We start from the raw sequence: 55,103 nt of genomic DNA, 5'->3' as shown, positions 1-55,103 counted from the left end.
GGCGATGAACCCGAATGGGCTGGTGCCGGTCATCGCCGTGCCGGGCGGCTTCCTGTGGGAGTCGAACACCATCTGCCGCTACCTCGCGTCCAATGCCGGGCGTGATGACCTGCTGCCGCGCGATCCGCTCGCCCGCGCGCGGGTCGAGATGTGGATGGACTGGCAGGCCACGGAACTGAACACGGCCTGGCGGCCCGCCTTCATGGCCCTGCTGCGGGATGACCGCAGCATCGGCGCGGCGCAGGTCGCCGCCAGTGTCGCCGCCTGGAACGCGAAGATGGCGCTGCTCGATGCGCAGCTGGCGCGCACCGGCGCCTTCGTCGCGGGTAACACCTTCACCCTCGCCGATATCGTCATAGGCCTGTCGGTGAATCGCTGGCTGATGACGCCGATCGATCGGCCGGTATTGCCCGCCATCGCCGCCTACGCCGACCGCCTGATGGCGCGGCCCGGCTATCGCACGCATGGCCGCAATGGCCTGCCCTGACCGAGGACGAACCCGCATGCCGCGCTACGCCTTCCAGCAGGTCGATGTCTTCTGCTCCGCGCCGTTCAAGGGCAATCCGGTCGCCGTGGTGCTCGGCGCCGACAGGCTGACCGATGAGCAGATGGCGGGTTTCGCCAACTGGACGAATCTCAGCGAGACCACCTTCGTCCTGCGCCCGACCGACCCGGCCGCCGATTATCGCCTGCGTATCTTCACCCCGGCGCGGGAACTGCCCTTCGCCGGGCATCCGACGCTCGGGTCCTGCCATGCCTGGCTGCACGCAGGCGGCGTGCCGAAGGGCGCCGAGATCATCCAGGAATGCGCCGTCGGGCTGGTGCCGATCCGGCGCGGGGAGGGCGGGCTTGCCTTCGCAGCGCCGCCGCTGATCCGCTCCGGCCCCGTAGCACCCGATCTGCTGGATCGCATCCGCGCCGGCCTCGGCCTGCCGGCGGAGGCGATCGCCAACGCGCATTGGGTGGATAACGGCCCGGGCTGGGTCGCGGTGATGTTGCGCTCCCGCGCCGATGTGCTGGCCGCGACGCCGGACTATGTGGCGCTGGGCCGGCTGACGCTCGGCCTGGTCGGCCCCTGGGATCCGGCGAAGGACGGGATCGAGGCGCAGTTCGAGTTGCGCGCCTTCGTCTGCGCCGAGGGCTATGAGGACCCAGTCACCGGCAGCCTCAACGCCTCGGTCGCGCAATGGCTGATCGGCACCGGCCAGGCGCCGGACGTCTATGTCGCGCGCCAGGGCACCGCGCTCGGCCGTGCCGGGCGGATCACGCTGCGGCGAGAGGACGGCAAGATCTGGGTCGGCGGGGCGACCGCGACCTGCATCGAAGGCAGCGTTACGCTTTGACGTGATACCGGCGGCCCCGCTCTGGTTGCGCCGGCCGCGCCATGGGGCCATCTGGCGACGGATGGTCATCCTGCGCCCCTCCCGGACACGCAAGGCCACGGGCTGGTCGCTGCTCACGCTCGGCGCGCTCGGCTTGGTGCTGCCCTTTCTGCAGGGCTTCCTGTTCCTCGCCCTTGGTGTCTTCGTGCTGCGGGACCAGCATATCTGGGCGGCGCGGCGCTGGGGTTGGGTGCAGGGCCGCTGGCCGCACCACGTCTGCCGCATCGAGGAGATGGAAGCCTCCCTCGGCCGCCGCCTGGCAGGTGCCGCCGAGCGCGTGCGGCGGCTGTTCAGCCGGGCGTGACGTGGGCGCGCGGCGCGCGTAAGTCCATCCCATGCATCGTCTCTGGCTGTTCCTTGGCGCCCTGACCGGGCTTGCCGCCGTCGCCCTGTCCGCCTGGGCCGCGCATGGCGCGCCGGCCGGCTTCGCGCCCGCGCCGCGCCGCGCGGTGGACAACGCGTTGATGATCCAGGGCTGGCACGCCTTCGCGCTGATCGCCGCCGGGCTTATGGCCGAACAGGGGCGGCGGCTCGCGCACCTCGCCGGGGCGGCCTTCGCCATCGGCACCATCCTGTTCTGCGGCGCGGTGTGGTGGGGCGTGCTGGGCCGTCCGCCCCTTGGCCCCGTCGCGCCGGCCGGGGGGATCACGCTGATGGTCGGTTGGGCGCTGCTGGCGCTGGCGGCGCTCAAGCGGTGATCCGGAGCGCCTATCTCGCCGCCGAAGGCTTCGAGGCCGACCTCACCGAGGATCTCCGCCGCGCCGGCGCGCGCATCGAGGCCTGGCATGGCCGCCTCGCGCTGTCGCCGGACGCGCCGGTCGCCGCCCCCTGGGCGCTCGAAGCCTGGACCGATCCGCGCGAGATCCCGGTGCCCTCGGTCAAGGCCGGGGCCGATGCGCTGCGCGCCATCCAGCGCAATTGGGCACATTACCCGCTGCTGCATCATCGACGCTCGGCGCTGCTGGCCGATCGCCTGCCGCCGGTGAAGGCACGCCCGCTGGTCTTCCCTGAGCCCGCGCCAACCGGGCATCTCGGCGCCTGGACGCTGCTCGCGCCCGACCGGATGCTGGCCAGCCCGACCAAGACCAGCCCCTTCGTGAATGGCGAGATCCGCTTCGCCGAGGATCGCGAAGGCCCGCCCTCCCGCGCCTATCTGAAACTGTGGGAGGCGCTGACGCGCATCGGCCGGCATCCGGGGCCGGGCGAGACCTGCCTCGACCTCGGCGCCTCTCCGGGCGGCTGGACCTGGGCGATCGCGCGGCTCGGCGCGCGGGTCACGGCGGTGGACAAGGCGCCGCTCGACCCGGCCATCGCCGCCATGCCCGGCGTTTCCTGCCGGCAGGAGAGCGCCTTCGGCTTGGACCCCCGGCAGGAGTTGCCGGTCGATTGGCTGTTCTCCGACATCATCTGCTATCCGGACCGCCTGCTCGGCCTGGTGCGGCGCTGGATGGAGGCGGGGGCGGCGCGCAACTTCGTCTGCACGCTGAAGTTCCAGGGCGAGACAGACCACGCCACGGCCGCGGAATTCGCCGCGATCCCTGGGGCGCGGCTGTTCCACGGCTTCCACAACAAGCATGAACTGACCTTCGCGCTGCTGGCGTAGCGACGTCCTGGCACGGCGGCTGCATTGCCCTGTCTGCGCCAGGACGGCGTGACCCGACAGAAGGACGGGTGCCAGACCATCACGGAGTATGCAGCCATGCAGATCGTCCCCGAGCGTTCGCTCACCGCCCCTCAGGCGATCCGGGCGTTCCGCATGCAGAGCCAGCAGGACGCGGCTCGGCTTCAGGCTGCCGGCGGCCGACAGGAGTTCGCCGCGACGCTGCAAAACCTGCAGCAGCGCCCCGCCAACATGGCGGGGCCGGGTACCCCCACGGGCAACACGCTCGCCGCCCTGCTCCAGCGACTGGATACCGACCAGGACGGACGGATCACGTCGCTGGAACTGCGCGCCGCGACCCCCCGGCAGGAACCGCCGGCTACCGGGACGCGGTAGCCTTCGCGCGAGGCCGCTACGGTGGCGATTCCCTCGCGCCCTAATCTGGCCTACCTCGGTATCCATGGATGTGACGCCACCCGCCCGCGAGCCGGGATCGCGCCGCCGCGGCGCGATCGCGGTCGGCCGCCACGTGATGTGGGAAGCGGCGTCGGACCGCATTTCCCTGACCGCCGCGGGCTGCGCCTTTTACGCCAGCCTCGCGCTGTTCCCCGGCATCTTCCTGCTGGTGCTGGTCTACGGTATGGCCTTCGACAGCACGACGGTCGAACCGCAGCTCGAAGTGCTGCGCGAACTGGTGCCGGAGGAGACCTTCGACCTCATCGCCGGGCGGCTGCATGAACTGGTGCGCTCCCCGCGCCCGGCCATGAGCTGGGGGGCGATCGTCTCGGGCGGGGTGGCGATCTGGTCGGCCTCGGCCGGCACACGGGCGATGCTCGGGGCGCTCAACATGGCGCACAAGGTCGCCGAGACGCGCGGCTTCCTGCACTACCACCTGCTCGCCATCGGCATCACCCTGGCGGCCACTGTCGCGGCGACGCTCGCCATCGCGTCGCTGGTCGCGCTGCCCGGGGTGGCGGCGCTGCTCGGGCTGCCGGCGCCGCAGGCCTGGGCGCTGCGTGGGGTTTCGATGGGCACGCTGCTGCTGTTCGTCTTCGTCGGGCTGATCGTGGTCTATCGGCTGGGGCCGTCCGGGGCGCATCCGGGGATCGTCTGGACGCTGCCGGGTGCGGTGGTGGCGACGCTGATCTGGGCCGCGGCCTCGATCGGCTTCACGCTCTATGTCTCGAACTTCGCGACCTATGACCTGATGTACGGGCCGCTCGGCGCGGTGGTCGTGCTGCTGATGTGGTTCTGGGTCTCGGTCTATGTCGTGCTGCTGGGCGCGGAGCTGAACGTCGCGCTGATGGAGCAGCACGCCTCGACGCAGGGCTGAGGCGCGGGCAGGATCGCCAGCGGTGGATGCGCCGCCCGGCCCGCCGCGGATGTGTGAACAGGAGACGACCGATGCGTGCCGCCTTCGTCGATGCCAATGCCTCCCTTGCCGACGTCATGCGGCGCCTGCACCGTGCCGACGACCTTCCCGTCACGATCCATGAGGACCCGGACATCAAGCCGGATGCGCTGCCCGCCCTGCTGAAGGGCATCGAGATCGCGATCGACGACCACACGCATTTCCCCGTCGATGTCGTGAAGCGCTGTCCCGACCTGAAGCACATCGTCTTCCTCGGCACCGGCGCGCGGTCCTACATGGACCCCGAGGCGCTGGAGGCGGAATGCGGCGTCAAGGTCCACATCATCAAGGGCTATGGCGACACCGCCGTGGCCGAGATGGCCTTCGCGCTGATGTGGGCCGCCGCGCGCGGCATCGGCCCGATGCACCACGCCATCGCCGGCGGCGGTTGGCCGCGCGACGAGGGCATGCAGCTGACCGGCAAGACCGTCGGCATCATCGGCTTCGGCGGTATCGGCGCCGAGATGGCACGGTTGTGCAGCGGTTGCGGCATGAAGGTGCTGGCCTGGAACCGCAGCGCGAAGTCGCATCCCGGCGTCACCTTCACCGACATCGACACGCTGCTGGCGGAAAGCCACGTCGTCTCGCTGCACCTGCTGCTGAACGACGGGACGCGCGGCTTCCTGAGCGCCGAGCGGCTCGCGCGGATGCGGCCCGGCGCGCTGTTCGTGAACACCGCGCGCGGCGCGATCGTCGATGAGGCCGCGCTGATCGCCGCACTGCGCAGCGGACGGATCGGCGCCGCAGGGCTCGACGTCTTCGTGGAGGAACCGCTGCCGGCGGGGCATCCGATCGCCGCGCTGCCGAATGTCACGTTGGCTTCGCATTCCGCCTTCCGCACGCCGGAGGCGACGGACAATCTGATCGGAGCGTCGCTCGAGCATTGCCGGCGGATCCTGCGCGAGGGCGCGTGAGCTTCGCCGACCCGCGCGAGGGCGATCTCGAGGACGATGCGTCCTCCACCTCGCGCCATTCGCTGCTCGGTCATGCGTCCCGCATGCTGCTGGAGATCAGCCTGCCCAAGTTGGCGCTGGCGGCGACCATGCTGCTGGTGGTGCCGGCGCTGCTGCTGGGTGCCGCGCCGAAATTCGTGCTGTGGCTGACCGAGACGGCCTGGCACGGCGTCGCGCGCTTCGGGCTGATCGCCGCGCTGTTCAGTTTCGCGCTGATTGCCGGTCTGGTCGCCTGGCGCTGGGGCGGGCTGCTGTTCCGGGTGGTGGAGCGGAACTTCTGGGCGCTGAACGCTGGCCTAGTGCAGCCGCTCTACACCGCCTTGCGGGAGGCGACGCGGCTCGCGCTGGAATCGGCAGCACCGGGGCGGCCGCTCGCGGCGACGCGGCGGGATGCGGGGCTTGCGGCCGGCGCGCTGATCGCTGCCCTCGGCGCGGCCGTCGCCTGGTGGGCGGGACCGCTGCCCACGCTGCGCGTCGCGGCGTTTGGCGCGGGCGATCTGGTTGGCATCGTACTGGACGCGATCCGCAACGGCATCTGGGTCGTCGCGGTCTATCTGATGGTTGGCGCGCCGGCCTGGAGCATCGCGGAGGCGCTGGTTGGTACGCCGCAGGATCTTGGCCCGCCCGATGACGGGCAGGCGCGTTGGCGCGTCGCGCATCTGTCGGACATCCACCTCGTCGGCGACGACTATGGCTTTCGCCTTGAGTGCGGCCGCGACGGGCCGCGCGGCAATGCGCGCTTCGACAGTGTTCTGGCATTGCTGGAGGCCGAGGATGCGGTGCAGCCGATCGATGTCGTGCTGATCACCGGCGACATCACCGATGCCGCGCGCAATGCAGAATTCATCGCCTTCGATGAGGCGCTCGCGCGCCACCCCTCGCTGCGGGATCGCGTCCTGATCATTCCCGGCAATCACGATGTGAACATCGTCGATCGTGCCAATCCCTCGCGGCTGGAACTGCCGATCGCGCCCGGTGGGCCGTTGCGGCGGCTGCGTTTCCTGTCGGCCATGGCGCGGCTGCAGGGGCGGCGGGTGCGCGTCGTCGATCATCGGACCAAGCGCGTCGGGCCGACGCTGGATGCCTGGCTGGCGCTGGAGGGGCGCGGCGAAACGCTGGCGCGCTTCATGGACGAAGGCGGGCTGCGCGCAGGGCTTGCCGCACGGTCGACCTGGAACGAGGCCTTCCCGCTGATCGCCCCGCCGCCGACGCCGGATGGGCTCGGCGTGGTGCTGCTCGATTCCAATGCGGAGACGCATTTCTCCTTCACCAATGCGCTTGGCATCCTGGGGATGGGGCAGGTGCGCGCGGCGGAGGCAGCGATGCGCGAATGGCCGCACGCGCGCTGGCTGGTCGCGCTGCATCATCATCTTGTCGAGTATCCGCGCCCCGGTATCGCATTGGCGGACCGGATCGGCACGGCGCTGGTGAACGGGCATTGGGTGCTGCGGCGGTTGCGGCGCCATGCGTCGCGCACTGTGGTGCTGCATGGGCACCGGCATTTCGATTGGATGGGGCGCAGCGGAGCGTTGCGCATCCTGTCGGCGCCATCGCCGGTGATGGGTGCGCTGGACGCCGAGGCGCGCCATTTCTGGCTGCACACGCTGGCGCCGGCGGCCGATGGCGGGCTGGCGCTGCTCGCGCCACGGCGGATCGAGGTGCCGGGCACGGAACCACCCCCCATGACAGAGGGGGGCTAGGGGGGATACATCCCCCCTTCGGCCGTGCAGGTAGGGTTGGTGTGGCGGCTGCCTGTACGGCCGAAAAGCAGAGCGCCCGCCTGGCGGAATGGTAGACGCAGCGGACTTAAAATCCGCAACTCGCAAGGGTGTGCCGGTTCGAGTCCGGCGGCGGGCATGCCCACCCCGAGCACGGCCGCCGGGTCCGCGCCGACTACCGCGACGCTTCGGCGGGCAGCGCGGCGGTCTCGATCAACCCCTTCAGTCCAAGGCCCCAGGACGAGATCGACTTGAGGAAGGGCAGCAGGGGCACATCGAGCAGCGTTATCTTGTCCGGCGTGAAGATGTAGATCGCGCCTGACATCGGCGCCGGCGCCCCCGGTACGAAGACGACCAGCCGGCCATCGGCGAATTCATCCATCACCAGGGCAGGGCACAGGCCTTCCTCGATCGCCGCCAGCGCCGGCCGGAGGGTCCGGGCATCATCGGTGACCAGGGGGCCTTCCTTGGTGAAGGCCTTCAGCAGGCGATAGCCGGGGATCTTCTCGAACAGGATGGCTTCCAGCAGCCCCCGGGCCCGTCGCCCCTGCGCCGAGCGCACGACGAACCCGACCAGCAGGAACAGCAGCACCAGCAACACCACGGCCGCGATTGCCGGATGCACATACTGCCCGGCGAGGGGATTCGCCGCCGCCTGCAGCTTCTGGATGATGGCCACGACCAGCAGCACGATGGCGCCGATCGGGACGACCACCATCGCCCCGTCCAGGAATGCGCGCTTCAGGTTCTGCACGATGTCACCTCCGCTCGAGCGTACAACGACGGGCACGTGCCCTCCGGTGTCACGATGTCACGTCGGCGCCCACCGTGGCATCCAGCCTCGCACGATCCCGCGCACGCTCGAACCATAGGCAGGGCTCGTCCCGTCCACGCGCGGGACACCAGATCCGGCCCTCACCCATCGGCGCCATGCCAAGCAGCCGCACCACCGCCAGTGATGCACCGTTGTCCGCCTGCACGGCGGCGCGCAGCCGGTCGATATTCATCAGCGCGAAGGCCGCGCGCATCGCCGCCGGCGCGGCTTCGCGCATGTAGCCGCTGCCCTGGAAGGATTCCCCGAGCCAATAGGTGATCAGCGCCGTCCGCGGGTCCCCCGGCGCGCGGGAGATGCTGATCCAGCCCAGCACGGCACCATCCGCGCGGCGTTCGACAATCAGGGGCAGCGATCGTCGCTCCGCCGCCGCCATGCGCACGCCGGCGATGCGATCGAGCGCCATGAGCGGCGTGTAGGGCACCGGCCAGGAGGCGAGGCGCCGGCTCACCGCCTCACTCATCAGGCCGGCCAGCGCCGCCGCATCGCGTTCCTCCGCGCAGCGCAGGCGCAGGCGCTGAGTATCCACAGACGGAAATGTGTCATGGGTTGCAACCATTGCTAGAGAATGCCGCGTCCAGGGTTAACGTGCCAGAACCTTCGGGATGCGCCTTCGGTCGCGCGCCACGACAGCCGTACCGGCGCGCAGATCGCCGGATGCCGGCATTCCAAAGGCCACTGCCCTTTGGTGGGGTGGCTTGGAGGGGGCGGCGCCCCTCAAACACCTCATCGCCCCCGCTTCACATACCTGCCGATCGCCTTCGCCGCCGCTTCGCCTGACAGCGCCGCGGCCTCGATGCTCGCTGGCAGGCCGGGCCAGGTCCAATCGCCGGCGAGCGCCAGGTTGCGCAGCGGCAGGCGTGGCGCGATCGGCGGCACGCCCACCAGGTGACGCGGCGTGGCGCGGTGTTCCTTCACCGCCCGGCAGGGCGGCGCAGGGTCCGGCCAGGCACCCGGCAGGGCGAAGGCGTGGGCGGCGGCGCGAATCTCCGCCCAGGCGCGCTGGGCGAGGGTCCCGACCGCTTCCTCGGCTTCCGCGTCGGCGGCGCTGACGGTGACGCTGACGCCGGAAGGTCGCACGAGCAGCCATTGCACGAGGCCGCCGATCACGCCGATGAAGCGCACCGGCCCAGCGCCGGGATGGTCGAAATGCAGGTTCAGGACTGGCGCGTGACGATCCGGCACGCGCAGGCCGGTGATGAGCCGCTCCGCCTTCCAGGGCGGCAGGGCGAGGATGACGGCGTCGCCTTGTTCGATCGGCAACGTCTCCTCGGCGAGGTGCAGCGCGACGGCGCGGCCCTCGGCCGTGGTCAGCGCGCGCAGGCGGGCGCCGAAGCGGATGGTGGCGCCGGCGGCCTGTAACGCCGCCAGGGCCGGCGTGATCAGGCCCGGCGCCAATCCGTCGCGCGCCACCAGCAACCGCGCCGCGCCATGCCCGCCGAGCCGGCGCAATACCTGGCCGAGCCGTGCGGAGGAGGCCTCGGCGACCGGGGTGTTCAGCGCGGCGACGGTCAGTGGCTCGACGAAGCCGCGCAGCAGCGCCGGATGCTTCGCCAGCGCGACGGCGACGGGTCGGTCGGTGATGCCGGCCGCCATGCCGAGCAATGCGAGGAAGCCCCCAACGGTCAGCCCCGGTGGGCGTCGCGCGGCGTCGCGCCAAGCGCGCGGCGCCAAGGCGATGCGGCGCGCCGAGCCATCCACGAGGTCGAGCAGCGGCAGCCCCTCCGGCTCTGGTTCCACCCAGCCATCCCGCGCGCCGATCGCGTCGAGGAAGCGCAGCGCCGCGTGGTTCGCGCCCATCAGCGCATGGGTGCCGTTGTCCATGCCGTCAGGCAGCGCCCGGCAGCGGCCGCCGGCGACGGGCGCGGCCTCGTGCAGCGTCACCGCATGGCCGGCGCGGGCGAGGGTAAGGGCGGCGACCATGCCGGCGATACCTGCACCGACGACATGGATGGTCATCGTGCGCCCAAGGGTACGAGACGCGGCGCGAAGGCGGCCATGCGGGCCTTCTCGGCGCGCGTCAGGTGGCCAGGGCTCCCTCGATCTCAGCGATGCGCCCGGCAGTGCGGGGCAGCAGGCGGCGCAGGTAGAAGTCGGCGAGCGCGCCATAGGCCGCTTCATCCTCCGTCGCGGCGCGCGCCAGCATCCAGCCGCCGAGCAGCCAGCCGGCCGCCTCCAGATAGGCAACGGCGACCGACTGTGCGGCATCGGCATCGCGGCCCTGGGCGTCGAGCACCAGCGCCGTCGCCGCCTCCAGCCGGTCCGCCGCGGCGCGCAGGCGGGCATCGGGGATGCGCCTCACCTCATCCAGCAGGGCGCGCATCTCCGCCCCTTCATCCTTCGCCACCTTGCGCACCAGCAGGTCGATCGCCTGGATGCCGTTGGTGCCTTCGTAGATCGGCGCGATCCGGGCATCGCGCAGCATCTGCGCCGCGCCGGTGTCCTCGACGAAGCCCATGCCGCCATGCACCTGGATGCCGGTGGACGCGGTCTCGACACCACGATCGGTGCACCAGGATTTCAGGATCGGCGTCAGCAGCGCCAAACGCGTCTGCGCGTGTTCATCACCCAGCAGCCTGTGGCGATCGACGCACAGCGCCGTCTCCAGTGCCAGCAGCCGCCCGGCCAGGGTGATCGCGCGCATCTCCATCAACATGCGCTGCACATCGGCATGCTGCGCAATCGGCCGCCCGCCCTGCACGCGCAGATCGGCGTAGGATTCCGCCAGCCGTAGCGCCGCGGCGCCATGCGCGACCCCCTGCGTGCCGACGCCGAGCCGCGCATTGTTCATCATCGCGAACATCGCCTGCAGGCCGCGATGCGGCTCGCCGACCAGCTCGGCCTCCGCGCCTTCGAACAGCATGACGCAGGTGGGGCTGGCATGGATGCCCATCTTGCGCTCGATGCCGCCGCAACGGAGATCGTTGCGCGTCCCGTCCTCCTTCAGCTTGGTCGCGACGAACAGGCTGATGCCCCGCGACCCCGGCGGCGCGTCGGGCAGTCGCGCGAGCACCAGGTAGACGATGTTGTCGGTGCAGTCGTGCTCGCCCCAGGTGATGAAGATCTTCTGGCCGTGCAGCGCATATTTGCCGTCGCCGAGCGGTTCCGCGCGCGTCTTCAGCACGCCGAGGTCGCTGCCCGCGCCCGGCTCGGTCAGGCACATCGCGCCGGTCCATTCGCCGCTGACCATCCGCGGCAGCCAGCGCGCCGCCTGGTCGGGCGTCGCGTAATGCACAAGGCAGTCGATCGCACCCGCCGTCAGCAACGGGCCGAGCATGAAGGAGGTGTCCGCCGCCATGCCGAGCTCGGTCATCGCGATCCACAGCGAGGCCGGCAACCCCTGCCCGCCATGCGCCTCAGGTGCCGAGAGCGACTGCCAGCCGCCTTCCACCCATTGTGCATAGGATGCGGGATAGGAGGGCGGCGTGGTGACGACGCCATTGGCATAGACCGCGCCGTGCCGGTCTGCGGCCGCGGCGTTGGGCAGCAGGACCTCCGCGCAGAAGCGGTCGGCCTCGGTGACGATCTGCGCGATATCCTCGGCGGCCAGCGGCGTGCCGGCCTTTTCGGTCAGCGCGGGCAGGCCGACCACGCGGGTCAGGCCGAAGATCAGGTCATTGGCGGCGGTGGAGGTCATGCGGAAACGCCTTCCAGGGCAGGGAGCAAGCCGGGCGCGGGCGCGGCCACCCCGGCGGCCCAGGGGGTGAGGGCCGGCAGGAGCGCCGGGTCGCAGAGCGCGGCCGCCAGGGCAAGCCCCAGCACCGGGCCGAACTTGAAGCCATGGCCGGAGAAGCCGGACATCACCACGCTGCGCGGCGTCAACGCCTCGACGACGAAGCGCTCGGCATCCTCGACATCGTAGTAGCAGGCGCGCGCGCCGAGGATGCGATAGCCCGCTGCGCCAAGCAGGCGCGGGCGCGCATAGGCGAGGATCTCCTCGGCCTCGGCCGTGGTCGCCTCGCGGCTGTCAGCCTCGGCATCGCCGCTGCGGGAGAAGCGATGATCGCCGATCTTGAGCGGCGTGCCCGCGACCGGCGGCACGGCGTAGAAGCCGCCATCCTCGGCGAGGTCGAGTAGCATCGGCGCGCGCGCCCAGGCGTCGCGGTGCTGCGCCGGCGGTTCCAACAGCACGACGACCTGGCGCGAGGCGACGACGCGCGGCGCCAGCGCGGCCGGCAGGAGCCGCGGCGCCCAGGGGCCGGCCGCGACCACCAGCATGTCGGCGCTGCGTTCGGACCCGTCGTCCAGGCGCAGCGCGGCGCGCGCCGGATCGACCGAGGCGGCGCGGGCGCGCTCGATCACCACGCCCCTCGCCGCGCAGGCGCGTGCCAGCCCGGCGATGATGCGTCCGGCGAGCAGCACGCCGCCGGGTTTCATGTGGAACGCGGCGCCGATGCGGGACTGCGTGAAGATCGGGAAGCGGGCGGCGACCTCGGCGCCCGTCAGGTCGGTGAAGGCGAGGCTATCGGCGGCGAGCGCCGCGCGGCTTTCGCCCAGCCAGCCCCCGTCGCTGCCCGCGATCGCCAGTACCCCGGTCGGGATGTGCAGCACCTCGCCCAGGTCGCGCCAGACCATGTCCCAGGCGGCATAGGCCGGATCGACCATGCGCATGTAGCCGGCCTGGGATCCGTACGCGTGGCGGATCAGCCGGTGATGGTCCACCGAGGCGCCGCGCGGGTTCGGCACCACGTCCTGTTCGATCACGCGGACGGCGAGGCCTCGCCGCGCCAGCGCCCAGGCGGCGGAAAGCCCCATGATGCCGGCGCCGAGGATGAGCACGGTGCGCTGCGTTCCCATGCGCCATCCTATGCCGCGCCTCAGGGCCGGTGTGAACTCTCCGCGGCCAGGGTGATGCGCCCGGCCAGGATTCCGCCCGGCGCGAGGTCCTGCATCGGCCCGAGCCGCGCCAGTTCCGGCCGGTTCAGCGCATCGGTCACGTGGGAGGAGGGCTCGACGCAAAGCACCGCCCGGTCCCGTGGCGCATAGACCTGCAGGTTGATGGCGAGCGCCCCGGTCGCGGCCATGCGCAACGCCAGCCCCGGCCAGGCGATGGTGACCGCGCCGTCCCAGCCCGGGAAATGCGTGTCGAGGCCGAGGAAGGCGTCTTCCCCGCCATCCAGCCCGGTGGCGGGTTCGGCGGCGATGGGCAGGCCGCGCGCATCGTGGACGCAGCGATGGGTGGCGCGGAAGGCGAGCCGCGTGCCGGGTGGGCGCACGAACCAGGGATGCCAGCCGGCGCCGAAGGGCATCGGGGTGGTGCCCGTGTTGGTCACCGTCAACTCCAACGACAGCCCGGCGGCCGACAGCGCCGTCGCCAGCCGCGCATCGTAGCGATAGGGCGCGGCAACGACGGCCTGCACCAGCACGACGCGGTCCGGCGCGGCGGTCTCGACCTGCCAGGGGCGGTCGCGGGACAGGCCATGGATGGCCGTATCCTCGGCCGGCCGGTTGATCGGCAGGCGATGCGGGCCGAGCCGCCCGCCATCGAGCCGGTTCGCCCAAGGGATCATCCAGAAGGCACCGAACGGGCCGCCGAGGCGGCTGCCCTGTGGCGTCGGCACCAGGATGTCACGGTCGCCGAAGCGTAGCGCGGTCATGCCACCGCCATTCTCGGGGGCCAGGTCGGCCACCCAGTCGCCGGCGTGCAGGCGCACGGTCATTACGTGCGTCAGCCGCCCGAGAAGCGCCCGATGCGGATCGCCCGCGCGATGCGTTCATGCTCGGCGTAGCTCTCGGCCATCAGGGTGCGCATCTCGGCCTGCCGCATGTTGGTCGGCACGATGGCGACGCTGCGCATGGCGGCAAGGAAGCCCGGCGAACTCGTGCCTTCGATCAGCGCATCGGTCCAGCGCGCGGCGATCGCATCGGGCAGCCCTGGCGGTCCGCCCATGCCGAGCCACGGCCGGATGCCCCAGGAATAACCGAGCTCGGGCAGGTTCGGGACGTTAGGGAACTCCTCACTCTTGGCGGTGTTGAGCAGTGCGATCAGGCGCAGCGTGCCGTCGCGCACCGCCGGCAGCACTTCGCCGGCCACCACCGCGCACATGACATGGCCGCCGAGTAGCGCCGTCGTCGCCGGCGATCCACCGGAGAAGGGGACGAAAGTGACCTCGATCCCTTCCTCGGCCGCGAGGCGCGCCATGTTGAGATGGCTGTTGGCCCCGATCCCGGCGACGCCGATGGTGAGCTTGCCGGGCTCACGCCGGGCGAACTGCACCATGTCGCGCAGCGACCCGAAGGGCGAGTTCTGCGCCACCGCGATGAAGCCGAGGAAGATCCCGTAGACCATCAGCGGCGTGAAATCGGTGACTGGGTTGTAGGGCAGCGACACCAGTTGCGGCGCGACGGCGTTGGTGTTGACCGACAGCAGCCCGAGCGTATGCCCGTCCGGCCGCGCGCGGTTGAGTTCCGTCAGCATGATCGTGCCCGCCGCGCCGAGGCGGTTCACGATGGCGATAGGCTGGCCGATCGCCGGTTCCACGCCACGCGCCAGTGCCCGCTGCGTGACGTCGAAGGCGCCGCCGGCGGCGAAGGGGGCGAGGAAGGTGACCGGACGCTCCGGTGACCAGCGCCCCTGTGCCCGGGCAAGGCCCGGCAAGGCAAGGGCTGTGGCGAGAAGGCTGCGGCGCAGGAGGGTCATGGTCGGCTCCCCGGTCGGTCGTCATTGCAGCATAGGGACAGGGTCCCGCACAGCGAAAGCACCCTCATGCGGGCAGCGTCAGGATCGCGGCGACGTCCGGCCGCGCGGCGATGCGCGCGGCCCAGGCGGCGAGGTGGGGATGGCGCGTCGGAACCTCGGCATCCCGCCAGCGATGCGCCACCACCGGATAGAGCGCGAGATCGGCGATGGAGAACTCGCCCGCAAGATTTGGCGCGGCGGCGAGCGCCCGATCGGCATCGCCGAGGAAGCGCGCGAGGCGAGCATCGAAGAAGCCTTGCACCTCGGGCCCTGCGCCAGGGATCAGGCCGTTGCGTGCCATGAAGACCAGGGAGGCGGCGGCGTTCGCATCGGACATCGCGTGCATTAGCCACTGCATCACCAGCGCGCGCGGCGCGCCATCGCGCGGCAGCAGGCGACCGGCCTTTTCGGCGAGGTAGACCAGGATGGCGCCGGACTGCGCCAGCGTGACCGGCGCTGGCAGCGCCGGGTCGCGATCGACGATCACCGGCACCGCGGCGGCCGGGTTGATGGCGAGGAAGGCCGCGCCGCGTTGTTCCCCCGCGGCCCGGTCGACGGCGATGACCCTGTGCGGCAGGCCGAGCACGGCCAGGGTGATGGTGACCCTTTGGCAGTTCGCGGTCGGTGAGGCATAGACATCGATCATGGGCGTGGCTCCGCTCCGCCGAACGCTCGGCTACGTGAAATCAAAGGGGATTCCGCATGATCCAGCCAGACCCCGCGATCGGCGATTTCTGCACCGACTATGCGACGGCGCGCGAACGCTTCATCGTGGCGGCGACCGCGGCCGGCGCGCGGCTGCGCGCCTATCGCAATCCGCGCCAGGGACCGTTGGGGGAGGTACTGACCTGCGACACTGCCTGGGTCGGGCCGGCAGATGCGCCGCGGGTGCTGGTGCTGATCAGCGGATCGCATGGCGTGGAGGGCTTCGCCGGATCGGGCCCGCAGATCGACTGGCTGAAGCGGGCGGGCGCGGCGGGCCTGCCGGACGGCACCGCCTGCCTGCTGGTGCACGGCATCAATCCGCATGGCTTCGCCTGGGCGCGCCGGACTACCGAGGAAGGTGTGGATCTCAACCGCAACTTCGTCGACTTCACTGCGCCGCTGCCGGAGAACCCGGGCTATGGCGAACTGGCCGATGCCTTCGTCACGTCCGACCTGTCGGAGGCGGCGCTGGTTGCCGCCGAGGACCGCATGGCGGCCTATCGCGCGAAGCACGGGGAGGCGGCCTATCTGACCGCCCGTGGCAGTGGCCAGTACACCCATGCCGGGGGGCTGTTCTATGGCGGGGTTGCGCCGAGCTGGGCGCGGCTGACCAGCGAGCGGATCATCGCCGACTGGAACCTGCCCGGTCGCGCCGTGGCGGTGGTCGATTTCCACACCGGCCTCGGCCCCTATGGCTATGGCGAACTGATCGCCGGCGCCGATCCGCAGGAGGAGGCCGCCGCGCGGCTGCGTGCCTGGTACGGCCCGACGCTGACCGAACCATTGCGCGGCGGGTCGATCATCGTGCCGCAATACGGCATGGCGCATCTCGGCTGGACGCGGCTGGTGGGCTCGGGGGTCACCTTCACCTACCTCGAATTCGGTACACGCATTCCGAAGGTGATGCAGCGTGCGCTCTGCGCCGATCATTGGCTGCATGCGCAAGGGACGCCGGATTGGACGGCGCCGCTGACGCGCGGGATCAAGGCGCAGATGCTCGACGCCTACCTGCCGGCGCGCGACGACTGGAAGGAAATGGTGATCGCCCGCTGCCGCCAGGTGGTGCGCCAGGCACTGGTGGGGCTGTCCGGCCAGTGATCAATCAAGCATCTCGCAACCCGCCACGGGATCGCTGAGGCCGGCCAGCCGCAGCGCTTGGCGGTAGAGCAGCGCATTGATCGCGAAGCAGGGCCGCCCGAGCCAGCGCTGTGCTTCCTGAGTGAGGTCGAGGAAGGGGAGATTGGTGCCGAGTTGCAGCAGCACCTCGCAACCTTCCTCGGCAAGGCTGCGCATCTGATCGATCATCGCCGCCGCTTCGGCATGGGCGATGGAGAGGTTGGAGGCGGCCTCGGTCGAGCGCAGCGAGACCTGCTCGCAGCCGGCCTCGCGGAAGAAGGCAGCGATGCGGTCATTGGCGATCGGGCGGAAGGGCGTGAGCACGCCGATCCGCCGCACCGGCGGCAGCCGCGCCAGCGCATCGCGGCAGGCGGCGTCAGCGGTCGCCGCCGGCACGCCGCAGGCGGCCTCGATCCGGCCGCGCAGCGCCTCGCCCCCGGCGATCCCAGTCCAGAAGCAGGGGACGGAGATGCCGAGGATCACTGCGCCCGGCCGCACCTTCATCACCCGCGACAGCGCGCCGAACAGGTCGGCACCCATGCTGTCGATCACCGCCTCCTGGTCGTCGTCGCCGGACAACTGGCGGTCCGGCATGTCGATGCGGGCGATGTGATTGGTCACGCCGGGCGGGCGGAGCGATTCCATCTCCGGCTGCACCGTCGCGTTGAAGGCCGGCACCAGGATGCCGAGCTTCAGTCGCGAAGCGAGCCGGTCAGTCGTCCCCGGCGCTGCCACCTCAATCCTCGAGGCTGAAGGGATCGCGCGGTGACGGCGCCTTGCGCGAATATTCCATCGCCGTGAAGCCGCCGCCCTGGTAGCGCTCGGTCACCGGGTCGGCGGTGATGTGCTGCACCTCGGCGCGCCAGGGTTCGGCGGAATCCTGCGGTGCCCAGCCGATGCGGCCGCGATGATCCTTGCCCCAGTAGGATGCGGGGTTGTCCGAACACGCCCAGATCACCGCATGCCCGGCGCGATCCGCCAGCACGCAGCGTTCCACGAGCCGCGTCAGGTCGGCATAGGACAGCCAGGTGGACAGCATCCGCCGGTCCACCGGCTTCGGGAAGCAGGACCCGATGCGCAGGTTGACGTTCTCGACGCCGTGCTTGTCCCAGTACATCCGGCCCATGAGTTCGCCATAGGCCTTGGACAGGCCGTAATAGCCGTCGGGGCGGAAGGCGCAGTCGTAGTCCAGCCGCTCCGCATTGCCGGTTGGCCGTTCATGGAAGCCGATCGAGTGGTTGGAACTGGCGAAGATGACGCGCGCACCCTCGCGCCGCGCAGCCTCATAGACGTGGTACAGGCCGCGCAGATTGGGGCCGAGCACTTCCTCGAAAGGTCGTTCCACCGACACCCCGCCGAAATGCAGGATGGCGCCGCAGCCTTCGGCCTGGCGCAGCAGGGCCACGCCATCGTTGACGTCCGCCTTCACGAAGGCCGCACCTTCCGGCAGCGGGTCCGGGAAGGGGGCGATGTCGGTCAGGCGTAGCCGCCAGCCCTGGTCCCCCAGGGTCTTGGCGAGGTGCCGCCCGAGATTGCCGGAAGCGCCCGTCAGCAGGACGGGCTTCGCAGGTGCGGTCATGGCGTCAGGCTCCATAGCCGAGCAGCAGGCGCGGCAGGGTCAGTGAAATCGCTGGCCAGTAGGTGGTCAATGCCAGCGCCACCAGGATGGCACCCCAGAAGGGGATGATGGTCTTCATGATGTGCTCGATGCGGATCTGCCCGATGGCGCAGCCGACGAACAACACGGCGCCGACCGGCGGCGTGGTCAGCCCCAGGCCGAGATTCATCATCATCACCATGCCGAACTGTACCGGGTCCATGCCGATCGCCATGACCACCGGGAGGAAGATCGGCGTGGTGATCAGGATCAGCGCTGCCATGTCCATCACGCAGCCGAGCACCAGCAGGCACAGATTGATCAGCAGCAGGATGACGATGGGGTTGTCGCTGATGGCGAGCATCCCCTCGGTCAGGATATCCGGCAGCCGGTACATCGCCAGCAGCCAGGCGAAGGCGGTTGCCGTGCCGACCAGCAGGAAGACCACCGCCGTGGTGCGCACGGAAGCACGCACGGCGACCAGGAAGTTCTCCCACGACAGCGCGCGATAGACGAGAAGCGTGACCAGAAGCGCCCAGATCGCGCCGAAGGCGGCACTTTCCGTCACGGTGAAGATGCCGGTCAGCACGCCGCCGAGGATGATCACAGCGGTCAGCAACCCGGGCAACGCATCGACGAAAGAGCAGGCGAGGTGCCGGAAGCCCTTCCACGCATCGGCCGGATAGCCGCGCCGCACCGCCATGACATAGGCGGCGATGGCAAGGAACAGGCACATCAGGATGCCCGGCACGATGCCCGCGATGAACAGCGCGGAGACCGAGATGCCGCCGCCCGCCGCCAGCGAATACAGGATCATGTTGTGGCTGGGCGGGATCAGGATGCCGGCGATCGAGGAGGTCACCGTCAGCGACACCGCGTAATCCACCCCGTAGCCCTTGGCCTTCATGGCCGGGATCAGGATGACGCCGGTCGCCGAGGTATCCGCCACCGCCGAGCCGGAGATGCCGCCGAACAGCATGGAAGTGGACACGTCCACCATGCCGAGCCCGCCGCGCATCCAGCCCACCGTGGCCGAAGCGAGTGCGACAAGCCGCCGCGCGATGCCGCCGTGCAGCATGATCTCGCCGGCGAAGATGAAAAAGGGGATGGCGAGCAGGGCGAAGATGCTCATGCCGCTCGCCATCTGCTGGAACGCGACGGCGGGGTTCAGCCCTTCGAAGATGAAGCCGGCGACGGCGGCGATGCCGAGGCAGAAGGCCACCGGCACGCCGGCTATCACACCAAGCCCGAAGACCGCGAAGATCAGAAGAAGGCCAGGTTCCACGCGCGGGCTACTCCAGGAAGGCGGCGGTCACGCCGCGCTGTTCGGGACCTTCCTTGGACAGGAAGTCCTTCAGCACCTGCTCGATGGCATAGAGCGTCATCAGCGCCCCGCCGACCGACATGGGCACATAGGTCCAGCCCTGGCTGATGCCGAGCAGCGGGATCTTGAACTGGGCGACCATGTCGACGAGTTCCCACGACCAGATCGCCATGCCGAGGCCGAACAGCCCCATCAACGCGTCGCAGCCGAGCGCGATCCAGCGCTGCATTCCCATCGGCAGGGCTTCGCGCAGGCCGAGCACCGAGAGGTGGAAGCGTTCGCGCACCCCCACCGCGGCGACCGGCATGGCGATGGCGAGGATGGCGAGCGTCGCCGCGCGTTCGATCCAGGTCGGCGTGTCGTTCAGCACGTAGCGGCCGAAGACGAGCCAGCCCATCATGGCGATGAGGCCGACGAGCGCAGTGCCCGCCAGCCCCACCGTCAGCGCCGACAGGATGTCGAGCGCGCGGGAGAACGCCTTCACTGCAGTTCGCGGATCTGCCGGACCAGCGCCGCGAGGCGCGCATCCGCGGCGTACTTCGCGTAGACGGGTTCCATCAGCGCCGACCAGGGCGCGCGGTCGGTGATCTCCACCACCGTCACGCCGGCGGCCACGACGCGCTGGCGGCTGACCTGCTCACGCTCGGCCCAGGACCGGCGCTGGATCGCCGCCGATTCACGCGCCGCGTCGCGCAGGATGGCGCGATCGGCCTCGGACAGCCGCTGCCAGCGCTGGCGGGACACGGCGAGCACCTCGGGCACGTTGGAATGCTCGGTCGTGCTGTAGAAGCGCGCCACTTCGAAGTGGCGGGTCGATTCATAGGACGGCCAGTTGTTCTCCGCCCCGTCGATCACGCCGGATTGCAGCGAGGTGAAGACCTCCCCGAACGGAAGCGGCGTCGGGTTGGCACCGAGCGCGCGCATCAGGTCGATCCACAGGTCGGAGGTCTGCACGCGGATCTTCATGCCGCGCAGGTCGGCGGGCGCACGGACCGGGCGCGTCGTGTAGATGCTGCGCGCGCCCGCGTCGTACCAGGCCAACGCGATGATGCCGATGTTCTCGAGGTCGCGGGCGATCGCCTCGCCGGCCGGGCCGTCGATGGCGCGCTGCATGTGCCCGACATCGCGGAACAGGAAGGGCAGCGTCACGACATTCGTCGTGGGCGCCAGGTTGTTGAACGGCGAGAGGTTGAAGTTGGCGAAGTCGATGGTCCCCAGCCGCATCTGCTGGATCGCTTCATCCTGCTGGCCGAGCTGCGCCGAATGGAAGGTGCGCATGCGGATGCGGTTGTTGGTGCGCTCGGCGACGATGCGGGTGAAGGCATCCATGCCGACGCCGTTCGGATAATCCGCGGCATGGATGTTCCAGCCGCGCCATTCCTGTGCGGCGGCCGGCGCGGCGCCGAGGCCGAGCACGCCGAGCGCGGCGGCCGCGACGGCAGCAAACAGGGCGCGGCGGGGCCGCGTTGGCTTGGGGGTCATGGAGGTCTCCTCAGCTGGGGGGCGGTGGTCCGCCCCTCCATTGATTAGCTGCAATAGCAGATGGCAGATTGGAGTGCCTGCCCGCCGGCCGTCAACGGCTCTGTGCGGCGGCACCCCAACCGGCCATGAGGTCGCGCAGCCGCGCGAGGGAGTCCGGCGCGACCGGCCAGGCAGCCGGCGGGCGGGCATGGCCGGCATCGATCCCTGCCAGCGCCAGCGCGGCCTTCACGATCGAGACGTTGGCGCCGTTCTGTTCCTCCGAACGCAGCGCCTCGAAGGGACCGATCTCGGCGATCAGCGCATTGGCGCGCGGCATGTCGCCGGCGCGCAGCGCGGTCAGGATGGCCACGGATCGCTCGGCCGCCACGTTGATCAGTCCGGAGGTGAAGCCCTGCGCGCCGAGCGCGGTCATCGGTGGCGCCCAGGGCTCGGCGAGGCCACAGACGAAGCGGATTTGCGGCGCGGCGCGGATGGCGCGGGCCAGCGCCATCAGGTCCACGCTCGCCCATTTCACCGCGACGACGCCGGGAATGGCGGTCAGTGCGGCGATGGCGGCGTCGCCGATGCCGGCATTGCGCAGATACAGCACCACCGGCAGCCCGGCGGCATCGCCGACGCGGCGCACATACTCGGCGACGCCGCGCGGGCTGACGAAAGGATCGGGCGGCTGGTGGACCATCACCGCGTCGGCGCCGTCGGCCTTGGCGCGCGCGGCGAGGCGCACCGCCTCGTTCACCGAGCGGCCGATGCCTGCGACAACCTTGGCCCGGCCGGCGACGATGGCGGGCACCTCGGCCTGCATGCGCTCGGCCTCGGCGAAGGTCAGGCCATAGAATTCGGAGGTGTTGCCGTTGACCGTCAGCGCATCGACCCCCGCCGCGGCACAGCGCGCGACGATGGGCTCGAGCCGCCCGGGCGCGAGGGCGTCATGGCTGTCGAAGGGCGTGACGAGGATGCCGGAGATGCCGCTGAGGGCCTGTTCCAAGGTCATGGTGCGCGGCCCTTTCTCGGTGGGGGCGGCAGCACGCCGTTGGTGACGAGCGACCGCAGGATATGATGGCGCATGCGCGCTTCGGCGAGCGCCGGATCGCGCTTGCGCAGCGCGGTGACGATACCCTTGTGCTCGGTCAGCGCCTTGGGCAGGTCCCGCGGCGTGCTGCCCACGGCGCGGTGCCGGCCGAGATGGTCGTAGGCGCGGAGCGACCCCAGCGAGCGGATCAGGAACAGGTTGCCCGTCGCGCGGTGGATCAGGGCGTGGAATTCCTCATTCGCCTCATCGAGCGCATCGGTGTCGCGCGCCTCGGTGCCGGCCTGCATGCGCCTGAGGATGGCACCGAGCGTCGAGAGCGCGGCCGCATCCATCCGCTCCGCCGCGAGCGCGGTCGCGACCCCTTCGAGTGCTGCGCGGATGCGGCCGAGTTCACCGAGCTGCGCGGGGCCGACTTCCGCCACCACGGTGCCGCGACGGGGCAGGGTGACGACCATGCCATCCTGCTCGAGCCGGCGCAGCGCCTCGCGCACCGGTTGGGCGGAGATGCCGAGTTCGGTCGCCAGGCTGCGTTCGGAAACCTTGTGCCCGGCGGGCAGCAGGCCCTGCACGATCGATTCGCGAATGCGACGATAGGCGCGCTCCCCAAGGGAGAGCGTGTCCTCCTCGGCCAGTGGTGCGATCCTCCCGCGGGCTGTCTTTGCAGCGACCATGGACAACTGCCATAGCAGTTGGCAGCCTTGACGGGAAGAACGAGGAGGAGCCGCCATGCCACGCAAGCGCCCCGAGGATCTGCGCAGCCATCGCTGGTTCGGCGTCGATGACCTGCGGGCCTTCGGCCACCGGTCCCGCATGCTCCAGGCCGGCTATGCCGAGGATGATTTCCGCGGCAAGCCGGTGATCGGCATCATCAACACCTGGTCGGAGCTTAGCCCCTGCCACTTCCACTTCCGCACGCGGGCGGAGGAAGTGAAGCGCGGCGTCTGGCAGGCCGGCGGCTTCCCGGTGGAACTGCCGGCGCACCCGGTGACCGAGCAGTACCAGAAGCCGACGTCCATGCTCTATCGCAACATGCTGGCGATGGAGACGGAGGAGCTGGCGCGGTCGCACCCCTGCGACGGGCTGGTGCTTCTGGGCGGTTGCGACAAGACGCCGCCGGGGCTGATGATGGGCGCGATCAGTTCGGGCCTGCCGTCCATCTTCGTCCCGGCCGGTCCGATGCTGCGCGGGAATTGGCGCGGCAAGACACTCGGGTCCGGGTCGGATGTGTGGAAGTACCATGCGGAATTGCGCGCGGGGAACATCACGCCGGCGCAGTGGAAGGACATGGAAGGCGGCATCGCGCGGTCCTTCGGCACCTGCATGACTGCCGGCACGGCGGCGACGATGATGCTGGCGGTGGAAGCGCTCGGCTTCACGCTGCCTGGTGCGTCGTCCATCCCCGCGGCCGATTCCGCGCATCCGCGGATGGCGACGGAATCCGGCAAGCGCATCGTCGAGATGGTGTGGGAGGACGCGACGCCGCAATCGCTAATCACCGAAGGCAGCGTGGACAACGCCGTCACCGCGGCGATGGCCTTCGGCGGTTCGACCAACGCCATCCCGCATTTGATCGCCATGGCGCGGCGCGCGGGCGTGATGCTCGACCTCGAACGCTTCGACGCGCTGTCGCGCCGCGTGCCGCTGGTCGCGAACCTCCGCCCGAATGCGGGCGAATACCTGATGGAGGATTTCTTCTACGCCGGCGGGGCGCGCGCCTTCCTCAACCGCATCCGCGACTATCTCGACCTTTCCGCGAAGACCGTCACCGGCCACACCATGGGCGAGAACATCGCGGATGCCGAGGTCTTCGACGACAACATCATCCTGCCGCTCGACAAGCCCTTGCAGGAGGAAGGCGGGCTCGCCGTGCTGAAGGGCTCGCTCGCGCCGAACGGCGCGGTCATCAAGACCAGCGCGGCCGAGCAGCGCCTGCTGCAGCACACCGGCCCGGCCGTGGTGTTCGAGAACTACGCGGACCTGAAGAAGCGGCTCGACGATCCCGACCTGGATGTCACGGCGGATTCCGTGCTGGTGCTGAAGCAGGCCGGGCCGCAGGGCGGGCCGGGCATGCCGGAATGGGGCATGCTGCCGCTGCCACAGAAGCTGCTGAAGCAGGGCGTGCGCGACATGGTGCGACTGTCCGATGCACGCATGTCCGGCACGTCCTATGGCACCTGCGTGCTGCATGTCGCACCGGAAAGCCATGTCGGCGGGCCGCTCGCCTTCGTGAAGGATGGTGACCTGATCCGGCTGGACGTCGCGAACCGCCGGCTCGACCTGCTGGTGGATGATGCGGAGATGGCGAAGCGCCGTGCCGCCTGGACGCCGCCCGCGCGGCGCTACGGGCGCGGCTGGACGTCACTCTATCTCGACAGCGTCACCCAGGCGGATGAGGGATGCGACATGAAGTTCCTCGAAGGCACGCAGGCAACGCCGGAGCCGGATATCTACTGAGGGGGAACCGGAGGGGCGCCGCCCCTCCGGACCACCCCGCCAAAGGGCAGTGCCCTTTGGAATGCCATCACTCGGCGTCGGACATCACGGTTCGGAAATGCGCTTCCGCGCATAGCACGCGCCGCACGTCGTGCCCAGCGCCAGAAATCGGCATTCCAAAGGGCCCTTGCCCTTTGGCGGGGAGAGGTCCGGAGAGGGGCGGCGCCCCTCTCCGCCCACCTTCACCGCCGCGCCAGCATCGCATTGCTATCCTCGAACCGCTGGATGACAGCCGCCGAATCATAGGGCCGTTCGTCCAGCGTCTCCGGGTCCCATTCGCTGCGATGCGCGGCGAAGAAGTCCCCGCCATAGACATGGATCGCCCCGGTCAAGCGCGGGATCGGGTTGGTCACCGAATGGATGATGTCCTTGCCGAGCACGGTGCAATCGCCCGTGCCGAGCGCCTTCGCCCCAGCCGCCTCGATATGGTGGCCGTCGCTGCCGGCAATGCGGCGCCAGAAGATGTTGTCCTCCCGCCCGCCATAGATGCCGATCACCGCCCACATGCGGTGGTCATGCGGCTGCAGCGTCATGTATGGCCCCCAGGCCAGGTTCAGGATGGTGAGGTCCGGGGACCGGTAGATCGGGCTCAGCCCGGCGCGCTGCGGCTCGCCCAGCGCCTTGATCACCGACGCATGGTCGGCGACGGCGCGCGCCACCACCTCGCGTACCGACTTGTGGGTGCTGTCCTGCGCGATGGCCTCGCGGCAATCGGCGATGAAGCGGTCGAGGTCGAACATCGGAGAGCCTCCCAACCGGCGGGACATCCCAATCCCCGCACGGAGCGTGGGCGAGAAGTTACGCCTCCAACATGGGCGGCGCACGCCAAATTCTCGCCGTCGCACGCACCCTTGTCGATCCTCCGGGGCGGCGGAAGAATGCGCGCAGACTGAGGAGCAGCGCCAGAATGAAGACCATCGCCGCCGCCGCCGCCGCCCTCGCGGCCGGACGCACCACCGCCGCCGCGCTGACCGACGCCGCGCTCGCCCGCATCGCCGAGCCGGGAGGGGAGGGCGCGCGCGCCTTCATCACCGTGCATGCGGACAGCGCGCGGGCTTCCGCCGCCGCAATGGATGCGCTGCGCGCCGCCGGGCGGGCGCCATCGTCCTTCGCCGGCATCCCGATCAGCATCAAGGATCTGTATGACGAGGCCGGGGTCACGACCCGGGCCGGTTCCGTCGCGCTGAAGGGCGCGCCGGCAGCCAAGGCAACGGCGCCTTCGGTGCAGCGCCTGGTCCGTGCCGGCTTCGTCATCCTCGGCCGCACGAACATGGTGGAATTCGCCTTTTCGGGCCTTGGCGTGAACCCGCATTTCGGCACGCCGCGCAGCCCCTGGGACCGGGCGACCGGGCGGCTGCCGGGCGGGTCGTCCTCCGGCGCGGGTGTCGCGGTGGCGGATGGGATGGGCTTCGCCGGCCTCGGCACCGACACCGGCGGGTCCTGCCGCATCCCGGCCGCGCTGTGCGGCGTGGTGGGCTGGAAGCCGACGGCGAAGCGCGTGCCGCTGACCGGTCTGCTGCCGCTCGCGGGCTCGCTCGATTCCGCCGGGCCGCTTGCGCGCAGCGTGGCGGATTGCGCCGTGGTCGATGCCATCATGGCGGGTGCGGAGGATCCGGTGGCGCCGGCGCCGCTGCCGATCAAGGGGCTTCGGCTCGGCCTGCCGCGGGGCACCTTCCTGACCGATGGCATGGATGGCACTGTCGCCGCGGTGTTCGGCCGCACGCTGACGCGGCTTTCCGCCGCCGGCGCGCATGTCGTCGAATTCGACCTGCCGGAACTCGAGCAGATCCCCGCCGCCAATGGCGCCGGCGGCTTCGCGGCAAGCGAATCCTGGGCCTTCCACCACGGGCTGATCGCCGAGAAGGCCGCTTCCTTCGATCCGCGCATCCTCAAGCGCATCCAGCGCGGCGAGCACATGTCCGCGGCCGATTATGTGGAGTTGGTGCAGGCGCGTATGCGGATCATCGCTGCCATCGCGCCGCGCACCGCGCCCTTCGACGCGGTGATCTGCCCGACCTGCCCGCTGGTGCCGCCGCGCATCGCCGAGGTCGATGACGAGAAGGACTACAACCGCATCAACATGGCCCTGCTGCGCAACACCAGCGTCGGCAATTTCCTCGACCGCTGCTCGATCAGCATCCCCTGCCATGTGGAAGGCGAGGCCCCGGTCGGGCTGATGCTGACCGGCGAGCACATGGGCGATGCGCGGCTCTTCGCGGTGGCGGCGGCGGTGGAGGCCGCGCTCGGGGCGTGAACGCACCACGCTTCGGCACCCTGCGCGACGGGCCTTCGCCCGCCGCGCCGGGGATGGAGACCTTCACCGAACTCGCCGGCGCGGGCGGGGCGCGGGTGGAACGCATCGCCTCCCGCGCCGTCGGCGACGGCGAGTGGTACGAGCAGGGCTGGGCGGAATTCGTCCTGCTGGTGGCCGGGCAGGCGCGGCTTGGCTTCGCGGATGGCAGCGAGCACGCGCTGTCGCCCGGCGACTGGGTGCATCTGCCGGCCGGCTGCCGCCATCGCGTCGCCTGGACGGATCCCTCCGTGGACACGATCTGGCTGGCCTTCCATCTGCCGCCCGACGCGTCGTGACGCGCTGCAACACTTCCTGACACCGCGCCACGCGGACGACACCTGGAACGGGCTTGCGCCATCGGAGCACGCCATGCCGAAGCCCCTGCTGCTGCGCCCTCATCGCTGGATGGCGCTGGCCTTCGCCCTGCCGCTCGCGGGGGTCACGCTCTCGGGGCTGATGGGCAGCGGCCTGTGGATCTGGGCGAAGCGGTCCATGGCGCGGCGGGACATCCGGCGGCGCGCCGCGCTGCTGCGCCCGGCGGCCTGACCCGGCGGTTTCCAGTGTCGTGGGTGGTCCGCGATCCGGTAATCTCCCCAGTGCGATCGGGCACAGACCCGCGCAAGGGAGGTTCACCATGCCGTTGGACCGTCGATCCTTCAATTTCCTTGCAGCCTGCACGGCCTGTTCGGGCGCCGGCGCGCTGATCGCGGATTCACCCGCGAATGCCCAGGCCGCGCCCTTCGCGACGCGCCAACTGGCAGAGAACGTCTATCTATTCCGCTATGTCGGCCACCAATCGATCTTCATCACCACGCCGGAGGGGGTGATCGCCACCGACCCGATCTCCTATCGCCGGCCGCAGGCGGCGCGGACCTATATCGAGGAGATCCGCAAGGTCAGCCAGGCGCCGATCCGCTACCTGGTCTACAGCCATCATCACTACGACCACATCGCCGGCGGCGCGCCCTTCAAGGAAGCGGGTGCCACGGTCGTCGCCCATCGCAACGCCAAGGCGCATCTCGACCGCCTGCGCATGCCCGATGTCGTGCCGGTGGACGAGGTGGTGGGCGATGAGGGCCGCGTCATCGAACTCGGCGGCATGCGTGTCGAGCTGCACTATGTCGGGCGCAATCACTCCGACAATTCGCTGGTGCTGCTGCTGCCGCGCCAGCGCATCCTGTTCACCGTCGATTTCATCCCGATCGAGACGCTGAACTGGCGCGACATGCCCGACAGCTTCCTGCCGGACTGGTTCGACAGCCTCGACCGCGTGCTGGCCATGGAGTGGGACAGCATGGCGCCCGGCCATCCCTATGCTGGCGGGCGGCTCGGCACCAAGGACGATGTGCGGAACCTGAAGCAGTACATGACCGACGTGATGGAGGCGGTGCGCGCCGCCGAGAACGAAGGCAAGTGCTTCGACACGGCAATGCGCGAGATCAAGCTGCCGCGCTACGAACGCTGGGGCAACTACGCCGACTACCTGCCGGGGAACATCGAACGCTTCTGCGAGTGGCTCGGCCGCGGGTTCTGATCCGCGTGGGTATCAGCTGCCGGGATCGCCCGGCAGCTTGATGCCCGTCATCGCCTGCCACACCCGGATGACAAAGCCGTCGTCCTTGCCGCCCTGGCCCATCGCGCGCGCCGCGGTGAACAATTGCTGCGCCTGGGATGCCAGCGGCACCGGGAAATTCAGCCCGCGCGCCATGTCGGTGACCAGGCCGAGATCCTTGACGAAGATGTCCACCGCGGATCGCGGTGCGTCGTCGCCCGTCAGCACGCGCGCCATGCGGTTCTCGAACATCCAGGAATTGCCGGCGGCACTTGTCACCACGTCGTAGAGCGCCTGTGGATCCGCGCCGGCGCGGATGCCGAGCGCGAGTGCTTCTGCCGCCACCGCGATGTGCACGCCGGCGAGCAACTGGTGCACCACCTTCACCGTCGCGCCGATGCCGGGTTCCTCGCCGAGCCGCCAGACCTTCGTCGCGATCGCGCCGAGCACCGGTTCCGCCGCGCCGAAGGCCGCGCCGCTGCCCGCGGCCATCACCGTCATCTCGCCTGCCCGCGCCTTCACCGCGCCGCCTGAGACCGGCGCATCGAGGAACAGGAACTGCCGTGCCGCCGCCTGTTCCGCGAGTGCGCGCGCCGCATCCGGCCCCATCGTGGCGGAACTGACGATCACCGCGCCGGGGGCCAAACGCGGAACCGCGCCATCCGCGCCGAAGACCGCCGCTTCTGTCTGCGCGGCATTGACCACGAGCACGACCAGCGCCTCGATCCCCTGGGGCAATTCCGAAGCCTTCGCAGCGACGGCGCCGCCGGCCTCGGCGAATTCCGCCCGCGCGGCCTCGCGCATGTCGCAGCCTGTCACGTCATGGCCGGCGCGCAGCAGGCTCAGTGCCGCGCCCATGCCCATGCTGCCCAGACCAATGACGCCGACCTTCATGGCAAATCCCCCGCGTGTCGCGCCGCAGGCTGGCCGCGCAGGGCCATGCGGTCAACGCGCGATCCGTGCGGGGAAGCGGTGGGTGGGTGGCGCTACGGCCGTGGCCGCTGCCGGCGGCCCTGCCGGGCGATCAGCGAGCGCAACAGGTCCTTGATCGCGGCGGCATCGGGATGACGTGCGACGACCTCGGCCTCATGCGCGCGGGCGGCGGCGAGAAGCTCGCCCAGCATCGCTTCACCCTTCGCGGCCAGGTGCACGCGCACCAGGCGCCGGTCGCGCGCATCCTGCTGGCGGTTCACCAGCCCGCTGCGCTCCATGCGGTCGAGCACCTTGGTCATGGTGGGCTGCTGCAGCAGGCAGGCCTCGGCGAGGACCGTCACCGTCTCCGGCCCACCCGAGAGCGTGGCCAGAACGCGCCAGACCGGGACCGAGACGCCACGTCCCCGCAGCCTGTCATGGAACTCCGCGGAGACGACATGCGATGCACGCGCGAGGAGGGAGAGGAGATAATCGTCTACGAAGCGAGGCTCGGCGTTTTGCGTGTCCATGGCGGTATGCCCGACCGGAGGTTTGGACATTAGCCTTCGGAGGGTGCCGAGTCTTGCGTTCTGTGCAATTATTTCGTGATGCAGGCTGGTGAGTTTCGTTTCCGGCGTGTTCGCGCGCGCTGGAGTTGCATTTGATGCCTGCCGCCGCACGCTACCCGGGCACTCGGCCCGCCGCGCGGCGCTGTTCATAGGCGTGGGCGTGGAGCAGGGCGGCTTCGTGGATCTCATCGGGCACGCCGGCGCGCCGTGCGGCCTCCAGCAGGAAGCCGAGGATCTGGTCGGCCTCGATGCGCCCGCCGGCCTCGATGTCGCGCAGCATGGAGGTGCCGTAGGCGCTGGCCGCATCGGCGAACAGTGCGCGGTATTCGGTGACGAAGGCATCGCTCATCGGGAAGCCATGGGCGGCGGCGATCGCGGCGTTGCGGTCCAGCAGCCGGTGCAGGAAGGGACCGCCGCCGCCGCGCACGATCTCGCCGACATTGGCGCGCATCAGCACCGTGCCGATGGCGCTGGTGCCGAGATGGACCAGCTTCCCCCACATCCGCGCCATGATGTCGGGCACCGCCTGCGCGACGACGCCGCGCGTGGGTGCGAAGGCGGCCTCGATGGCGCGCACGCGATCGGACAGCCCGCCACCCCGTTCGCCGAAGGTGATCCAGCGCCAGTCGTTGAGCTGGCGCACCGTGCCATCAGCGGCGAGCGTGGCCTGGATCTTCGCGAGGCCGCCAAGCACGCGCTCCGCGCCGAAGGCCGCCGCCAGCCGATCGACATGGGACAGGCCGTTCAGCACGGGCAGGATCGCTGTGCGCGCATCCACCGCCGGACGGATGGCGGCGATCGCGTCGTCCAGGTCGTAGGCCTTGCAGGACAGCAGGATCACGTCCCAGCCGGGTGCGACCTGTCCGGCCGTCAGCGCGGTGACGGGACCACGCCAGGCGCCGAAGGGGCTGTCGATGGCGAGGCCGTCGCGGGCAAGCACGGCCTGTCGCGCGGGACGGACCAGGAAGGCAACCTCCGCCGTCCCGGCCTCGACAAGGCGGCCGCCGTAATAGCCACCCAGGGCACCCGCCCCGAGAACCAGGACACGCATGGCCGCTCTCCCCCCGCTCGACGGCCCGACCCTAGGCGGAAGGGGCGCGGGGCGCGAGGGCGGCGGTCAGTTCGCCGTGCTCACCTGCGGCGGCGGCAGCGCGTTCGGGTCGCGGGGCAGGGCCAGCGCCTGCACGGGCTGCGGTGCCGCTTCCGCGCCGCCCGCGCCGGGCGGCGGCTGCGGGAAGCCGCCGGCGCGGCGCACCACCTCGCGGACGCCGCCCGCGGCCTCATTGGCCGCGGCGAAGGCGACATCGCCCCAGAAGCGGTCGAGCACGCCCGCCGGGATCTCGTTGAGCTGCGCGACCATGCCGAGGTCGTGGCCATCCTGGCGCGACACCGTCCATCGCAGGTCCACGATCTGCGACCGCCCGCCGGGCTGGTTCACCACCTCGACACGGCCGACCACGGCGAAGCGCGCGCCGGTCGCGGTGTCCTGCACCACCATGCCCTGGGTCGTCAGCGCGTCGCGGATGCGCGCGGTCAGCGCCAGGTTGCCGTCGCCCGGTGCGCCGCGAACCATCGGCACATAGATGCGCGGCGGGCCGCTGGCCGTGAGCGCGGCGGGATCGTTGCCCTTGCGCGCCGCCTCGGCGCGCAGCAGCAGGTCGGCGATGCGTGGCGCGGCCTCGCGCGCGACGCGGCGCATGACTTCGGGGTTGGCATCCTGCCAGTCCCGCGCCGGGATGCGCGACCCGAGCGTCGCACCCTGCTGCTGCCCATCCGGGTCGGTCAGGACGTAGCGCGGGACCACGGCGTTGCCCTGCAGGCTGGCCTCGATGGTCAGGCGCCAATCGAGCGGCAGCGGCTCGGTCGCCGAGGCCGGCACCTCCGCGGTCAGCAACGCGGCGGACATCGCCTCGGCGAAGCCCACCGCCTGCGCGCCGTCCAGCAGCGCGGCCGAGGGCGCGGGCACGGCCAGCCGATAGGCCGGCGGCGCGGCCAGGGCGCCGGCCTGGCCGCCCGGATTGCCACGGAAGGGCTGCGGCAGGTCGCCACAGGCGGGCAGTGCCAGGACCAGCGCGAGCGCGGCGCCGCGCAGGGCGCGGAAGGACAGGATCATGGGCCGCTTCACTCCGGTGCGTTCACGGCTGGATGATGGCGACGCAGGTCGCGAGCATGGTCAGGAGGATCATCAGCCCGAACATGTAGAGATAGGGCATGGAAGGACGTCATCCACCGATCGCGATGGCGGAGAGTTGATGCCCGATCGGCCCGCCGCCGGAAAGGGTGCGGCGGCGATGGCTGAAGAAGGCGTCTTCCAGCGCCAGCGTATCGTGCGGCGTCACCTCCGCCGCGACGCCGGCCGCGGCGAGGCGCGCGGCGCAGTATCCGGCGAGGTCGAACTGCCAGCGAGCCGCCCTCGCGCCATCGGCGAAGAAGCGTGCATCGGCGGCATCGCGCGCCAGCACCGCGTCGCGCAGGTCGGCGGCGACTTCGTAGGATGGCTGGCGGATGCAGGGGCCGACCGCGGTGACGATGCGGCCGCGCCGTGCACCGAGCATGAGCATCGCCTCGATCGTCGCTTCCAGCACGCCGGCCACCGCGCCGCGCCAGCCGGCATGCGCCGCGCCGATCACGCCCGCTTCCGCATCGGCGAAGAGCACCGGCGCGCAATCGGCGGTGACGACGCCGATCGCCATGCCGGGCCGGCACGTCACCAGCGCATCGGCGACCGGGCGGTCCGTGTCGGGCCAGGGCGTGTCGAGCACCGCGACGTCGATGCCATGCACCTGAGTCAGCCCGGCCAGCGCGCCGCCGGGCAGGCCCAGCGCGCCGGCGGCGCGGCGGCGATTCTCGCGAACCGCATCCGGGTCGTCCTTGCTGGAGACGGAACAGTTCAACGCGGCGAAAGGCCCGGCGGACACACCGCCGCGGCGCGTGAAGAAGCCATGGGCGAGGCCCGGCTGGGCGGCGAGCATCTCGGCGGTGACGAATTCGGCCATCACGATTCCTCGAAGCCGGGCAATGCCGGCAGGCTGGGATGGCAGAGGCAGAGCGCCTTGAACAGCCGTCCCATGTGCTCGGGCGCCGTCAGGCGCTGCGCGGCGGCCAGGTGGCGTGTCGCCCCGCGCGGATCCATCCGCGCCAGCATCGCGGTCCGCGCGAAGAAGCCAAGGCGGCCGAGGAAGACGCCCTGCGGCAGCGGCCCCTGCACCCGCGCCCCGGCCGCGCGCGCGGCGGCCGCGAGGGCGGCGAAATCGACATGGGCGGTCAGGTCCGCCGAGCCCGCCGGGCCGAGCGGGTCGGCCACGCCATGGGTGGCCATGGCCTGGAGGCTGTCGCCGAAGCCGGATTCGGCGGGGCCGTAGTCGAGGAACAGCGCCGCACCGCCCTGCGCGGCGAGACGCGCGGCGAGCGTGGCCGCGATGGTGCGGGCGGGTTCGCCGACCTCCTGCACCGCGCCGTCCTCAGCGCTCTCAGGCAGCGGCGGGGCGTCGGTGGCCTGGGCTTCTACGAAGGCGCCGGCCTGGACGAAGCGTTCCAGCCAGGTGTCGCCGCGGCGGATGAACTGGCGGATCGGCAAGGCGTCGAGGAACTCGTTGCCGATCACGAGGGCAGGGCCGGGCGGCAGCGCGGCGATGTCGTCGTGCCAGGCCGTGACCGCGGCGCCCAGGCGTTCGGTCTGGACCGCGCGCAGGCGTGGGGAGGTTTCGACGAGATGCACGCGCAATGCGGCCCGGAATTCCGGCGCCATCTCCGCGGCGGCACGCAGCGCATCATCCATCAGCGTGCCGCGCCCTGGGCCGAGTTCCACCAGCAGCACCGGATCGGGCCGGCCCATCGCCTGCCAGGTCACCGCCGCCCACAGGCCGAGGCATTCCCCGAAGGCCTGGGTCATCTCCGGGGCCGTGGTGAAGTCGCCGGTCGCGCCGAAGGGATCGCGCGCGGCGTAGTAGGCGGCGACCGCGCGGGCCATGAAGTGGTCGAGGCGTTCAGTCATGACGGGGATGGAGGGGCTTTGCCCCTCCAGACCACCCCGCCAGGGTGCAGGGCACCCTGGACCGCCAGAACCTGGTGCCGGCATTCCAAAGGCCACTGGCCCTTGGTGGGGTTAGGTCCGGAGAGGGGCAACGCCGCTCTCTGGCCTGCCCCCCGATCAGGCATGCGCCGGCCGTGCCCGCAGCATCAGCCACCCGCCCACCATGATCATCGGCAGCGACAGCAGCTGCCCCATCGTCGCCCCGGCAAAGAGGAAGCCAAGATGCGCGTCGGGCTGACGGAAGAACTCGCCCGTGATGCGCGCCACGCCATAGCCGGCGAGGAAGGCGCCAGACAGGAAGCCGGGCCGCGCGCGGATGGCCTCGCTGCGGGCGAGGACCATCAGCAGCGTGAACAGCGCGATGCCCTCGAGCCCCGCCTGGTACAGCTGCGACGGATGGCGCGGCTCCGGCCCCCCGGTCGGGAAGACCATGGCCCAGGGCACGTCGGGGGCGACGCGGCCCCACAATTCGCCGTTGATAAAATTGGCGAGCCTGCCGAAGAACAACCCGACGGGCACCACGCAGACGATGCGATCGGCGAAGGCGACCCAGTCGATCGCGTTGCGGCGTGCATAGAGCCAGGTCGCGATGATCACGCCGAGCGCCCCGCCATGGAAGGACATGCCGCCATGCCAGACGGCCAGCGCCTCCCACGGCGCGGTGATGTAGTAGCCGGGCCGGTAGAACAGCACGTAGCCGAGCCGCCCGCCGAGGATGATGCCGAGCGTCACCCAGGTGACGTAGTCGTCCACCTGCTCGGCCGTCGCGACCTTGGGGGGCCACTGCACGAGGCTGCGCGCGAGGCGCCAGCCGATCACGATGCCGGCGATATAGGCCAGCGCGTACCAGCGGATGGCGATCGGGCCGACCTCGATCAGCACCGGGTCGATCATCGGGAAGGGGATGGCGAAGAACATCAGGCGAAAGGGTCCTCGGCGTTCGTCAGCACGTCCCGGACATAGGACCGGACGCCGTCCTCGATGGAGGTCGGCGGATGGTCGAAGCCGGCGCCGCGCAGGCGCTCCATCCGCGCCTCGGTGAAGTATTGGTACTTGCCCCGTAGATCGTCGGGCATCGGGATGAAGCGGATATCGGCGTTGCGCCCGAGCGCCGCATAGATCGCCCGCGTCAGGTCGAGGAAGGACCGCGCCTGGCCGGAGCCGATGTTGTACAGGCCCGAGGCCTGCGGGTTGCGCTGCAGCCACAGCATCGCCGCGACGCAATCCTGGACATGCACGAAGTCGCGCTTTTGGTCGCCATCCGCGATGCCCTCGCGGTCGGAGGCGAACAGCGTCGCGGGGTCGCCCTTCATGATTTGGTTGAATTTGTGCAGCACGACCGAGGCCATGCGGCCCTTGTGGTGCTCGTTCGGCCCATAGACGTTGAAGAAGCGCAGCCCCGCCCAGTGCGGCGGGCGCTTGTGCCCGCGTGCGAGCATCTGTGCGACGCGCCGGTCAAAGGCGAGCTTCGACCAGCCATAGAGGTTGAGCGGGCGCAGCCTGGCCAGCGCCTCGGCGCGCAGGTCGTCCTCGAAGCCCTGGCTGCCATCGCCATAGGTCGCTGCGGAGGAGGCGTAGATGAAGGGCACGCCGGCCTCGGCGCACCAATCCCACAGCATCTGCGGCAGCGCGATGTTGGTGGCGGCGACGAGGTCGCCATCCGTTTCGGTCGTCGCGCTGATCGCGCCCATGTGGAACAGCGCCTTGACCGGCGGCGCCTTGGCCAGGAATCCCGGCAGGTCGTCCGGCGCGACGATGCCGGCGATCGGGTGCTTGGCGAGGTTACGCCACTTCACGCCCTGACGCAGGCGATCGACCACCACCACTTCCTCGCCGCGGGCACAAAGGGCGGCAACCAGGTTGGAGCCGATGAATCCGGCCCCGCCGGTGACAATATGCATGTTCCACTGGTTCCAAACCGGCCTTGAGGCCGGGGCGCGGGCGGTATAGGCCCCGCCGGGACGGCCCGGCAAGCAAGCGGGCATGACAGGAGAGCACGCCATGGCTGGCAATGACGGTCGCGCGAAGTTCATGGACGACCTGGCCGGCATGGCCGGGGGCGCCTTCTCGGTGCTCGCGGGCATCCGGGCCGAGGCGGAGCAGATGGCCAAGTCCCAGGCCGAGGCGATGGTCCGCCGCTTCGACCTGGTGAAGCGGGAGGAGCTGGATGCCGCCATGGAAGTGGCCCGCCGCGCCCGCGAACAGGCCGAAGCCCTGGACGCCCGGATCACGGCCCTGGAGCAGCGTCTTGCCGGGCTTGATGCTGGCACGGACTCCTCACCCGAAAGCTGAAGAACCGTTTGCAACTCTGCCGGGCTTGCAGCGTGATTCCGCGTCTGCGTAGTCTGCCATTAGTTGTTGCCCGTCCGATTCGCCCCCAAGATCTTGTGGGCTCCCGGCCGGGCGCCAAGGGCAAGGAGGTGCCGCATGTCCGCCTCTCTCCAGTTGGACCGTGACCGGTCGACCAACCCGCTGGACATCCTCGAACAGATCATTGCCTCCAACGAATGGGCCTTCGAGCGCCGTTCGGATGGGGAAATGGCCGCCGAGGCGCCGGGGAAATGGTGCGACTACGGCCTGCATTTCTCCTGGTCGCATGAGATCAGCGCCATGGCCTTCACCTGCGCCTTCGACATGAAGGTGCCGGCGGAGGCCCGCGACAAGCTCTATGAGCTGCTGGCGCTGGCCAATGACCGGCTGTGGATCGGGCATTTCGGCATCGAATCCGAGGATGGCGTGCCGGTGTTCCGCCATTCCGTGCTGCTGCGCGGGGCGCAGGGCGCCTCGGCCGAAAGCCTCGAGGACATGGTCGACATCGCCATCACGGAATGCGAGCGCTTCTTCCCCGCCTTCCAATTCGTCCTGTGGGGCGGCAAGGCGCCGGCCGAGGCGCTGGCGGCGTCCATGCTGGATTGCGTCGGCGAGGCCTGAGGTTTGTTGGAGAGGGCTCTGCCCTCTCCAAACCTCTCCCGCCAGGGTGCAGTGCACCCTGGACCGCCGGGATTTGGTGGGCGTGCCGAGATGACGGGGCGTGCGGCGGGCACGATACTCCGAGAGAATCCTGGGCTCTGGGCGCGGCGCACCCTTCGCTTCCACCAAACGCCCGTCCCGCGCACCACCCAGCGATGGTTTCCAAAGGCCTCGGGCTTTGGTGGGGGAGGTCCGGAGGGGGCAAGGCCCCCGCCGGTCCAGCCATCGCCGTCCGTTCTCGCAGATGGGGCTGCGCCCTCACACGCCCCGCGCGCAGTGCAGCAGCGTCACCGGGCGTCCCGGCGCGATCTGCAGGTCGATCTCATCGGGTCGCGTCCAGCCCAGTGTCTCGATGCCGGGGCCGCTTGGCGGGTCGCGGCCGCGTTCGGTGGGTGGTCCGAACTGCCGTTCCAGCCGCGCCCGCAACGCCGGTCCCTGCGATTCATCCCCCTGGGCGGAGACACAGACCAGCCCGCCGGTGCGCCCGTCGAAGGCGAAGGCGACGCGCAGCCGAAGATTGCCGCTGCGGAACTCGCCGCCCAGCCGGTATTCGATGCGCGCGGACGGGACGGGACGGCGCTGATCGGCCGGCAGGGCGCGAACCGAGGACCCACGCAGGGCCGCAGTGACCTGCGCCTCGGACATGCCCCAGCGCGTGCTTTCCCAATGCGCCTCGGCGGGCCAGGCCATCAGGGCCAGGATGGCCGCCAGGGCTGCCCGCATGACCTCAGCCCCGCCCGTGGCAGGCCTTGAACTTCTTGCCCGACCCGCAGGGGCAGGGCGCGTTGCGCGGGGTGCGGCCCCAGGTGGACGGATCGTTCGGGTCCACCCCTTCTGCGATGGGGCGGGGTGCCGCGGTACCGATCGCCATCGGCACGGGCTCGTATGTCGTGCCGCCGCCATCGGCCATTTCCATCTCGGCGCCGGCCATCGCCGGGTCCGGATGGCGCATGTCGAGGAAGCCCACGCCCTCGGGCGAGGGCGGCGGCGCATCCGGGCGCAGCTCGATGCGCAGCAGCAGCGACGTCACGCGCTCCCGCAGGTCCGACAGCATGCCGTTGAACAGCGCGAAGGCCTCGGACTTGTATTCGTTCAGCGGATCGCGCTGGCCATAGGCGCGCAGCCCGATGCCCTGGCGCAGATGGTCAAGCGCCAGCAGATGTTCCTTCCACACCTGGTCGAAGACCTGCAGCAGCAGCGACTTCTCGACCTGGCGCATGATCTCCGGGCCGACATTGGCGGCGCGGGAGGCGTAGGACCGGTCCGCCGCCTCCTCCAGCCGCTCGCGCACGATGTCGTCGTCGATGCCTTCCTCACGCGCCCATTCGGCGACCGGGACATCGAGGTTCAGTACGTCCTGCACCTGGCGTTGCAGCGTCTCGAGGTCCCACTGCTCGGGATAGGCGTTCTCGGGGATGCAGCGGGCGACGAGGTCGGCGATGGTCTCGCGCCGCATCTCCTGGATCGATTCCAGCACCTCATCGGCCATCATGAAGGCGCGGCGCTGGGAATAGACCTCCTTGCGCTGGTCGTTCATGACGTCGTCGTATTTGAGAAGGTTCTTGCGCATGTCGAAGTTGCGCGCCTCGACCTTCTTCTGCGCCTTCTCGAGCGCCTTGTTGATCCAGGGATGGACGATCGCCTCGCCTTCCTTGAGGCCCAGCTTCTGCAGCATCCCGCCCATGCGGTCCGACCCGAAGATGCGCATCAGGTCGTCTTCGAGCGAAAGGAAGAAGCGCGATGCGCCGGGGTCGCCCTGGCGGCCCGAGCGGCCGCGCAGCTGGTTGTCGATGCGCCGCGATTCGTGGCGCTCGGTGCCGATGACGAAAAGGCCGCCGGCCTCCTTCACCGCCGGGCGCACCGCCTCGACCTCGCCCTTGTGCTTGATGATCGCCGCCTCGTAGTCCGGCCCCTCATTGGTGCCGGCTTCCTGGCGGGCGAGCATTTCGTAGTTGCCGCCGAGTTGGATGTCGGTGCCGCGGCCGGCCATGTTGGTCGCGATGGTCACCGCGCCGGGGCGGCCGGCCTGCGCCACGATGGCCGCTTCCTGTTCGTGGTAGCGCGCGTTCAGCACCTGGTGCGGGACGTTCTTCTTCTTCAGCAGTTCCGAGATCAGCTCCGACTTCTCGATGCTGGTGGTGCCGACCAGGCAGGGCTGGCCGCGGTCACGCGCCTCGGCGATCAGGGCGGCGACCGCTTCGTACTTCTCGGCTGCGCTGCGATAGACCTCGTCATCCTCATCCGCGCGCGCCACCGGCACGTTGGTCGGGATCTCCACGACTTCCAGCTTGTAGATCTCGGCGAATTCGTCGGCCTCGGTCGCCGCAGTGCCGGTCATGCCGGACAGCTTCGGATAGAGCCGGAAGTAGTTCTGGAAGGTGATGGAGGCGAGCGTCTGGTTCTCCGGCTGGACGGTGACGTGCTCCTTGGCCTCCAGCGCCTGGTGCAGCCCGTCCGAGTACCGCCGGCCTTCCATCATACGGCCGGTGAACTCGTCGATGATGACGATCTTGTCCTGGCGCACGACGTATTCGACGTCGCGCTTGAACAGGGTATGCGCACGCACCGACTGGTTGACGTGGTGCACCAGCGTGACGTTGTGGATGTCGTAGAGGTCGCCTTCGGTCAGCAGCCCGGCGGCCTTCAGCATCTCCTCGATGCGCTCGCCGCCCAGTTCGGTCAGCGTGACGGTGCGCTGCTTCTCGTCCTTGTCGTAGACCTCGGGGTCGCGGACCATCTCCTTCACCACCTCATCCACCTTGCGGTAGAGGTCGGAGCTGTCCTCCGAAGGTCCTGAGATGATCAGCGGCGTGCGCGCCTCATCGACCAGGATGGAGTCCACCTCGTCGACGATGGCATAGGCGAAGTCCCGCTGGACCATGTCCTCCAGCCGGTACTTCATGTTGTCGCGCAGGTAGTCGAAGCCGTATTCGTTGTTGGTGCCGTAGGTGATGTCGCAGCCATAGGCGTCGCGGCGTTCCTCATCGGTCAGGCCATGGACGATCACGCCCGTGGTCATGCCGAGGAAGCCGTAGATCTTGCCCATCCATTCCGCGTCGCGCTTCGCGAGGTAGTCGTTCACCGTCACCACATGCACGCCCTTCGCGGGCAGCGCGTTCAGGTAGACGGGCAGGGTGGCGACCAGGGTCTTGCCCTCGCCGGTCTTCATCTCGGCGATCTGGCCCTGATGCAGGACCATGCCGCCGATCATCTGCACGTCGAAATGGCGCAGGCCGAGCACGCGCCGCGCGGCCTCCCGCACGGTGGCGAAAGCCTCGGGCAGGATGTCGTCCAGGGTTTCGCCCTTGGCCAGGCGTTCGCGGAACAGCACCGTCTGGTTGGCCAGCGCCTCGTCCGAGAGCGCCTGCATCTGGGGCTCGAGCGCATTGATGGCCGGCACGCGCGACTGGTAGCGCTTCAGCGCACGGTCGTTCGAGGTGCCGAAGATGGCGGCGGCGAGGCGGGCGAACATCGGGGGTGTCGGTCTCCGTCGGGCTGGGTGCCCGGTCGAGCGCGCCCCCACCGGGGGGCTACGGACTCGGAACGCGCCACTCCCGGCCGGACCGACGGGGGTCTGGGCGGGCGCGGCGCGGCCCCCGGTCAGATAGGCGGCCGGGCAGGGCGGGTCAACGCCGGGACACCGCCGGGCGGCGGCTTTTGCACGGCGGGCGGGCCGGATTTCCGTCATCTTACACTGTCGTATCCGGGCCGTAGCCGCGCCGTCACCTTGTCGCCCCCATAGGCTTCGGCCATCTTCCAGCCCTTCCCGCCCCCGAGGTTCCATGACGCCGCGCCGCCGCCCCGCCCAACCCCTTCGCGTGGGCCTTGCCCTGGCGATCGCGCTTTGCGCCGCCCAGCCGCTTGGCGCCCAGCAGCCCGCCCCGGCGACGGCCCCCGCGACGACCCCGGGGGACCCGGTGGTGGCGCGGGTGGATGGGGAGCCGATCCTGCTGTCCGACCTCGCCGCCGCGGCGCGCGACCTGCCCGAGGAACTGCGCGGCGCCCCGCCGCAGATGCTCTATCCCCTGCTGCTTGACCAGTTGATCGCCGGGCGCGCCGTGACGGCCGCCGCCCGCCGCGCGGGCCTGGACCGGGACGAGGCGGTGCGCGCGCGCATCCGCCGCGCCGAGGAACAGGAACTCCAGCAGGCCTGGCTGTCGGCCGAAATCGCCTCCCGCGTCACCGACGCTGCCGTGCGCGCCCGCTACGACCAGCAGGTGGCGAACCGCCCGGCCGAGGAGGAGGTGCATGCCCGCCACATCCTGGTGCCGACCGAATCGGAGGCGCGCGCCGCGCTGGCCGAGGTCCGCGGCGGGGCCGACTTCACCGCCGTCGCCCAACGCCGCTCCACCGGCCCCGGTTCGCGGGAGGGCGGCGACCTAGGCTTCTTCCGCCGCGGCGACATGGTGCCCGAATTCGCCGAGGCCGCCTTCGCGTTGCAACCCGGCCAGATCAGCGAGAACCCGGTCCGTTCGCCCTTCGGCTGGCACGTGATCAAGGTCGAGGCCCGCCGCCAGGCCGCCGCCCCGGCTTTCGATGACGTGGCGCAGGCGATCCGCCAGCAATTGCTGGAGGCTGAGGTGCAGGGTGCCGTCGAGCGCGCCCGCGGCGCGGCCCGGGTCGAGCGCTTCAACCTCGACGGTTCCGCCCCGCGCCCGACCGACGCCGCCGAGCCGCCCGCCCCGGCGGCCCCCGCGGCGCGGCCCGGCGGACCGATCCGCCGCTGATCCGATCCTTCAGCGAATCAACAAGACCCGAGGACGCGTTCCATGGCTCATCCCGTTTCTCCCCTCGCGCTGCCCATGCCAGACATGCCCCCCGTTCCCGGCGTGCGCGTCGCGACCGGCATGGCGGAAATCCGCTACCGCGCGCGTGAGGACGTGATGGCCATGGCCTTCCCCGCCGGCACCACCGTCGCCGGCGTCTTCACCAAGAACCGCTGCCCCGGCGCGCCGGTCGAATGGTCCCGTGGCGCGCTCAAATCCGGCAAGGCGCGCGGCCTGGTCGTCACCTCCGGCAATTCCAACGTCTTCACCGGCAAGGCCGGCCGCGACACCTGCGAGAAGACCGCCGAGGCGGCGGCGAAGATCCTCGGCTGCAAGCCGAAGGAGATCTTCCTCGCCTCCACCGGCGTGATCGGGGAACGCCTGCCGACCGAGAAGCTGGTCGGCGCCCTGCCCAAGGTCTTCGACGCCGTGACCGAGGCCGGCTTCGCCGAGGCCGCCAAGGCGATCATGACGACCGATACCTTCCCCAAGGCTTCCGTCCACACGGCGAAGATCGGCGAGACGACCGTGACGGTCGCCGGCATCGCCAAGGGCTCGGGGATGATCGCGCCCGACATGGCGACGATGCTGTCCTTCCTGGCGACCGACGCGAAGATCCCGGCCGCCGCACTGCAGTCCCTGCTGAAGAAGGGCTGCGACAAGTCCTTCAACTGCGTGACGGTGGATTCCGATACCTCGACCTCCGACACCGTGCTGGTCTTCGCGACCGGCACGGCCAAGCACCCGCGCGTGCCGGCCGAAGGCGGGCCGATCCTGAAGGACTTCGCCCGCGCGCTGAACGCAGTGCTGATGGACCTGGCGCTGATGGTCGCGCGTGACGGCGAAGGCGCGCAGAAGCTGATCCGCATCGACGTGACCGGCGCCATCACAGCGCGTTCGGCCCACAAGATCGGCATGTGCATTGCCAATTCACCGCTGGTGAAGACGGCGATCGCCGGTGAGGACGCGAATTGGGGCCGCATCGTCATGGCGGTGGGCAAGGCGGGCGAGCCGGCCGACCGCGACAGGCTGTCCATCGCCGTGGGCGGCACCTGGATGGCGCGCGACGGCGGCGTGGTCGATGGCTATGACGAAACGCCGGTCGTCGCGCACATGAAGGGGCGCGAGGTGGAGATCACCGTCGATATCGGGCTCGGCAAGGGCAAGGCCACCGTTTGGACCTGCGACCTGACGCATGGCTACATCGACATCAACGGGTCGTATCGGAGCTAGTGGCGGCACGGGGCGCGACGGGGAGGGCTCTGCCCTCCCCGGACCCCACCCGCCAAGGGCTTAAGGCCCTTGGAACCCTCGACTTGATCGGGGGATCTGGGGAGGGGCGTGGCGCACTGTTCGGCGTCGGTGCCACTGGCGATGCCCCTCGCCAGATCCCCCGATTGAAGATCCGCGATCCAAGGGGCCGTAGCCCCTTGGTGGGGGGAGGTCCGGAGGGGGGCAAAGCCCCTCTCCGTCAGCGCACGCCATGACCGCGCTGCTCGGCACGATCGCGCTGCTGGCGACGCTCGCCTGGTTGGCCGGCGTCATCTGGTTCCTGCGCTTCTTCCGCGCCCCGGCCGTCGAGGTCCCCGGCAGCGTCACCCTGCTGCTCGCCGTGACCGGCCGCACCGAGGGCCTGCCCGCGCTCTTCGCCGCGCTCGCCCGCCAGACGTTGCGCCCGCGGCGCATGCTGGTGGCGGTGGAGGCGGAGACCGATCCGGCGCTGGCCCAGGTGCGCGAACTGGAGCATCTGCTGCCCTTTCCGATCGAGATCGTCGTCGCCGGCCTCGACGACACGCGCAGCCAGAAGGCGACGAACATGATCGCCGCGCTGACGCGCATCGATGCGGAGGATGACGCGCTGGTGCTGCTGGATGCCGATATCCTGCCGCAGGACCATTGGCTGTCCTGGCTGGCCACGCCGGCGATGAACGGCGCGGCGGATGTCGTGACCGGCTATCGCTGGCATGCACTGGATGGTGCGGGACCGAGGCGGCATGTGGTGGCCTGGCTGGATCGGTCGTTGGCGCTTGGGCCGCGTTTCCTGGCATCAGGGCTCGTCTGGGGCGGGTCGGTGGCGATCTCGCGCGATGCGCTGGCGCGGATGGACCTGGCGGGGGCGCTGTCGCGCACCTTCTCGACCGATGGCGCAATCAGCCGGCGGGCGCGGGCGCTGGGCCTGCGGGTGCTGACGCGCCGGGCCGTGCTGTTGCCCACGCCACCCGAGGGCGGTGACCGCGAGGCCATCGCCTTCAAGACCCGGCAATTGCAGATCGTGCATGTCTATGTGCCCTCGCTCTGGGTCTGGCTTGGCGTCGCGCTGCATGCCGAGGCATTGGCGTTGCCGGTCGCGGTGCTGGGTCTCGCCGGGGATGCGGTGGCGGTCGGCTTCCTCGCCGCGGTCTCGGCGGTCGGGCTGCTGCGCGCGGTGCTGCATGACCGCGTGACGCGGGCCGTGGGCATACGCGAGGGCGGGCCGGCGAGGGTGGTGCAGATGGCGCTGGGGGTGCTCGCGCCCATCACGGCGCCGGCGGTGGCTGCGTTGTTCTGGACCAGCGCGCGCACGCGGGTGATCCGCTGGCGCCACGTCGAATACGAGGTCCTGGGGCCGGAGGAGGTGCGCGTCCTGCGCCGCCACACGCCTGGCGCTGCGGCGTGACGCCGGGCGTCTGCCCCATCACCGGCGCGCCGGCTGCGCTGGCGCAGGAAGTCTCGGCCGGCCTGCTACGCGGGCTGTGGCGCCGTGCCTTCGGGGTGGCACCGACGCCGCTGCCGTCCGGGCGCATCGGCATCTACCGCGCCCCTTGCGGCCTGGTCTTCTTCGCTCCGGCCGAGGAAGGCGACGGTGCTTTCTATGAGGCGCTGTATCGCCGCCTCGACGCTGGCGGCCGGGTGCGGGCGGCCGGGCACGACCGGGCGGAATATCCCCATGCCGCCGAACGCATCGGCCCAGGCGATGCGGTGCTGGAGGTCGGCGCCGGGGCCGGCGCCTTCGCGCGCTTCATCCCCGGCGCGCGTTACGTCGGGCTCGACCCCAATCCCACCGCCTATGCCGCGGCCGAGTCGGAGATCCGCACCGAAAGCCTCGCCAGTCACGCCGCGGCGCATGATGGCGCCTATGATGCCGCCTGCGCCTTCCAGGTGATCGAGCATGTCGCGGACCCGCTGCGCCTCGCGCAGGACATGGTTCGCTGTCTGAGGCCGGGCGGGTTGCTGATGCTCGGCGCGCCAGTCTGGCCCTCGGCCATGACGGCGATCCCCGATTTCGTCTTCAACGCCCCGCCCCACCACCTGTCCTGGTGGAACGAGGCCGCGATGGCGGCGCTGGCCGACAGGCTGGGTTTGTCGGTCGAGGCGCTGCTGCCCCTGCCGCCCGTCGCCGCGCAGCCGCTGATCCATTGGATGGGTCGGCTGTCGCCGCTGAAGACCCAACCGGAGGGGCCGTGGTTCGCCGCGCGGCGGTCCTGGTATGCCGCGCTTGGCCTGTCCTTCCTGTTCGGCCGGGCCGCCGCGGCGGTGCTGCCGTTTCCGCGCAACGCCGCGCCGATGTTCGTGCTGCTGGTCGCCCGCAAGCCTTGACGGCGGCGGCAGGCTCGCCGTTCCTGACGCCCGGATGCCCGACTCCGCCGTCACCTTCGCGCCACTCGAGACCGAGCGCTTCCTGCTGCGCCCGCTGCGCCCGGCGGATGCGGCGGAACTGCATCGCCTGGTCAATGACTGGGAAGTGGCGAAGACCCTGGCCCGCGTGCCGTTTCCCTATCCGCGCGACCTTGCCGACGAATGGATCGCCTCGACGGTCGAGCGCATCGCGGAGGGCGAGGCCTATCACCTCGCCATCGCGCGGCGGGAGGACGACGTGCTGGTCGGCTGCGTCGGACTGACGCGGGACCGGGAGGATCGTTCGGCCGAGCTCGGCTACTGGATCGGACGGCGGCACTGGGGGCAGGGGATCGCGCCGGAGGTGGCCGGGCGGCTGTCGCGCTGGGCGCTCGCGAACCTCGACCTCGACCGCATCGTCGCCAGCGCGTTGATGGACAATGCGCGGTCCGCCGCGGTGCTGAAGCGCATCGGCTTCCGCGAGACCGGGACAGGGGCGCAGGCCTTCCTGTCCCGTGGCGGGGCCATGCCGGTGCGGCTGTTCGAGGCCGGGCGCGCCGACATGATCGCCACCCCGGCCGAACCCGCCGCGGCCCCCGTCGCGCTGGCCCTGCCCGAGGGCGGCAAGCGCATCGTGCTGGTCGCCGCTGTCGGATTGATCGACCCGGATAACCGCGTGCTGCTGGCACGCCGGCCAGAGGGCAAGCCGCTCGCCGGCTTGTGGGAATTCCCCGGTGGCAAGGTGCATGCGGGCGAGACGCCGGAAGCCGCGCTGATCCGGGAGTTGAAGGAAGAACTCGGCATCGATGTGACGGAGGCCTGCCTCGCGCCCTTCGCCTTTGCCTCCCACGGGTATGAGAGCTTCCACCTTCTGATGCCGCTGTTCCTGTGCCGGCGCTGGACCGGGCAGGTGACGGCGATGGAAGGCCAGGCCCTGACGTGGGTCAGGCCGCAGCGGCTCGGCGAATACGCCATGCCGCCGGCGGACAAGCCGCTGGTGGCGCTGCTGCGGGATTTCCTGTGATCGGGTGCTGAAGATCGGAGAGGCCTGGCCCCTCCGGCCGCCTTCAATGCGCCGCGGCCTGCCGCCCCAGCGCCCGTTCCAACATCCGATGCGCGATCTCGCGTTCCCCCATCACCGTCAGCGTGGCGCCGAGCCGCGTGAGATGCTCCACCGCCTCGTCCGAATCCGCGCGGGCGAGGATTTCGACGCCGGGCTTCGCCGCGCGTGCCTGTTCGACAACCTGGCCGGCCTCGAAGGCTTCCGGGATGGCGACGAAGACGCGGCGCGCACCGGCGAGGTCGGCTTCGGCCAGCACTTCGGGGTCCGCGGCATTGCCAGGGACGACACGGGCGCCGTCGCGCCTTGCCGCCTCGGCGGCTTCCTCCCCGGCTTCGATGACGACCACGGTACGCCCGGCGGCGGTCAGGCGCTTGCCGACCAGCCCGCCGACGCGGCCGTAGCCGACAATCACCTCATGTCCGGCCGGCGCCGGGGTCGGGGGCGGCGGCACCGGGGACCGCACGGCGGCGGGCATGCGGCGTTCGACCGCAAGGAACAGCAGCGGGTTCACCAGGATGGACAGGATCGCGCCGGCCAGCACCAGGTCGCGCCCCTCTGGCGGCAGCACCGCCAGCGACACGCCAAGCCCGGCCAGAATGAAGGAAAATTCGCCGATCTGCGCGAGCGAAGCGGCGATGGTCAGCGCCGTCGCATGGCCATGCCCGAAGACGCGCACGATGCCATAGGCGGCGGCGGATTTGCCCACCACGATGATGAGCACCGCCGCCGCGACGCCGAGCGGGTCGCGCAGCAACACGCCGGGGTCGAACAGCATGCCCACCGAGACGAAGAACAGCACCGCGAAGGCGTCGCGCAGCGGCATGGCTTCCTCCGCGGCGCGCTGGGACAGCTTGCTTTCCGACAGTACCATGCCGGCGAAGAAGGCGCCGAGCGCGAAGGACACGCCGAACAGCTTGGCTGCACCGAAGGCGACGCCGAGGGCGATGACATAGACCGCGAGGCGGAACAGTTCCCGCGAGCCGGTATGGGCGACGTAGTGCAGCATCCAGGGAATGAAGCGGCGCCCGATGATCAGCATCGCGGCGCCGAACACCGCGACCTTGCCGAAGGTCAGCCCCAGCGTGAGCGCGAGATCCCCCGCCGCCATCTGTCCCGCGAAGCTGGCCCCGGCCAGCGCCGGCAGCAGCACGAGGGCGAGGACCATGGCGAGGTCCTCGACCACCAGCCAGCCCACCGCGATGCGACCACGCTCACTGTCCATCAGGCGGCGTTCCTGAAGGGCGCGAACCAGCACGACGGTGGATGCGACCGACAGCGCGAGGCCGAAGACCAGCCCGGCCACCAGCGTCCAGCCGAGCAACATGGCAAGGCCGATCCCGAGCAGCGTCGCCACCCCGATCTGCACCACCGCGCCGGGGATGGCGATGGACCCGACCGACATCAGGTCCCGCCAGGAGAAATGCAGACCGACCGCGAACATCAGCAGGATGATGCCGATCTCGGCGAGTTCGACCGCCAGCGCCGCATCGGCGATGAAGCCCGGGGTGAAGGGCCCGACCGCGACGCCGGCCAGCAGGTAGCCGACCAGCGGCGAGATGCGCAGCCGCTGCGCCAGCAGCCCGAAGGCGAAGGCCAGGCCAAGGCCGACCACGATGGTGGCGATCAGGGGGGTGCTGTGGTCGGGCATGGGACCCTCCTCGCCTCTGGAATGTGTGTTTCGTTAAGGCAACTTGGGAGTGGCGAGGTCCATTTCAACCATTTTCGTCAATATTGACGAAGTTCGTCGGGATCACCATCTGCTGGTCATGTTGACCGCTCCGCAATGCCGCGCCGCGCGCGCGCTGCTGGACTGGACCCAGGCCGACCTCGCCCTGCGCGCCGAGGTCAGCCCCGGCACGGTGCGCGGCTTCGAATCCAGCCGCCATGTGCTGCACCGGGCGACCGAGGTCGCGATCCGCCATGCGCTGGAACTGGCCGGCATCGTCTTCCTCGACGCCGATGCGGCGGGCGGGGAGGGTGTGCGCCGCGCATGCCCGACCCCAACCGGCCCCGGTTGCCCGGAGGCCACCCCGCCTCTATAGCGGCCCGGCCCCCGACGCAGCCCCAGGTGTACTTTGGCCAGCATCGCCCCCACGCCCGACGCCTCCCAGAACCCGGCACTCGTTGCCCAGGCCGAGATCCTCGCCCGGCCGGCGACGGAGGCGCGGCGTCTGGCCGATGCCATCCGTGCCCTTGCCATCGACGGCGTGGAAGCCGCGAAATCCGGCCATCCCGGCATGCCGATGGGCATGGCCGATGTGGCGACGGTGCTGTTCACCAAGTTCCTGAAATACGACGCGGCCGATCCGCGCTGGGCCGACCGCGACCGCTTCGTGCTGTCGGCCGGCCACGGGTCGATGCTGCTGTATTCCCTGCTGCACCTGACCGGCCATGCCGGCATGGGCATCGAGGAGCTGAAGCGCTTCCGCCAGCTGCATTCCCCCGCCGCCGGCCACCCCGAATTCGGCGAGCATCCGGGCATCGAGACGACGACCGGCCCGCTGGGGCAGGGCATCGCGACCTCGGTCGGCATGGCGCTGGCCGAGCGGATGGTCGCGGCGCGCTTCGGTGCGTCCCTGGTCGATCACCGCACCTGGGTCATCGCATCGGACGGCGACCTGCAGGAAGGCGTGTCGCATGAGGCGGCCTCGCTCGCCGGGCATTACGGCCTGTCGAAGCTCTGCGTGCTGTGGGACGACAACCATATCTCGATCGACGGCGACACGGCGCTGTCCTTCACCGACGACACGGTCAAGCGCTTCCAGGCCTATGGCTGGGCCGTGCGCCGCGTTGATGGCCACAACCCCGAGGAAATCGCCAGCGCGATGGCCTGGGCCACGCGCAATCGCAAGCCGACGCTGATCGCCTGCCGCACGATCATCGGGCTCGGTGCGCCGACCAAGGCTGGTACGGCGGGCTCGCACGGGTCGCCGCTGGGTGCGGCCGAGGCGGCGGCCGCGAAGGAAGCGCTCGGCTGGACCGCGCCGGCCTTCACCGTGCCCGAGGACATCAAGTCCGCCTGGGAAGCCGCCGGGCGCCGTGGCGCGGGCACGCGCCGGTCCTGGCTGAAGCGGCTCGCCAAGCACCCGCAGCAGGCGGAGTTCGACCGCGCCATGTCGGGCAAGCTGCCCGAGGCCTGGCACGAGGCGCTCGCCGCCCTACGCGGCAAGCATGCCGAGGAAAAGCCGAAGCTCGCGACACGCGTGTCGTCGCAGCGCGCGCTCGAAGCGCTGGTGCCGTCGGTGCCGGAGATGGTCGGCGGGTCGGCCGACCTCACCGGGTCGAACAACACCAATGTGAAGGGCATCCCCGCGATCACGCCGGGCAACTTCGCCGGCCGCTTCGTGCATTGGGGGGTGCGCGAGCACGGCATGGCCGCCGCCATGAACGGCATGGCGCTGCATGGCGGGATCATCCCGTATTCGGGCACCTTCCTGGTGTTCTCGGATTACCTGCGCCCGGCCGTGCGGCTGGCCGCGCTGATGGGCATCCGGTCCATCCATGTACTGACGCATGACAGCATCGGCCTCGGCGAGGACGGGCCGACGCACCAGCCGGTCGAGCATATCGCCTCCTTCCGCGCCATGCCCAACGTCTCCGTCTTCCGCCCCGCGGATGCGATCGAGACGGCGGAATGCTGGGAACTCGCGGTGAAGCGCGCCGATGGGCCGTCGCTGCTGGCGCTGTCGCGGCAGAACCTGCCGGCGCTGCGCAGCGATGCCGGCGAGAACCGCTGCGCGCGCGGCGGCTATGTGCTTGCCGAAGCCTCCGCCGCGCGCAGGGCGACGCTGATCGCGACGGGTTCCGAAGTGCATCTGGCGGTCGCGGCGCGCGACGCGCTGGAGGCCGAGGGCATCCCGACCGCCGTCGTCTCGCTGCCATGCTGGGAGATCTTCGCCGCGCAGGACGCGACCTATCGCGAGCAGGTGCTTGGCACCGGCCTGCGCGTCGGCATCGAGGCCGCGATCGGCTTCGGCTGGGAACGCTGGCTCGGCGCCGATGGCATCTTCATCGGCATGAACGGCTTCGGCGCCTCGGCCCCGGCCGAGGATCTCTTCAAGCATTTCGGCATCACGTCCGATGCCGTGACGGCGGCGGTGAAAAAGCGCCTCGCCTGATCCACTGAACTCCTGACGGGAAGGACACGACACCATGGCGGTGAAGGTTGCCATCAACGGTTTCGGGCGCATCGGCCGCCTGGTACTGCGCGCGCTGATCGAAAGCGGGCGCAAGGATGTCGAATGCGTCGCCATCAACGACCTCGGCAGTGTCGAGGCGAACGCGCACCTGTTCCGCTACGACAGCGTGCATGGCCGCTTCCCCGGCGAAGTCGCCGTTGACGGCAACAAGATCATCATCACCGCCAACGGCCGCACCTATGCGCCGATCACCGTGAGCGCCGAGCGCGACCCGACCAAGGTGCCCTTCCAGGGCGTGGACGTCGCGCTGGAATGCACCGGCATCTTCACCAGCAAGGAGAAGGCCTCCGCGCTGATCACCGCCGGCGCGCGCAAGGTCATCATCTCGGCCCCCGGCGACAACGCCGACGCCACCATCGTCTACGGCGTGAACCACCAGACGCTGACGAAGGAGATGACCGTCATCTCCAACGCGTCCTGCACCACCAACTGCCTCGCGCCGATCGCCAAGGTGCTGCACGACAATTTCGGCATCCTGCGCGGCTACATGGTGACAATCCACGCCTACACGGGCGACCAGAACACGGTCGACACGCTGCACAAGGACCTGCACCGCGCCCGCGCGGCGGCGGTGTCCGCCATTCCGACCAGCACGGGCGCGGCCAAGGCCGTCGGCCTCGTGATGCCGGAACTGAAGGGCAAGCTGGACGGCACCGCCATCCGCATCCCGACGCCGAACGTCTCCCTCGTCTCGCTCGACTTCGTGCCGGCCAAGACCGAAGGGCTGACCAAGGAAGCGATCAACGCGGTGATGAAGGCGGCGTCCGAGAGCGGGCCGCTCAAGGGCATCCTTGCCTACAACACGGCGCCGCTCGTCTCGATCGACTTCAACCACAACCCGGCGTCTTCCACCTTCGACGCGACGCAGACCCAGGTGGTCGATGGCGGACTGGTGCGCGTGATGTCGTGGTACGACAACGAATGGGGCTTCTCGAACCGCATGAGCGACACGGCGGCGCTGTTCGGGTCGCTGTGACGACGTGAGGGGGCGTCGCCCCCTCACACTCCCCCTCCAGGGGCCGACGGGCCCCTGGACCGCGGGAACCCCGCCCACGGCTTAAAGCGCACTTTACACTTTTAGGTTTTTATGCCTTTATTCGGCGCCGCAGGAGAAGGGCGGCGCCGTGAACGAGATCGGGGTTCTGAAGGTTTCGCCGCAAGGGCAGGTCACCCTGCGGCGCGAGGTGCGCAAGGCCCTTGGTGACCCGAAACACCCGAAACACCTGGAAGCCTGGATCGAGGACGGCACGCTCATGCTGCGCCCGGCCATCCATGCTACGCTGGACGACGCGGTACGGCTGTTCGGCAAGCAGGACATCACCCGCGACGTGTTGGTGGAGGCGCTGCGGCTGGTGAAGGCGCGAAAACGGCGCAGCACGGTGGCTTGATAAAATTCCTATATCTTGCCCGCCTGCCCGGGTCAAGCGGAAGCGGCTTGCCAGGCACGAAGCTTGCCCAGCGTCGTACCGAAAGCCTGGGCGACCTGCCCATCCAAGTAACAGGATCCAAGGGCCTCGGGCCCTTGGCGGGTGGGTGCGGGAGGGCGGCGCCCTCCCGCGTCGCCACGCGGCATCACACGGAACCGCCGCGCCGGCGCGGAAACCCCCACAGCGACACCGGCAGGATCAGCAGCCAGCACAGCCTCGCCGCCATCGGATCCCAGAAGGCGATCCCGACGGACGCCGCGAACAGCAGCGCGATCACGACGTCGCCCGCCAGCCCTGCCACCCCCCGCCTCCCCCGCCGGCGCCGCGCCATCAGCCCCAGCAGCAGCGAGGCAAGGCCCATCGTGCCGGCATAGACCACGGTCGCGACCACCCCGTGGTTGCGCGACAGCAGCGCCGTGGTGAACGGCACCAGCGCGACCAGTGCGAGGAAGCCCAGCGTCATCCACACCATCGCCGCATCCGCGGGGCCCTGCCGACGCAGCACCTGCACATGGCTCATCCACAGCGTGCCCACCACGATGAAGCTGATGCCATAGCCCGCGAATTGCGGCCGCATTTCCCCCAGCAGCCGCCACATCGCCGCGCCGTCGAGATGCCCGATCTCCTCTGGCAGGCGCAGTTCCAGCACCAGCAGCGTGATCGCGATGGCAATCACGCCATCGGTCAGCGCGTCGAGCCGCGCGGCGGGAACGCCGCGGCCGCTCTCCTCCTCGGATGCCATGGCCGCGCCCGCTCAGAACAGGCGTAGCGCGGCGCGCGCCAACTCGAAGCCGCGCCCTTCGGCATTGACGCAGCGCAGCCCGGCCTGGCTGGCGGTGCAGGACATGCCCGGCCCCTGCCAGGCGCGCCCATAGCCCAGCACCGGGGATTTCGGATCCGCCACCGTGTCGCCATGGCAGACAAGTTGCGCTGGCCCGCGCGGCCCGATTTCCACCGAATCCCCGAAGGCGAGGTCGCAGTCGCGCGGCCGCGCTGGCCGGCGATAGGTCGATTCCAGCACGTCGCAGCGCAGGCTCCCCTCGAAGGCGGCGCAGTGGATGTTGCCCGACGGCAACTGGAAGGCCTCCTGCGCCGATGCTAGGACCGGTGCCAGCAAGAACGCCGCGAGCCAGCGGACCATCTCCACCTCCTTGCCAGGATATTCGACACGATGACGTACCGGACGATCGACGCGCTGGAGGCCAAGGGCAAGCGCGTGCTGCTGCGTGCCGACCTCAATGTGCCGGTCCGCGACGGCGTCATCACCGACCGCACGCGGATCGAGCGGCTCTGCCCGACCATCGCCGAGCTCGCCAATGCCGGCGCCCGCGTCATCATCTGCAGCCATTTCGACCGCCCCAAGGGCAAGCGCGTCCCGGAGATGTCGCTGAAGCCGTTGCAGGAGGCACTGTCCACCGCCCTGAAGCGCCCCGTCGCCTGGGCCGATGACTGCATCGGGCCGGAGGCCGAGGCCGCCGTCGCCGCGCTGGCCGATGGCGATATCCTGCTGCTGGAGAACACGCGCTTCCACGCGGGCGAGGAGAAGAATGACCCGGCCATGGCGGCGGCGCTGGCGAGGCTCGCCGATGCCTTTGTGAACGACGCCTTCTCCGCCGCGCACCGCGCCCATGCCAGCACCGAGGGCGTGGCGCATCTGGTGCCTTCCTATGCCGGGCGGCTGATGGAGGCCGAGCTGAAGGCGCTCGACGCCGCGCTCGGCAATCCCGCGCGTCCGGTGGTCGCGATCGTCGGCGGGTCGAAGGTGTCCACGAAGTTGGACCTGCTGGGGAACCTATCGAAGAAGGTCGATGTGCTGGTGATCGGCGGCGCGATGGCGAACACCTTCCTCGCCGCACAGGGCTTCAATGTCGGCAAGTCCTTGCAGGAAGCCGAGATGCACGACACCGCGCGCGCCATCCTGGACACCGCGAAGGCCGCGAATTGCGAGATCCTGCTGCCGACGGACCTGGTGGTGGCGGAGGAATTCCGCGCCAACCCGCCGACCCGCACCGTCGGGGTCGATGGCGTGCCGGACGCGTTCATGGCGCTCGACGTCGGGCCGGACACCGAACAGGCGATCGAACACCGCCTGCGCGGAGCCTCCACCCTGGTGTGGAACGGCCCGCTCGGCGCCTTCGAGACGCCGCCCTTCGACACCGCGACGGTGGCGGTGGCGCAGATCGTCGCCGCGCTGACCACCTCGGGTGCGCTGAAGTCGATCGGCGGCGGCGGGGACACGGTGGCCGCACTTCGCCATGCGGATGTGGCGGACCGCATGACCTATGTCTCGACGGCCGGCGGCGCTTTCCTGGAATGGCTGGAAGGCAAGACCCTGCCGGGCGTGGCGGCGCTCTCGCATTCGTGATTGCGGGCCGGGCGGTCCGTCCGGCCTGCACGCGGTGGTTGCTGGAAGGTTAACGGGACCGGGGCGCAGGCTGTGGCCATGCGCATCGGTCCCGTCCGCCGTCTCGAACGACACTGGTCCCGGTTAGGGCATTCTTCACGCCTCGGCTGGACAATGCTGTCCATGCTGAGCCTCAATTCGCTGTCCGCCTTCACGCAGGAAGTCGCCCGCAATGCCGGCATCCAGCCGGTGCGCGGGACCGACCGGGCCGATGCGGCGCGCAACCCGGCCCCGGCGCAGCGCATCCTGCAAAGCGCGCCGCCAGCCGGCGCCGCCCCGCCCGCCGCCGGCACCCTGCCGCGCGGGTCGCTGCTCGACCTGCGGGTCTGAAACGCCACGCCCGTACCGGTTCGGCGCAGCCCAGCAACCTCCGCTTGCGACGGCGGCCGAGCGTGACCATGATTCGCGCATGTCCCGTTTCGTCCGGCGCATTCCCGAAGGCGACGACCGCGAGCGCCTGATGTGCCCCGACTGCGGGCATGTCGCCTATGAGAACCCGAAGGTGGTCGTCGGCTCGATCGTCGCCGAGGGCGATACCGTCCTGCTCTGCCGCCGCGCCATCGAACCGCGTTCCGGTTTCTGGACCATTCCCGCCGGCTACATGGAGATGGGCGAGACGGTCGAGGAAGGCGCCCGCCGCGAAGCCTGGGAGGAAGCCCGCGCCCGCGTCGCGCTGGATGGCGTCCTTGCGGTCTATTCGATCGCGCGCCTTGGCCAGGTGCAGGTGATCTTCCGTGCACGGCTGGAGGAACCAGGCTTCGAGGCCGGGCCGGAAAGCCTCGAGGTGCGGCGCTTCGCCTGGGACGAGATCCCTTGGGACGACATTGCTTTCCCCTCCGTCCGCTGGGCGCTCAAGGCCTGGCGGGAGGATGCGGGCGGCGTCGCGGTCAACCCGGCCGAGGATCCGCGTGGGGTGCGCCCGCTACCGGGCGGTGCGTCATGACCGGGCGGCGGGGCTTCCTGATGATGGCGGCCGTGCTGGTGCCGGGTCCCACCATT

The 55,103-nt window shown here is 70.4% G+C and carries 58 protein-coding genes and 1 tRNA gene (1 of these 59 running past the window's edge); 30 read left to right on the top strand and 29 right to left on the bottom strand.

The window, feature by feature from the left end:
* The 10 genes from AC2YHJ_RS20050 to AC2YHJ_RS20005 all read left to right on the top strand — a co-directional run.
* A protein-coding gene (locus AC2YHJ_RS20050; RefSeq protein ID WP_487397909.1) for a glutathione S-transferase family protein crosses the window boundary here: on the top strand, nt 1-487 show its 3' portion. 143 nt of this gene lie to the left of the window's left edge; the window shows 487 of its 630 coding nt (coding positions 144-630); its start codon lies off the left edge, out of view; the stop codon is at nt 485-487.
* Nucleotides 488-503: 16 nt separating this feature from the next.
* Nucleotides 504-1,343: a PhzF family phenazine biosynthesis protein gene (locus AC2YHJ_RS20045; RefSeq protein WP_487397908.1), complete on the top strand. Its 840-nt coding sequence runs from the start codon at nt 504-506 to the stop codon at nt 1,341-1,343.
* Nucleotides 1,344-1,404: 61 nt separating this feature from the next.
* Entirely contained in the window at nt 1,405-1,686 is a 282-nt protein-coding gene (locus AC2YHJ_RS20040; RefSeq protein ID WP_487397906.1) for a hypothetical protein, read from the top strand.
* 31 nt (nt 1,687-1,717) lie between these two features.
* A complete protein-coding gene (locus AC2YHJ_RS20035; protein ID WP_487397904.1) occupies nt 1,718-2,080 on the top strand; it encodes a DUF423 domain-containing protein in 363 nt (120 codons plus the stop codon).
* Complete coding sequence (locus AC2YHJ_RS20030) at nt 2,077-2,985, top strand: SAM-dependent methyltransferase (RefSeq protein WP_487397903.1); 909 nt, start codon at nt 2,077-2,079, stop codon at nt 2,983-2,985. Before AC2YHJ_RS20035 ends, AC2YHJ_RS20030 begins: the two co-directional genes overlap by 4 nt.
* Nucleotides 2,986-3,081: 96 nt before the next feature.
* Nucleotides 3,082-3,378, top strand: coding sequence for a hypothetical protein (locus AC2YHJ_RS20025; RefSeq protein ID WP_487397901.1), 297 nt, complete (start codon nt 3,082-3,084; stop codon nt 3,376-3,378).
* Between the two features lie 70 nt (nt 3,379-3,448).
* Complete coding sequence (locus AC2YHJ_RS20020) at nt 3,449-4,315, top strand: YihY/virulence factor BrkB family protein (RefSeq protein WP_487397900.1); 867 nt, start codon at nt 3,449-3,451, stop codon at nt 4,313-4,315.
* Between the two features lie 71 nt (nt 4,316-4,386).
* Nucleotides 4,387-5,307, top strand: coding sequence for an NAD(P)-dependent oxidoreductase (locus tag AC2YHJ_RS20015; RefSeq protein ID WP_487397899.1), 921 nt, complete (start codon nt 4,387-4,389; stop codon nt 5,305-5,307).
* Nucleotides 5,304-7,046: a metallophosphoesterase family protein gene (locus AC2YHJ_RS20010; RefSeq protein ID WP_487397898.1), complete on the top strand. Its 1,743-nt coding sequence runs from the start codon at nt 5,304-5,306 to the stop codon at nt 7,044-7,046. The genes AC2YHJ_RS20015 and AC2YHJ_RS20010 overlap by 4 nt, the downstream gene beginning before the upstream one ends.
* Nucleotides 7,047-7,120: 74 nt before the next feature.
* Nucleotides 7,121-7,203, top strand: a tRNA-Leu gene (locus AC2YHJ_RS20005).
* 36 nt (nt 7,204-7,239) lie between these two features.
* Here the strand turns inward: AC2YHJ_RS20005 and AC2YHJ_RS20000 are convergent.
* The 8 genes from AC2YHJ_RS20000 to AC2YHJ_RS19965 all read right to left on the bottom strand — a co-directional run bounded on the left by AC2YHJ_RS20000 (nt 7,240) and on the right by AC2YHJ_RS19965 (nt 15,221).
* Entirely contained in the window at nt 7,240-7,818 is a 579-nt protein-coding gene (locus tag AC2YHJ_RS20000; RefSeq protein WP_487397897.1) for a DUF502 domain-containing protein, read from the bottom strand.
* A gap of 49 nt (nt 7,819-7,867) precedes the next feature.
* Nucleotides 7,868-8,425 carry a GNAT family N-acetyltransferase gene (locus AC2YHJ_RS19995; RefSeq protein ID WP_487397895.1) on the bottom strand — a complete coding sequence of 186 codons (558 nt, stop codon included), beginning with the start codon at nt 8,423-8,425 and terminating at the stop codon, nt 7,868-7,870.
* 197 nt (nt 8,426-8,622) lie between these two features.
* A complete protein-coding gene (locus AC2YHJ_RS19990) occupies nt 8,623-9,855 on the bottom strand; it encodes a hydroxysqualene dehydroxylase (RefSeq protein WP_487397894.1) in 1,233 nt (410 codons plus the stop codon).
* A gap of 61 nt (nt 9,856-9,916) precedes the next feature.
* Nucleotides 9,917-11,533 carry an acyl-CoA dehydrogenase family protein gene (locus AC2YHJ_RS19985; RefSeq protein ID WP_487397892.1) on the bottom strand — a complete coding sequence of 539 codons (1,617 nt, stop codon included), beginning with the start codon at nt 11,531-11,533 and terminating at the stop codon, nt 9,917-9,919.
* Complete coding sequence (locus tag AC2YHJ_RS19980) at nt 11,530-12,693, bottom strand: FAD-dependent oxidoreductase (protein WP_487397891.1); 1,164 nt, start codon at nt 12,691-12,693, stop codon at nt 11,530-11,532. Before AC2YHJ_RS19980 ends, AC2YHJ_RS19985 begins: the two co-directional genes overlap by 4 nt.
* Before the next feature lie 20 nt (nt 12,694-12,713).
* Entirely contained in the window at nt 12,714-13,556 is an 843-nt protein-coding gene (locus AC2YHJ_RS19975) for an aldose epimerase family protein (RefSeq protein WP_487397890.1), read from the bottom strand.
* Nucleotides 13,557-13,564: 8 nt separating this feature from the next.
* Nucleotides 13,565-14,536 (bottom strand): Bug family tripartite tricarboxylate transporter substrate binding protein, encoded by a 972-nt coding sequence (locus AC2YHJ_RS19970; RefSeq protein WP_487397889.1) that lies wholly within the window; start codon nt 14,534-14,536, stop codon nt 13,565-13,567.
* Between the two features lie 64 nt (nt 14,537-14,600).
* Nucleotides 14,601-15,221 carry a glutathione S-transferase family protein gene (locus tag AC2YHJ_RS19965; RefSeq protein ID WP_487397887.1) on the bottom strand — a complete coding sequence of 207 codons (621 nt, stop codon included), beginning with the start codon at nt 15,219-15,221 and terminating at the stop codon, nt 14,601-14,603.
* A 56-nt stretch (nt 15,222-15,277) separates the two neighbouring features.
* Here AC2YHJ_RS19965 and AC2YHJ_RS19960 point away from each other — a divergent pair, with 56 nt between their 5' ends.
* Nucleotides 15,278-16,378 carry a M14 family metallopeptidase gene (locus AC2YHJ_RS19960; protein ID WP_487397886.1) on the top strand — a complete coding sequence of 367 codons (1,101 nt, stop codon included), beginning with the start codon at nt 15,278-15,280 and terminating at the stop codon, nt 16,376-16,378.
* Here the strand turns inward: AC2YHJ_RS19960 and AC2YHJ_RS19955 are convergent, their stop codons facing one another.
* From AC2YHJ_RS19955 to AC2YHJ_RS19925, 7 genes are all read right to left on the bottom strand, one after another.
* Nucleotides 16,379-17,131: a maleate cis-trans isomerase family protein gene (locus tag AC2YHJ_RS19955; protein WP_487397885.1), complete on the bottom strand. Its 753-nt coding sequence runs from the start codon at nt 17,129-17,131 to the stop codon at nt 16,379-16,381.
* A 1-nt stretch (nt 17,132) separates the two neighbouring features.
* Nucleotides 17,133-17,975: an NAD-dependent epimerase/dehydratase family protein gene (locus AC2YHJ_RS19950; protein ID WP_487397884.1), complete on the bottom strand. Its 843-nt coding sequence runs from the start codon at nt 17,973-17,975 to the stop codon at nt 17,133-17,135.
* Between the two features lie 4 nt (nt 17,976-17,979).
* Nucleotides 17,980-19,278: a TRAP transporter large permease gene (locus tag AC2YHJ_RS19945; RefSeq protein WP_487397883.1), complete on the bottom strand. Its 1,299-nt coding sequence runs from the start codon at nt 19,276-19,278 to the stop codon at nt 17,980-17,982.
* Between the two features lie 7 nt (nt 19,279-19,285).
* A complete protein-coding gene (locus AC2YHJ_RS19940; protein WP_487397882.1) occupies nt 19,286-19,801 on the bottom strand; it encodes a TRAP transporter small permease in 516 nt (171 codons plus the stop codon).
* On the bottom strand, nt 19,798-20,799 hold the full coding sequence (locus tag AC2YHJ_RS19935; RefSeq protein WP_487397881.1) for a TRAP transporter substrate-binding protein: 1,002 nt from the start codon (nt 20,797-20,799) through the stop codon (nt 19,798-19,800). Before AC2YHJ_RS19935 ends, AC2YHJ_RS19940 begins: the two co-directional genes overlap by 4 nt.
* Before the next feature lie 91 nt (nt 20,800-20,890).
* Nucleotides 20,891-21,790, bottom strand: coding sequence for a dihydrodipicolinate synthase family protein (locus AC2YHJ_RS19930; protein ID WP_487397879.1), 900 nt, complete (start codon nt 21,788-21,790; stop codon nt 20,891-20,893).
* Entirely contained in the window at nt 21,787-22,500 is a 714-nt protein-coding gene (locus AC2YHJ_RS19925) for a GntR family transcriptional regulator (protein ID WP_487397878.1), read from the bottom strand. The genes AC2YHJ_RS19930 and AC2YHJ_RS19925 overlap by 4 nt, the downstream gene beginning before the upstream one ends.
* Before the next feature lie 55 nt (nt 22,501-22,555).
* Between AC2YHJ_RS19925 and araD the strand changes: the two genes are divergently transcribed.
* A complete protein-coding gene (gene araD / locus AC2YHJ_RS19920; RefSeq protein WP_487397876.1) occupies nt 22,556-24,283 on the top strand; it encodes an L-arabinonate dehydratase in 1,728 nt (575 codons plus the stop codon).
* 221 nt (nt 24,284-24,504) lie between these two features.
* Here the strand turns inward: araD and AC2YHJ_RS19915 are convergent, their stop codons facing one another.
* Nucleotides 24,505-25,062 carry a cysteine dioxygenase family protein gene (locus AC2YHJ_RS19915; protein WP_487397875.1) on the bottom strand — a complete coding sequence of 186 codons (558 nt, stop codon included), beginning with the start codon at nt 25,060-25,062 and terminating at the stop codon, nt 24,505-24,507.
* A 167-nt stretch (nt 25,063-25,229) separates the two neighbouring features.
* On the opposite strand from AC2YHJ_RS19915, the gene AC2YHJ_RS19910 reads away from it, so the two are divergent.
* From AC2YHJ_RS19910 to AC2YHJ_RS19895, 4 genes are all read left to right on the top strand, one after another.
* Nucleotides 25,230-26,576: an amidase gene (locus tag AC2YHJ_RS19910; RefSeq protein WP_487397874.1), complete on the top strand. Its 1,347-nt coding sequence runs from the start codon at nt 25,230-25,232 to the stop codon at nt 26,574-26,576.
* Entirely contained in the window at nt 26,573-26,911 is a 339-nt protein-coding gene (locus AC2YHJ_RS19905) for a cupin domain-containing protein (protein WP_487397873.1), read from the top strand. The genes AC2YHJ_RS19910 and AC2YHJ_RS19905 overlap by 4 nt, the downstream gene beginning before the upstream one ends.
* A 73-nt stretch (nt 26,912-26,984) precedes the next feature.
* A complete protein-coding gene (locus tag AC2YHJ_RS19900) occupies nt 26,985-27,161 on the top strand; it encodes a hypothetical protein (RefSeq protein ID WP_487397871.1) in 177 nt (58 codons plus the stop codon).
* Nucleotides 27,162-27,249: 88 nt separating this feature from the next.
* Nucleotides 27,250-28,149: an MBL fold metallo-hydrolase gene (locus AC2YHJ_RS19895; protein ID WP_487397870.1), complete on the top strand. Its 900-nt coding sequence runs from the start codon at nt 27,250-27,252 to the stop codon at nt 28,147-28,149.
* 12 nt (nt 28,150-28,161) lie between these two features.
* Here the strand turns inward: AC2YHJ_RS19895 and ltnD are convergent, their stop codons facing one another.
* From ltnD to rfaD, 8 genes are all read right to left on the bottom strand, one after another.
* Nucleotides 28,162-29,061: an L-threonate dehydrogenase gene (gene ltnD, locus AC2YHJ_RS19890; RefSeq protein ID WP_487397869.1), complete on the bottom strand. Its 900-nt coding sequence runs from the start codon at nt 29,059-29,061 to the stop codon at nt 28,162-28,164.
* A 92-nt stretch (nt 29,062-29,153) separates the two neighbouring features.
* Nucleotides 29,154-29,609: a MarR family winged helix-turn-helix transcriptional regulator gene (locus AC2YHJ_RS19885; RefSeq protein ID WP_487397868.1), complete on the bottom strand. Its 456-nt coding sequence runs from the start codon at nt 29,607-29,609 to the stop codon at nt 29,154-29,156.
* A gap of 151 nt (nt 29,610-29,760) precedes the next feature.
* Nucleotides 29,761-30,699, bottom strand: coding sequence for a 2-dehydropantoate 2-reductase (locus tag AC2YHJ_RS19880; protein WP_487397867.1), 939 nt, complete (start codon nt 30,697-30,699; stop codon nt 29,761-29,763).
* Nucleotides 30,700-30,765: 66 nt separating this feature from the next.
* Nucleotides 30,766-31,761 carry a hypothetical protein gene (locus tag AC2YHJ_RS19875; RefSeq protein WP_487397865.1) on the bottom strand — a complete coding sequence of 332 codons (996 nt, stop codon included), beginning with the start codon at nt 31,759-31,761 and terminating at the stop codon, nt 30,766-30,768.
* 109 nt (nt 31,762-31,870) lie between these two features.
* The gene (gene pgeF / locus AC2YHJ_RS19870; RefSeq protein WP_487397864.1) at nt 31,871-32,644 is read right to left on the bottom strand and encodes a peptidoglycan editing factor PgeF; all 774 of its coding nucleotides are present in this window, start codon (nt 32,642-32,644) and stop codon (nt 31,871-31,873) included.
* Entirely contained in the window at nt 32,644-33,642 is a 999-nt protein-coding gene (locus tag AC2YHJ_RS19865; RefSeq protein ID WP_487397862.1) for a class I SAM-dependent methyltransferase, read from the bottom strand. The genes pgeF and AC2YHJ_RS19865 overlap by 1 nt, the downstream gene beginning before the upstream one ends.
* Nucleotides 33,643-33,798: 156 nt before the next feature.
* On the bottom strand, nt 33,799-34,599 hold the full coding sequence (gene lgt, locus AC2YHJ_RS19860) for a prolipoprotein diacylglyceryl transferase (RefSeq protein ID WP_487397861.1): 801 nt from the start codon (nt 34,597-34,599) through the stop codon (nt 33,799-33,801).
* Nucleotides 34,599-35,582: an ADP-glyceromanno-heptose 6-epimerase gene (rfaD, locus tag AC2YHJ_RS19855; RefSeq protein WP_487397859.1), complete on the bottom strand. Its 984-nt coding sequence runs from the start codon at nt 35,580-35,582 to the stop codon at nt 34,599-34,601. The genes lgt and rfaD overlap by 1 nt, the downstream gene beginning before the upstream one ends.
* A 100-nt stretch (nt 35,583-35,682) precedes the next feature.
* Between rfaD and AC2YHJ_RS19850 the strand changes: the two genes are divergently transcribed.
* Together AC2YHJ_RS19850 and AC2YHJ_RS19845 are read left to right on the top strand one after the other, a co-directional pair.
* Nucleotides 35,683-35,973: an accessory factor UbiK family protein gene (locus AC2YHJ_RS19850; protein WP_487397857.1), complete on the top strand. Its 291-nt coding sequence runs from the start codon at nt 35,683-35,685 to the stop codon at nt 35,971-35,973.
* Nucleotides 35,974-36,108: 135 nt separating this feature from the next.
* Nucleotides 36,109-36,612, top strand: a complete 504-nt coding sequence (locus AC2YHJ_RS19845; RefSeq protein WP_487397856.1) for a type III secretion system chaperone family protein — start codon at nt 36,109-36,111, stop codon at nt 36,610-36,612.
* A 297-nt stretch (nt 36,613-36,909) separates the two neighbouring features.
* Here AC2YHJ_RS19845 and AC2YHJ_RS19840 read toward each other — a convergent pair whose 3' ends face one another.
* Both AC2YHJ_RS19840 and secA read right to left on the bottom strand, forming a co-directional pair.
* Nucleotides 36,910-37,374 carry a hypothetical protein gene (locus AC2YHJ_RS19840; RefSeq protein WP_487397855.1) on the bottom strand — a complete coding sequence of 155 codons (465 nt, stop codon included), beginning with the start codon at nt 37,372-37,374 and terminating at the stop codon, nt 36,910-36,912.
* 4 nt (nt 37,375-37,378) lie between these two features.
* Nucleotides 37,379-40,123: a preprotein translocase subunit SecA gene (secA, locus tag AC2YHJ_RS19835; protein WP_487397854.1), complete on the bottom strand. Its 2,745-nt coding sequence runs from the start codon at nt 40,121-40,123 to the stop codon at nt 37,379-37,381.
* Between the two features lie 310 nt (nt 40,124-40,433).
* Here secA and AC2YHJ_RS19830 point away from each other — a divergent pair, with 310 nt between their 5' ends.
* The 5 genes from AC2YHJ_RS19830 (at nt 40,434) to AC2YHJ_RS19810 (ending at nt 46,035) form a co-directional block, all read left to right on the top strand.
* Complete coding sequence (locus tag AC2YHJ_RS19830) at nt 40,434-41,378, top strand: peptidylprolyl isomerase (RefSeq protein ID WP_487397853.1); 945 nt, start codon at nt 40,434-40,436, stop codon at nt 41,376-41,378.
* A 42-nt stretch (nt 41,379-41,420) separates the two neighbouring features.
* Entirely contained in the window at nt 41,421-42,650 is a 1,230-nt protein-coding gene (argJ, locus tag AC2YHJ_RS19825) for a bifunctional glutamate N-acetyltransferase/amino-acid acetyltransferase ArgJ (RefSeq protein WP_487397852.1), read from the top strand.
* A gap of 250 nt (nt 42,651-42,900) precedes the next feature.
* Entirely contained in the window at nt 42,901-44,073 is a 1,173-nt protein-coding gene (locus tag AC2YHJ_RS19820; protein ID WP_487397851.1) for a glycosyltransferase family 2 protein, read from the top strand.
* Nucleotides 44,070-44,993 (top strand): class I SAM-dependent methyltransferase, encoded by a 924-nt coding sequence (locus AC2YHJ_RS19815; RefSeq protein WP_487397850.1) that lies wholly within the window; start codon nt 44,070-44,072, stop codon nt 44,991-44,993. The genes AC2YHJ_RS19820 and AC2YHJ_RS19815 overlap by 4 nt, the downstream gene beginning before the upstream one ends.
* A 34-nt stretch (nt 44,994-45,027) precedes the next feature.
* A complete protein-coding gene (locus tag AC2YHJ_RS19810; RefSeq protein ID WP_487397848.1) occupies nt 45,028-46,035 on the top strand; it encodes a GNAT family N-acetyltransferase in 1,008 nt (335 codons plus the stop codon).
* 43 nt (nt 46,036-46,078) lie between these two features.
* Here the strand turns inward: AC2YHJ_RS19810 and AC2YHJ_RS19805 are convergent, their stop codons facing one another.
* The gene (locus tag AC2YHJ_RS19805; protein WP_487397847.1) at nt 46,079-47,722 is read right to left on the bottom strand and encodes a cation:proton antiporter domain-containing protein; all 1,644 of its coding nucleotides are present in this window, start codon (nt 47,720-47,722) and stop codon (nt 46,079-46,081) included.
* A gap of 118 nt (nt 47,723-47,840) precedes the next feature.
* On the opposite strand from AC2YHJ_RS19805, the gene AC2YHJ_RS19800 reads away from it, so the two are divergent.
* From AC2YHJ_RS19800 to AC2YHJ_RS19785, 4 genes are all read left to right on the top strand, one after another.
* Nucleotides 47,841-48,116 (top strand): helix-turn-helix transcriptional regulator, encoded by a 276-nt coding sequence (locus AC2YHJ_RS19800; RefSeq protein WP_487397846.1) that lies wholly within the window; start codon nt 47,841-47,843, stop codon nt 48,114-48,116.
* 33 nt (nt 48,117-48,149) lie between these two features.
* Nucleotides 48,150-50,192, top strand: coding sequence for a transketolase (tkt, locus tag AC2YHJ_RS19795; RefSeq protein ID WP_487397845.1), 2,043 nt, complete (start codon nt 48,150-48,152; stop codon nt 50,190-50,192).
* A gap of 34 nt (nt 50,193-50,226) precedes the next feature.
* Complete coding sequence (gap, locus tag AC2YHJ_RS19790; protein ID WP_487397844.1) at nt 50,227-51,249, top strand: type I glyceraldehyde-3-phosphate dehydrogenase; 1,023 nt, start codon at nt 50,227-50,229, stop codon at nt 51,247-51,249.
* A gap of 148 nt (nt 51,250-51,397) precedes the next feature.
* Nucleotides 51,398-51,661, top strand: coding sequence for a hypothetical protein (locus tag AC2YHJ_RS19785; protein ID WP_487397843.1), 264 nt, complete (start codon nt 51,398-51,400; stop codon nt 51,659-51,661).
* Nucleotides 51,662-51,845: 184 nt separating this feature from the next.
* Here the strand turns inward: AC2YHJ_RS19785 and AC2YHJ_RS19780 are convergent, their stop codons facing one another.
* Nucleotides 51,846-52,442, bottom strand: a complete 597-nt coding sequence (locus tag AC2YHJ_RS19780) for a TMEM175 family protein (protein ID WP_487397842.1) — start codon at nt 52,440-52,442, stop codon at nt 51,846-51,848.
* Between the two features lie 12 nt (nt 52,443-52,454).
* The gene (locus AC2YHJ_RS19775) at nt 52,455-52,841 is read right to left on the bottom strand and encodes a DUF6636 domain-containing protein (RefSeq protein ID WP_487397841.1); all 387 of its coding nucleotides are present in this window, start codon (nt 52,839-52,841) and stop codon (nt 52,455-52,457) included.
* A 30-nt stretch (nt 52,842-52,871) separates the two neighbouring features.
* Here AC2YHJ_RS19775 and AC2YHJ_RS19770 point away from each other — a divergent pair, with 30 nt between their 5' ends.
* From AC2YHJ_RS19770 to AC2YHJ_RS19760, 3 genes are all read left to right on the top strand, one after another.
* Nucleotides 52,872-54,065 carry a phosphoglycerate kinase gene (locus AC2YHJ_RS19770; protein WP_487397840.1) on the top strand — a complete coding sequence of 398 codons (1,194 nt, stop codon included), beginning with the start codon at nt 52,872-52,874 and terminating at the stop codon, nt 54,063-54,065.
* Between the two features lie 162 nt (nt 54,066-54,227).
* Entirely contained in the window at nt 54,228-54,434 is a 207-nt protein-coding gene (locus AC2YHJ_RS19765) for a hypothetical protein (RefSeq protein WP_487397839.1), read from the top strand.
* Nucleotides 54,435-54,513: 79 nt separating this feature from the next.
* Nucleotides 54,514-55,047: an NUDIX hydrolase gene (locus AC2YHJ_RS19760; protein ID WP_487397838.1), complete on the top strand. Its 534-nt coding sequence runs from the start codon at nt 54,514-54,516 to the stop codon at nt 55,045-55,047.
* The last annotated feature ends 56 nt before the right edge of the window (nt 55,048-55,103 follow it).

It is taken from the genome of Roseomonas sp. SRI_022 (genome assembly GCF_057586215.1).
The sequence above is the reverse complement of the archived record's forward strand: the minus strand, read 5'-3'. Positions and strand labels throughout refer to the sequence as shown.

Bases quoted from the DNA above. Each gene is read 5' to 3' on its own strand.
- AC2YHJ_RS20045 (WP_487397908.1), top strand. From the start codon at position 504: ATGCCGCGCTACGCCTTCCAGCAGGTCGATGTCTTCTGCTCCGCGCCG.
- AC2YHJ_RS20040 (WP_487397906.1), top strand. From the start codon at position 1,405: ATGGTCATCCTGCGCCCCTCCCGGACACGCAAGGCCACGGGCTGGTCG.
- AC2YHJ_RS20035 (WP_487397904.1), top strand. From the start codon at position 1,718: ATGCATCGTCTCTGGCTGTTCCTTGGCGCCCTGACCGGGCTTGCCGCC.
- AC2YHJ_RS20025 (WP_487397901.1), top strand. From the start codon at position 3,082: ATGCAGATCGTCCCCGAGCGTTCGCTCACCGCCCCTCAGGCGATCCGG.
- AC2YHJ_RS20015 (WP_487397899.1), top strand. From the start codon at position 4,387: ATGCGTGCCGCCTTCGTCGATGCCAATGCCTCCCTTGCCGACGTCATG.
- AC2YHJ_RS19990 (WP_487397894.1), bottom strand. From the start codon at position 9,855: ATGACCATCCATGTCGTCGGTGCAGGTATCGCCGGCATGGTCGCCGCC.
- AC2YHJ_RS19985 (WP_487397892.1), bottom strand. From the start codon at position 11,533: ATGACCTCCACCGCCGCCAATGACCTGATCTTCGGCCTGACCCGCGTG.
- AC2YHJ_RS19980 (WP_487397891.1), bottom strand. From the start codon at position 12,693: ATGGGAACGCAGCGCACCGTGCTCATCCTCGGCGCCGGCATCATGGGG.
- AC2YHJ_RS19975 (WP_487397890.1), bottom strand. From the start codon at position 13,556: ATGACCGTGCGCCTGCACGCCGGCGACTGGGTGGCCGACCTGGCCCCC.
- AC2YHJ_RS19970 (WP_487397889.1), bottom strand. From the start codon at position 14,536: ATGACCCTCCTGCGCCGCAGCCTTCTCGCCACAGCCCTTGCCTTGCCG.
- AC2YHJ_RS19965 (WP_487397887.1), bottom strand. From the start codon at position 15,221: ATGATCGATGTCTATGCCTCACCGACCGCGAACTGCCAAAGGGTCACC.
- AC2YHJ_RS19960 (WP_487397886.1), top strand. From the start codon at position 15,278: ATGATCCAGCCAGACCCCGCGATCGGCGATTTCTGCACCGACTATGCG.
- AC2YHJ_RS19950 (WP_487397884.1), bottom strand. From the start codon at position 17,975: ATGACCGCACCTGCGAAGCCCGTCCTGCTGACGGGCGCTTCCGGCAAT.
- AC2YHJ_RS19935 (WP_487397881.1), bottom strand. From the start codon at position 20,799: ATGACCCCCAAGCCAACGCGGCCCCGCCGCGCCCTGTTTGCTGCCGTC.
- AC2YHJ_RS19930 (WP_487397879.1), bottom strand. From the start codon at position 21,790: ATGACCTTGGAACAGGCCCTCAGCGGCATCTCCGGCATCCTCGTCACG.
- AC2YHJ_RS19925 (WP_487397878.1), bottom strand. From the start codon at position 22,500: ATGGTCGCTGCAAAGACAGCCCGCGGGAGGATCGCACCACTGGCCGAG.
- araD (WP_487397876.1), top strand. From the start codon at position 22,556: ATGCCACGCAAGCGCCCCGAGGATCTGCGCAGCCATCGCTGGTTCGGC.
- AC2YHJ_RS19915 (WP_487397875.1), bottom strand. From the start codon at position 25,062: ATGTTCGACCTCGACCGCTTCATCGCCGATTGCCGCGAGGCCATCGCG.
- AC2YHJ_RS19910 (WP_487397874.1), top strand. From the start codon at position 25,230: ATGAAGACCATCGCCGCCGCCGCCGCCGCCCTCGCGGCCGGACGCACC.
- AC2YHJ_RS19900 (WP_487397871.1), top strand. From the start codon at position 26,985: ATGCCGAAGCCCCTGCTGCTGCGCCCTCATCGCTGGATGGCGCTGGCC.
- AC2YHJ_RS19895 (WP_487397870.1), top strand. From the start codon at position 27,250: ATGCCGTTGGACCGTCGATCCTTCAATTTCCTTGCAGCCTGCACGGCC.
- ltnD (WP_487397869.1), bottom strand. From the start codon at position 29,061: ATGAAGGTCGGCGTCATTGGTCTGGGCAGCATGGGCATGGGCGCGGCA.
- AC2YHJ_RS19885 (WP_487397868.1), bottom strand. From the start codon at position 29,609: ATGGACACGCAAAACGCCGAGCCTCGCTTCGTAGACGATTATCTCCTC.
- AC2YHJ_RS19880 (WP_487397867.1), bottom strand. From the start codon at position 30,699: ATGCGTGTCCTGGTTCTCGGGGCGGGTGCCCTGGGTGGCTATTACGGC.
- AC2YHJ_RS19875 (WP_487397865.1), bottom strand. From the start codon at position 31,761: ATGATCCTGTCCTTCCGCGCCCTGCGCGGCGCCGCGCTCGCGCTGGTC.
- pgeF (WP_487397864.1), bottom strand. From the start codon at position 32,644: ATGGCCGAATTCGTCACCGCCGAGATGCTCGCCGCCCAGCCGGGCCTC.
- AC2YHJ_RS19865 (WP_487397862.1), bottom strand. From the start codon at position 33,642: ATGACTGAACGCCTCGACCACTTCATGGCCCGCGCGGTCGCCGCCTAC.
- lgt (WP_487397861.1), bottom strand. From the start codon at position 34,599: ATGTTCTTCGCCATCCCCTTCCCGATGATCGACCCGGTGCTGATCGAG.
- rfaD (WP_487397859.1), bottom strand. From the start codon at position 35,582: ATGCATATTGTCACCGGCGGGGCCGGATTCATCGGCTCCAACCTGGTT.
- AC2YHJ_RS19850 (WP_487397857.1), top strand. From the start codon at position 35,683: ATGGCTGGCAATGACGGTCGCGCGAAGTTCATGGACGACCTGGCCGGC.
- AC2YHJ_RS19845 (WP_487397856.1), top strand. From the start codon at position 36,109: ATGTCCGCCTCTCTCCAGTTGGACCGTGACCGGTCGACCAACCCGCTG.
- AC2YHJ_RS19840 (WP_487397855.1), bottom strand. From the start codon at position 37,374: ATGCGGGCAGCCCTGGCGGCCATCCTGGCCCTGATGGCCTGGCCCGCC.
- secA (WP_487397854.1), bottom strand. From the start codon at position 40,123: ATGTTCGCCCGCCTCGCCGCCGCCATCTTCGGCACCTCGAACGACCGT.
- AC2YHJ_RS19830 (WP_487397853.1), top strand. From the start codon at position 40,434: ATGACGCCGCGCCGCCGCCCCGCCCAACCCCTTCGCGTGGGCCTTGCC.
- argJ (WP_487397852.1), top strand. From the start codon at position 41,421: ATGGCTCATCCCGTTTCTCCCCTCGCGCTGCCCATGCCAGACATGCCC.
- AC2YHJ_RS19820 (WP_487397851.1), top strand. From the start codon at position 42,901: ATGACCGCGCTGCTCGGCACGATCGCGCTGCTGGCGACGCTCGCCTGG.
- AC2YHJ_RS19810 (WP_487397848.1), top strand. From the start codon at position 45,028: ATGCCCGACTCCGCCGTCACCTTCGCGCCACTCGAGACCGAGCGCTTC.
- AC2YHJ_RS19805 (WP_487397847.1), bottom strand. From the start codon at position 47,722: ATGCCCGACCACAGCACCCCCCTGATCGCCACCATCGTGGTCGGCCTT.
- AC2YHJ_RS19800 (WP_487397846.1), top strand. From the start codon at position 47,841: ATGTTGACCGCTCCGCAATGCCGCGCCGCGCGCGCGCTGCTGGACTGG.
- gap (WP_487397844.1), top strand. From the start codon at position 50,227: ATGGCGGTGAAGGTTGCCATCAACGGTTTCGGGCGCATCGGCCGCCTG.
- AC2YHJ_RS19780 (WP_487397842.1), bottom strand. From the start codon at position 52,442: ATGGCATCCGAGGAGGAGAGCGGCCGCGGCGTTCCCGCCGCGCGGCTC.
- AC2YHJ_RS19775 (WP_487397841.1), bottom strand. From the start codon at position 52,841: ATGGTCCGCTGGCTCGCGGCGTTCTTGCTGGCACCGGTCCTAGCATCG.
- AC2YHJ_RS19770 (WP_487397840.1), top strand. From the start codon at position 52,872: ATGACGTACCGGACGATCGACGCGCTGGAGGCCAAGGGCAAGCGCGTG.
- AC2YHJ_RS19765 (WP_487397839.1), top strand. From the start codon at position 54,228: ATGCTGAGCCTCAATTCGCTGTCCGCCTTCACGCAGGAAGTCGCCCGC.
- AC2YHJ_RS19760 (WP_487397838.1), top strand. From the start codon at position 54,514: ATGTCCCGTTTCGTCCGGCGCATTCCCGAAGGCGACGACCGCGAGCGC.